Annotated in this window: 63 protein-coding genes; 12 read left to right on the top strand and 51 right to left on the bottom strand. The window is 63.4% G+C overall.

Annotation, left to right across the window (positions count from 1 at the left end; genetic code table 11):
- Nucleotides 1–146: 146 nt before the first annotated feature.
- The gene (locus DPM35_RS20985; protein ID WP_112129174.1) at nt 147–1,412 is read right to left on the bottom strand and encodes an NAD(P)/FAD-dependent oxidoreductase; all 1,266 of its coding nucleotides are present in this window, start codon (nt 1,410–1,412) and stop codon (nt 147–149) included.
- 174 nt (nt 1,413–1,586) lie between these two features.
- On the opposite strand from DPM35_RS20985, the gene DPM35_RS20980 reads away from it, so the two are divergent.
- Nucleotides 1,587–2,246, top strand: coding sequence for a 5-formyltetrahydrofolate cyclo-ligase (locus DPM35_RS20980; protein ID WP_112129173.1), 660 nt, complete (start codon nt 1,587–1,589; stop codon nt 2,244–2,246).
- Here DPM35_RS20980 and DPM35_RS20975 read toward each other — a convergent pair.
- On the bottom strand, nt 2,243–2,593 hold the full coding sequence (locus DPM35_RS20975; protein WP_112129172.1) for a hypothetical protein: 351 nt from the start codon (nt 2,591–2,593) through the stop codon (nt 2,243–2,245). The two genes, DPM35_RS20980 and DPM35_RS20975, sit on opposite strands and share 4 nt — an antisense overlap.
- A gap of 31 nt (nt 2,594–2,624) precedes the next feature.
- Nucleotides 2,625–3,098 carry an Lrp/AsnC family transcriptional regulator gene (locus DPM35_RS20970; protein ID WP_040994689.1) on the bottom strand — a complete coding sequence of 158 codons (474 nt, stop codon included), beginning with the start codon at nt 3,096–3,098 and terminating at the stop codon, nt 2,625–2,627.
- A 215-nt stretch (nt 3,099–3,313) separates the two neighbouring features.
- Here DPM35_RS20970 and ald point away from each other — a divergent pair, with 215 nt between their 5' ends.
- A complete protein-coding gene (ald, locus tag DPM35_RS20965) occupies nt 3,314–4,429 on the top strand; it encodes an alanine dehydrogenase (protein WP_112129171.1) in 1,116 nt (371 codons plus the stop codon).
- Between the two features lie 443 nt (nt 4,430–4,872).
- Here the strand turns inward: ald and DPM35_RS20960 are convergent, their stop codons facing one another.
- The 6 genes from DPM35_RS20960 to DPM35_RS20935 form a co-directional block, all read right to left on the bottom strand.
- Nucleotides 4,873–5,340: a DUF1203 domain-containing protein gene (locus tag DPM35_RS20960; protein ID WP_112129170.1), complete on the bottom strand. Its 468-nt coding sequence runs from the start codon at nt 5,338–5,340 to the stop codon at nt 4,873–4,875.
- A 243-nt stretch (nt 5,341–5,583) separates the two neighbouring features.
- Complete coding sequence (locus tag DPM35_RS20955; RefSeq protein WP_112129169.1) at nt 5,584–6,141, bottom strand: OmpA family protein; 558 nt, start codon at nt 6,139–6,141, stop codon at nt 5,584–5,586.
- Between the two features lie 175 nt (nt 6,142–6,316).
- Complete coding sequence (locus tag DPM35_RS20950; protein ID WP_112129168.1) at nt 6,317–6,880, bottom strand: GNAT family N-acetyltransferase; 564 nt, start codon at nt 6,878–6,880, stop codon at nt 6,317–6,319.
- Nucleotides 6,880–7,731 carry a 3-mercaptopyruvate sulfurtransferase gene (sseA, locus tag DPM35_RS20945; RefSeq protein WP_112129167.1) on the bottom strand — a complete coding sequence of 284 codons (852 nt, stop codon included), beginning with the start codon at nt 7,729–7,731 and terminating at the stop codon, nt 6,880–6,882. The genes DPM35_RS20950 and sseA overlap by 1 nt, the downstream gene beginning before the upstream one ends.
- Before the next feature lie 91 nt (nt 7,732–7,822).
- Nucleotides 7,823–8,566 carry an alanyl-tRNA editing protein gene (locus DPM35_RS20940; RefSeq protein ID WP_112129432.1) on the bottom strand — a complete coding sequence of 248 codons (744 nt, stop codon included), beginning with the start codon at nt 8,564–8,566 and terminating at the stop codon, nt 7,823–7,825.
- Nucleotides 8,566–9,600 (bottom strand): cysteine synthase A, encoded by a 1,035-nt coding sequence (locus tag DPM35_RS20935; RefSeq protein ID WP_112129166.1) that lies wholly within the window; start codon nt 9,598–9,600, stop codon nt 8,566–8,568. Before DPM35_RS20935 ends, DPM35_RS20940 begins: the two co-directional genes overlap by 1 nt.
- A gap of 191 nt (nt 9,601–9,791) precedes the next feature.
- On the opposite strand from DPM35_RS20935, the gene DPM35_RS20930 reads away from it, so the two are divergent.
- Complete coding sequence (locus DPM35_RS20930; protein WP_112129165.1) at nt 9,792–10,640, top strand: SDR family NAD(P)-dependent oxidoreductase; 849 nt, start codon at nt 9,792–9,794, stop codon at nt 10,638–10,640.
- Nucleotides 10,641–10,723: 83 nt separating this feature from the next.
- Nucleotides 10,724–11,713 carry an alpha/beta hydrolase gene (locus DPM35_RS20925; RefSeq protein ID WP_112129164.1) on the top strand — a complete coding sequence of 330 codons (990 nt, stop codon included), beginning with the start codon at nt 10,724–10,726 and terminating at the stop codon, nt 11,711–11,713.
- Nucleotides 11,714–11,806: 93 nt separating this feature from the next.
- Here the strand turns inward: DPM35_RS20925 and DPM35_RS20920 are convergent, their stop codons facing one another.
- Nucleotides 11,807–13,264: a DEAD/DEAH box helicase gene (locus DPM35_RS20920; protein ID WP_112129163.1), complete on the bottom strand. Its 1,458-nt coding sequence runs from the start codon at nt 13,262–13,264 to the stop codon at nt 11,807–11,809.
- Nucleotides 13,265–13,652: 388 nt separating this feature from the next.
- Here DPM35_RS20920 and DPM35_RS20915 point away from each other — a divergent pair, with 388 nt between their 5' ends.
- Genes DPM35_RS20915 through waaF form a run of 3 tightly spaced genes read left to right on the top strand, consistent with a single transcriptional unit; the run spans nt 13,653 to nt 17,228 of the window.
- Nucleotides 13,653–15,185 (top strand): acyl-CoA carboxylase subunit beta, encoded by a 1,533-nt coding sequence (locus DPM35_RS20915; protein WP_112129162.1) that lies wholly within the window; start codon nt 13,653–13,655, stop codon nt 15,183–15,185.
- Between the two features lie 19 nt (nt 15,186–15,204).
- Entirely contained in the window at nt 15,205–16,146 is a 942-nt protein-coding gene (locus DPM35_RS20910) for a glycosyltransferase (protein WP_112129161.1), read from the top strand.
- A gap of 59 nt (nt 16,147–16,205) precedes the next feature.
- Nucleotides 16,206–17,228 carry a lipopolysaccharide heptosyltransferase II gene (gene waaF, locus DPM35_RS20905; protein WP_112129160.1) on the top strand — a complete coding sequence of 341 codons (1,023 nt, stop codon included), beginning with the start codon at nt 16,206–16,208 and terminating at the stop codon, nt 17,226–17,228.
- A 118-nt stretch (nt 17,229–17,346) separates the two neighbouring features.
- On the opposite strand, the gene DPM35_RS20900 is transcribed toward waaF, so the two are convergent.
- A complete protein-coding gene (locus tag DPM35_RS20900) occupies nt 17,347–18,864 on the bottom strand; it encodes an NAD(P)H-hydrate dehydratase (protein WP_112129431.1) in 1,518 nt (505 codons plus the stop codon).
- 347 nt (nt 18,865–19,211) lie between these two features.
- Between DPM35_RS20900 and DPM35_RS20895 the strand changes: the two genes are divergently transcribed.
- Both DPM35_RS20895 and glnA read left to right on the top strand, forming a co-directional pair.
- On the top strand, nt 19,212–19,550 hold the full coding sequence (locus tag DPM35_RS20895; RefSeq protein ID WP_018428041.1) for a P-II family nitrogen regulator: 339 nt from the start codon (nt 19,212–19,214) through the stop codon (nt 19,548–19,550).
- A gap of 61 nt (nt 19,551–19,611) precedes the next feature.
- Nucleotides 19,612–21,021, top strand: a complete 1,410-nt coding sequence (gene glnA / locus DPM35_RS20890) for a type I glutamate--ammonia ligase (RefSeq protein WP_112129159.1) — start codon at nt 19,612–19,614, stop codon at nt 21,019–21,021.
- A 166-nt stretch (nt 21,022–21,187) separates the two neighbouring features.
- On the opposite strand, the gene DPM35_RS20885 is transcribed toward glnA, so the two are convergent.
- Nucleotides 21,188–22,612, bottom strand: coding sequence for an APC family permease (locus DPM35_RS20885; protein ID WP_112129158.1), 1,425 nt, complete (start codon nt 22,610–22,612; stop codon nt 21,188–21,190).
- Nucleotides 22,613–22,760: 148 nt separating this feature from the next.
- Between DPM35_RS20885 and DPM35_RS20880 the strand changes: the two genes are divergently transcribed.
- Both DPM35_RS20880 and DPM35_RS20875 read left to right on the top strand, forming a co-directional pair.
- Nucleotides 22,761–23,363, top strand: coding sequence for a TetR/AcrR family transcriptional regulator (locus DPM35_RS20880; RefSeq protein ID WP_112129157.1), 603 nt, complete (start codon nt 22,761–22,763; stop codon nt 23,361–23,363).
- Nucleotides 23,364–23,395: 32 nt separating this feature from the next.
- Nucleotides 23,396–24,562 (top strand): DmpA family aminopeptidase, encoded by a 1,167-nt coding sequence (locus DPM35_RS20875; protein WP_112129156.1) that lies wholly within the window; start codon nt 23,396–23,398, stop codon nt 24,560–24,562.
- Between the two features lie 116 nt (nt 24,563–24,678).
- On the opposite strand, the gene DPM35_RS20870 is transcribed toward DPM35_RS20875, so the two are convergent.
- A complete protein-coding gene (locus tag DPM35_RS20870) occupies nt 24,679–25,716 on the bottom strand; it encodes a glutamine synthetase beta-grasp domain-containing protein (RefSeq protein ID WP_112129155.1) in 1,038 nt (345 codons plus the stop codon).
- A 308-nt stretch (nt 25,717–26,024) separates the two neighbouring features.
- Here DPM35_RS20870 and DPM35_RS20865 point away from each other — a divergent pair, with 308 nt between their 5' ends.
- Nucleotides 26,025–26,219 (top strand): DUF2735 domain-containing protein, encoded by a 195-nt coding sequence (locus DPM35_RS20865; RefSeq protein ID WP_112129154.1) that lies wholly within the window; start codon nt 26,025–26,027, stop codon nt 26,217–26,219.
- A gap of 75 nt (nt 26,220–26,294) precedes the next feature.
- On the opposite strand, the gene DPM35_RS20860 is transcribed toward DPM35_RS20865, so the two are convergent.
- The 38 genes from DPM35_RS20860 to DPM35_RS20675 all read right to left on the bottom strand — a co-directional run.
- Entirely contained in the window at nt 26,295–28,181 is a 1,887-nt protein-coding gene (locus DPM35_RS20860; protein WP_112129153.1) for an MFS transporter, read from the bottom strand.
- Between the two features lie 369 nt (nt 28,182–28,550).
- Nucleotides 28,551–29,342 (bottom strand): ATP12 family chaperone protein, encoded by a 792-nt coding sequence (locus DPM35_RS20855; RefSeq protein ID WP_112129152.1) that lies wholly within the window; start codon nt 29,340–29,342, stop codon nt 28,551–28,553.
- A 10-nt stretch (nt 29,343–29,352) separates the two neighbouring features.
- Nucleotides 29,353–30,228, bottom strand: coding sequence for a DMT family transporter (locus DPM35_RS20850; protein WP_112129430.1), 876 nt, complete (start codon nt 30,226–30,228; stop codon nt 29,353–29,355).
- Nucleotides 30,229–30,272: 44 nt separating this feature from the next.
- Nucleotides 30,273–31,253 carry an RluA family pseudouridine synthase gene (locus DPM35_RS20845; protein WP_112129151.1) on the bottom strand — a complete coding sequence of 327 codons (981 nt, stop codon included), beginning with the start codon at nt 31,251–31,253 and terminating at the stop codon, nt 30,273–30,275.
- 120 nt (nt 31,254–31,373) lie between these two features.
- Entirely contained in the window at nt 31,374–31,739 is a 366-nt protein-coding gene (locus tag DPM35_RS20840) for a DUF779 domain-containing protein (RefSeq protein WP_425373393.1), read from the bottom strand.
- A 66-nt stretch (nt 31,740–31,805) separates the two neighbouring features.
- The gene (gene adh / locus DPM35_RS20835; RefSeq protein ID WP_112129150.1) at nt 31,806–33,323 is read right to left on the bottom strand and encodes an aldehyde dehydrogenase; all 1,518 of its coding nucleotides are present in this window, start codon (nt 33,321–33,323) and stop codon (nt 31,806–31,808) included.
- Nucleotides 33,324–33,464: 141 nt separating this feature from the next.
- On the bottom strand, nt 33,465–34,433 hold the full coding sequence (locus tag DPM35_RS20830; protein ID WP_112129149.1) for a helix-turn-helix domain-containing protein: 969 nt from the start codon (nt 34,431–34,433) through the stop codon (nt 33,465–33,467).
- Between the two features lie 176 nt (nt 34,434–34,609).
- The gene (locus DPM35_RS20825; RefSeq protein WP_112129148.1) at nt 34,610–35,437 is read right to left on the bottom strand and encodes an aspartyl/asparaginyl beta-hydroxylase domain-containing protein; all 828 of its coding nucleotides are present in this window, start codon (nt 35,435–35,437) and stop codon (nt 34,610–34,612) included.
- A gap of 213 nt (nt 35,438–35,650) precedes the next feature.
- Nucleotides 35,651–36,961 carry a replication-associated recombination protein A gene (locus tag DPM35_RS20820; RefSeq protein WP_112129147.1) on the bottom strand — a complete coding sequence of 437 codons (1,311 nt, stop codon included), beginning with the start codon at nt 36,959–36,961 and terminating at the stop codon, nt 35,651–35,653.
- Nucleotides 36,962–37,085: 124 nt separating this feature from the next.
- On the bottom strand, nt 37,086–38,573 hold the full coding sequence (locus DPM35_RS20815; RefSeq protein WP_112129146.1) for a DegQ family serine endoprotease: 1,488 nt from the start codon (nt 38,571–38,573) through the stop codon (nt 37,086–37,088).
- Between the two features lie 192 nt (nt 38,574–38,765).
- Nucleotides 38,766–39,197 carry a 50S ribosomal protein L17 gene (rplQ, locus tag DPM35_RS20810; RefSeq protein WP_112129145.1) on the bottom strand — a complete coding sequence of 144 codons (432 nt, stop codon included), beginning with the start codon at nt 39,195–39,197 and terminating at the stop codon, nt 38,766–38,768.
- Between the two features lie 104 nt (nt 39,198–39,301).
- The gene (locus DPM35_RS20805; RefSeq protein WP_040994640.1) at nt 39,302–40,312 is read right to left on the bottom strand and encodes a DNA-directed RNA polymerase subunit alpha; all 1,011 of its coding nucleotides are present in this window, start codon (nt 40,310–40,312) and stop codon (nt 39,302–39,304) included.
- 97 nt (nt 40,313–40,409) lie between these two features.
- On the bottom strand, nt 40,410–40,799 hold the full coding sequence (gene rpsK, locus DPM35_RS20800; protein ID WP_006205444.1) for a 30S ribosomal protein S11: 390 nt from the start codon (nt 40,797–40,799) through the stop codon (nt 40,410–40,412).
- A gap of 128 nt (nt 40,800–40,927) precedes the next feature.
- Entirely contained in the window at nt 40,928–41,296 is a 369-nt protein-coding gene (rpsM, locus tag DPM35_RS20795; protein WP_027170351.1) for a 30S ribosomal protein S13, read from the bottom strand.
- Nucleotides 41,297–41,525: 229 nt separating this feature from the next.
- Nucleotides 41,526–42,116 (bottom strand): adenylate kinase, encoded by a 591-nt coding sequence (locus tag DPM35_RS20790; RefSeq protein WP_112129144.1) that lies wholly within the window; start codon nt 42,114–42,116, stop codon nt 41,526–41,528.
- Complete coding sequence (gene secY / locus DPM35_RS20785; RefSeq protein WP_095818133.1) at nt 42,113–43,453, bottom strand: preprotein translocase subunit SecY; 1,341 nt, start codon at nt 43,451–43,453, stop codon at nt 42,113–42,115. The genes DPM35_RS20790 and secY overlap by 4 nt, the downstream gene beginning before the upstream one ends.
- A gap of 257 nt (nt 43,454–43,710) precedes the next feature.
- Nucleotides 43,711–44,184, bottom strand: coding sequence for a 50S ribosomal protein L15 (gene rplO / locus DPM35_RS20780; RefSeq protein WP_112129143.1), 474 nt, complete (start codon nt 44,182–44,184; stop codon nt 43,711–43,713).
- 22 nt (nt 44,185–44,206) lie between these two features.
- Nucleotides 44,207–44,404: a 50S ribosomal protein L30 gene (gene rpmD / locus DPM35_RS20775; RefSeq protein WP_027170355.1), complete on the bottom strand. Its 198-nt coding sequence runs from the start codon at nt 44,402–44,404 to the stop codon at nt 44,207–44,209.
- A 25-nt stretch (nt 44,405–44,429) separates the two neighbouring features.
- Nucleotides 44,430–44,999, bottom strand: a complete 570-nt coding sequence (gene rpsE / locus DPM35_RS20770) for a 30S ribosomal protein S5 (protein ID WP_027046810.1) — start codon at nt 44,997–44,999, stop codon at nt 44,430–44,432.
- Between the two features lie 78 nt (nt 45,000–45,077).
- Nucleotides 45,078–45,437: a 50S ribosomal protein L18 gene (gene rplR, locus DPM35_RS20765; protein WP_040983012.1), complete on the bottom strand. Its 360-nt coding sequence runs from the start codon at nt 45,435–45,437 to the stop codon at nt 45,078–45,080.
- A gap of 122 nt (nt 45,438–45,559) precedes the next feature.
- The gene (gene rplF / locus DPM35_RS20760) at nt 45,560–46,093 is read right to left on the bottom strand and encodes a 50S ribosomal protein L6 (protein WP_112129142.1); all 534 of its coding nucleotides are present in this window, start codon (nt 46,091–46,093) and stop codon (nt 45,560–45,562) included.
- Nucleotides 46,094–46,182: 89 nt separating this feature from the next.
- A complete protein-coding gene (gene rpsH, locus DPM35_RS20755; protein ID WP_040994628.1) occupies nt 46,183–46,581 on the bottom strand; it encodes a 30S ribosomal protein S8 in 399 nt (132 codons plus the stop codon).
- A 12-nt stretch (nt 46,582–46,593) separates the two neighbouring features.
- Nucleotides 46,594–46,899, bottom strand: coding sequence for a 30S ribosomal protein S14 (rpsN, locus tag DPM35_RS20750; RefSeq protein ID WP_112129141.1), 306 nt, complete (start codon nt 46,897–46,899; stop codon nt 46,594–46,596).
- A 26-nt stretch (nt 46,900–46,925) separates the two neighbouring features.
- Nucleotides 46,926–47,504 carry a 50S ribosomal protein L5 gene (gene rplE / locus DPM35_RS20745; RefSeq protein WP_112129140.1) on the bottom strand — a complete coding sequence of 193 codons (579 nt, stop codon included), beginning with the start codon at nt 47,502–47,504 and terminating at the stop codon, nt 46,926–46,928.
- Nucleotides 47,497–47,811, bottom strand: coding sequence for a 50S ribosomal protein L24 (rplX, locus tag DPM35_RS20740; RefSeq protein ID WP_040983021.1), 315 nt, complete (start codon nt 47,809–47,811; stop codon nt 47,497–47,499). Before rplX ends, rplE begins: the two co-directional genes overlap by 8 nt.
- Before the next feature lie 12 nt (nt 47,812–47,823).
- A complete protein-coding gene (gene rplN, locus DPM35_RS20735; protein WP_006205457.1) occupies nt 47,824–48,192 on the bottom strand; it encodes a 50S ribosomal protein L14 in 369 nt (122 codons plus the stop codon).
- A gap of 74 nt (nt 48,193–48,266) precedes the next feature.
- On the bottom strand, nt 48,267–48,506 hold the full coding sequence (rpsQ, locus tag DPM35_RS20730; RefSeq protein ID WP_042642192.1) for a 30S ribosomal protein S17: 240 nt from the start codon (nt 48,504–48,506) through the stop codon (nt 48,267–48,269).
- 4 nt (nt 48,507–48,510) lie between these two features.
- On the bottom strand, nt 48,511–48,711 hold the full coding sequence (gene rpmC, locus DPM35_RS20725; RefSeq protein ID WP_042642190.1) for a 50S ribosomal protein L29: 201 nt from the start codon (nt 48,709–48,711) through the stop codon (nt 48,511–48,513).
- Nucleotides 48,712–48,723: 12 nt separating this feature from the next.
- On the bottom strand, nt 48,724–49,137 hold the full coding sequence (rplP, locus tag DPM35_RS20720) for a 50S ribosomal protein L16 (RefSeq protein WP_040970378.1): 414 nt from the start codon (nt 49,135–49,137) through the stop codon (nt 48,724–48,726).
- Nucleotides 49,138–49,164: 27 nt separating this feature from the next.
- The gene (gene rpsC / locus DPM35_RS20715; RefSeq protein WP_112129139.1) at nt 49,165–49,899 is read right to left on the bottom strand and encodes a 30S ribosomal protein S3; all 735 of its coding nucleotides are present in this window, start codon (nt 49,897–49,899) and stop codon (nt 49,165–49,167) included.
- Complete coding sequence (gene rplV / locus DPM35_RS20710; protein WP_010909277.1) at nt 49,899–50,288, bottom strand: 50S ribosomal protein L22; 390 nt, start codon at nt 50,286–50,288, stop codon at nt 49,899–49,901. Before rplV ends, rpsC begins: the two co-directional genes overlap by 1 nt.
- A 2-nt stretch (nt 50,289–50,290) precedes the next feature.
- A complete protein-coding gene (gene rpsS / locus DPM35_RS20705; RefSeq protein ID WP_040994617.1) occupies nt 50,291–50,569 on the bottom strand; it encodes a 30S ribosomal protein S19 in 279 nt (92 codons plus the stop codon).
- Nucleotides 50,570–50,585: 16 nt separating this feature from the next.
- A complete protein-coding gene (rplB, locus tag DPM35_RS20700; RefSeq protein WP_040970375.1) occupies nt 50,586–51,419 on the bottom strand; it encodes a 50S ribosomal protein L2 in 834 nt (277 codons plus the stop codon).
- 22 nt (nt 51,420–51,441) lie between these two features.
- Nucleotides 51,442–51,735, bottom strand: a complete 294-nt coding sequence (locus DPM35_RS20695; RefSeq protein WP_040983033.1) for a 50S ribosomal protein L23 — start codon at nt 51,733–51,735, stop codon at nt 51,442–51,444.
- Entirely contained in the window at nt 51,732–52,352 is a 621-nt protein-coding gene (rplD, locus tag DPM35_RS20690) for a 50S ribosomal protein L4 (protein WP_112129138.1), read from the bottom strand. Before rplD ends, DPM35_RS20695 begins: the two co-directional genes overlap by 4 nt.
- Nucleotides 52,352–53,068, bottom strand: coding sequence for a 50S ribosomal protein L3 (gene rplC / locus DPM35_RS20685; RefSeq protein ID WP_112129137.1), 717 nt, complete (start codon nt 53,066–53,068; stop codon nt 52,352–52,354). Before rplC ends, rplD begins: the two co-directional genes overlap by 1 nt.
- A 61-nt stretch (nt 53,069–53,129) precedes the next feature.
- On the bottom strand, nt 53,130–53,438 hold the full coding sequence (rpsJ, locus tag DPM35_RS20680) for a 30S ribosomal protein S10 (protein ID WP_006205468.1): 309 nt from the start codon (nt 53,436–53,438) through the stop codon (nt 53,130–53,132).
- A gap of 68 nt (nt 53,439–53,506) precedes the next feature.
- On the bottom strand, nt 53,507–53,803 hold a 297-nt coding region (locus tag DPM35_RS20675; protein WP_463151207.1), incomplete at its 5' end, for an EF-Tu C-terminal domain-related protein.

The raw sequence follows: 53,803 nt of genomic DNA, 5'->3' as shown, positions 1-53,803 counted from the left end.
CTCCTGTTCGACAATGCTGCAACCCCTGCCCCAGCCGGAGCATGGCGTTGAAGGCGTCTTGAGTCCATGTTCGCCGGAGGACATTCAATCACGACAAGGTGACGCGCCGCGATCACCAAAGGGTGACGCGTTGATGTGCGGCGAGGTCAGCTCTTGTCGTCGTCACCCTGCGTGATCAGCCGGGCGCTGCGCTGGCCCGTGAGATAAATCCATAGCCAGCTAAGCGAGACCGCCAGGCGGTTGCGGAAATCGATCAGGAAATAGATGTGCGCGATACCCCACAGCCACCAGGCGAGCCAGCCGGTGAGCTTGATCCAGCCGAAATCGATCGCGGCGGCGCGTTTGCCGATCGTCGCCAGATCGCCGGCATGATGGTAGTGGAAAGGCCGCGTGGCGGTGTCGCCGGCAAGCCGCGCCTTGATCGTCGCGGCGACATGCTTGCCCTCCTGCTTGGCCGAAGGCGCCACACCCGGCACCGGCTTTCCATCCGGTCGCAGCACATGCGCGGTGTCGCCGATCACGAAGATCTCCGGGCTGCCCGGCACGGTCAAATCGGGTTCGACCAGCACCCTGCCCGCCCGGTCGGCCGGCGCCCCGAGCCATTCGGCGGCCGGCGAAGCGGCAACGCCGGCCGCCCAGATGATGGTCCTTGCCGCTAGCTGCTTGTCGCCGAAGACGACGCCCTCGGCGTCGAGCCTGGTGACGGGGCGGCCGAGCTCGACGGTGACGCCGAGCCGTTCCAGCGCCTTGCGGGCGTAGTCGGAAAGTTGCGGCGCGAAATTTGCCAGGATGCGGTCGCCGGCCTCGATCAGCACGACGCGCGCCTGGCGCGTGTCGATGTTGCGGAACTCGCCGCGCAGCGTGTCATGCGCCAGCTCGACAATGGTGCCGGCGAGCTCGACGCCCGTAGGGCCGCCGCCGACGATGACCAGCGTCAGCAACGCCTGGCGCCTGGCGGGATCGGTTTCGCGCTCGGCCTGCTCGAAAGCGAGCAGGATCCGGCGCCGGATCGTGGTGGCATCCTCGAGCGTCTTCAGGCCCGGCGCGAAGGGTTCCCATTCGTCATGGCCGAAATAGGCGTGGCGCGCGCCGGTCGCGAGCACCAGCGTGTCGTAGGGAACCGAGCCGCCGTCTTCGAGCAGCACGCGTTTACCGGCGCGGTCGACGCCGGTGACAGTGCCGAGAAGCGTCGTCACGTCCTTGCGCCTGCGTAAGAGATGACGGATCGGCCAGGCCACCTCCGAAGTCGCCAGCGACGTCGTCGCCACCTGGTAAAGCAGCGGTTGAAAAAGATGGTGATTGCGCTTGTCGATCATGGTGATGCGCACGGGCGCACCCGCCAGCGCGCGGGTGAGTTCGAGCCCGCCGAACCCGGCGCCGACGACGACGACATGATGCCTGGCTTCGCTCATTCCGATCTGCCTCGCGGCGTAAAACTACCACATAGAGATGTAGGTATTTTGTGCGCTGCAACAACATCTTGCCGGCTGGGAAACATGCCCCAGAGTCGTCGCGCGGCGTCGTGATTGCACATGTAACGCGCACTCCCGCGGGTATAGCGTTAGGCACCACGACAGGAGCCTATCATGGCTGACGACCGCGACGATGAAGGACCGGCGCAATACGCCTCGCCGCCCTGCTTCCTGCACGAACTCGACCCGGAATACCGCGAGCCGCTCTCCGACTGGACGGATGTCAGGCGATGGCGCAAGGCCGAGCGCGAGCGGCTGATCAATGCCCGCCTTGCCGTTTCGGCCGACGTTCGCTCCGCAATGTCGGCGCGCATCGCGGACGGCCTTGACGCGCTGATCGGCGACATAGAAGGCCGGATGGTCAGCCTCTACTGGCCGTTTCGCGGCGAGCCGGATCTGCGTGGCTGGCTGGCCTCGATCAACGAGCGCGGCGGTCGGACCGCGCTGCCTGTCGTCATCGAGAAGGGTCGGCCGCTGGTGTTTCGCGCCTACAAGCCGGGCGACCGGCTGGAAAAAGGCGTCTGGAACATTCCGATTCCGGCCGAGGGCGATCCCGTCCTGCCCGACATCGTGATTTCGCCGATCGTCGGCATCGACCCAGGCAAGTATCGGCTAGGCTATGGCGGCGGGTTCTACGACCGCACGCTGGCGGCCATGCCCTTCAGGCCGCTGGTGATCGGCGTCGGCTACGAATTGCAGCGCATCCCCACCATCTACCCGCAGCCGCACGACATTCCGATGACGACTGTGGTGACGGAGGCCGCGACTGCCTAGACGGTCCAGGTCCAGTCGATCGGATAGTTGAAAATCGGGGTGAAGGTCACGCCGACCGCCTCCATGTCCCTGCGACCGTCGACGACCATCTCCTTCAGCGTGTCGAGCTGCGCCGCATGCTCCTCGGTGTCCCAGACACTGACCTGCACGATCGAGCCCTTAGGCGAGACGCCGGCATAAAAGTGAAGGAGTCCGGGCAGCCGTCTGATAGCCGGGATTATGTACTGCGAGGTCTTCTTGCTCGCGGCATCGACTTCCGCGAAGCGGCTCGGGTCGTAGCTGGCGCGCGAGACGCGGACGACGGCGGTTGCCGGCAACGGTTCGGGCAAGGTGATTCTTTCTGTCATATCGCCGCTGCCTCCTGCTGGTTATGAGTCCCTAAGCCATTTCCGGCCGCAGTCCGACCGCCGTGCGATCGACGATCTCACGCAGCGCAAAGGACGAGTTGATCTTCGTCACATGCGGCATGGCCGACAGCCACTCCTTGTGGATGCGCTCATAGTCGACGAGATCTTTCGCCGCGATGCGCAGGATGTAGTCGTATTCGCCCGACATCAGATGGCAGGAGAGCACGTTCGGGCAGCGCTTGATAGCCGCCTCGAAATCCGACAACGTCTTTTCGAATTGCCCCGACAGCGATATGTGCACGATCGCCGTCATCTGGTGGCCGAGCGCGCTGTTGGAAAGCCGCGCGTGATAGCCGCGGATGGTTCCGGACTTCTCGAGATTGTCGAGCCTGCGCGAGCAGGCCGATTGCGAAAGGCCGACCTTCTCGGCAAGCGCCGCATTGGGTATCCGGCCATCCTTCTGCAAAGTCTCCAGAATGGCGATATCAATCCTGTCGAGCGGCATTTTTCGTTGTTCCTGCGAATTTCCGGCTATTTTGCGCAACGATTATCGAAGAGCGGTCCTTGCCGCAAGTGCATTCGCAAACACATACGGAACGATTCGTGATTGACTGCCATTATTGCGTGTCGCCTCCAAAATCGCGCGGCGTTCCGGAGCTGATGGCATGCACCAATGACAGGGAGAGCGCCCCTTGAAAGGGCGCGGACAGGAGAAGAAAGATGCGTGTCGGCTGCCCCAGGGAAATCAAGAACCATGAATATCGCGTCGGCCTGACGCCCGGCTCGGTCCGCGAATATGTCGCGCATGGCCACGAAGTGCTGGTCGAGACTGGCGCCGGCGCCGGCATCGGCGCCGACGACAATGCCTATCGCGCCGCCGGGGCGACTATCGCCAAGACGGCGGCCGACGTATTCGCCAAGTCGGACATGATCGTCAAGGTCAAGGAGCCGCAGCCCAATGAATGGGTGCAACTGCGCGACGGCCAGATCCTCTACACCTACCTGCACCTTGCTCCGGATCCGGAGCAGACCAAGGGTCTTCTCGCTTCGGGCGTCACTGCCGTTGCCTATGAGACCGTGACCGACGATCGCGGCGGCCTGCCGCTGCTGGCGCCGATGTCGGAAGTCGCCGGCCGCCTGTCGATCCAGGCCGGCGCGACGGCGCTGCAGAAGGCCAATGGCGGTCGCGGCGTGTTGCTTGGCGGCGTGCCCGGCGTGCTGCCCGGCAAGGTCACCGTGCTCGGCGGCGGCGTCGTCGGCCTGCATGCGGCCAAGATGGCGGCCGGCCTCGGCGCCGATGTCACCATCATCGACCGCTCGATCCCACGCCTGCGCCAGCTCGACGACATTTTTGGCGGCCGCGTCCACACCCGTTACTCGACCGTCGAGGCGCTGGAAGAAGAATGCTTCTCGGCCGATGTCGTCATCGGCGCGGTGCTGATCCCGGGCGCGGCGGCGCCCAAGCTCGTCACCCGTGAGATGCTTTCGGGCATGAAGAAGGGCTCGGTGCTGGTCGATGTCGCGATCGACCAGGGCGGCTGCTTCGAGACCTCGCATGCCACGACCCATGCCGATCCGACCTACGAGGTCGACGGCGTGATTCACTATTGCGTCGCCAACATGCCCGGCGCCGTGCCGGTCACTTCGGCGCACGCGCTCAACAACGCGACACTGCACTACGGCCTGCAGCTCGCCGACAAGGGCCTCAAGGCGCTGGTCGACGACCATCACCTGCGCAACGGCCTCAACGTCCATAAGGGCAAGATCACCAACCGCGCCGTCGCCGAGGCGCTCGGCTATGAGATGGTCGAGCCGAAGGCGGTGCTTGCCGCCTGACGGGCTCGCATAGCTTCATCCAGTCGCCCGCCGGTCATTCCGGCGGGCTTTTCTTTGCGCGCGAGCGTATTCGTCGAGAAATCCGGGCAACAAAAAAGCGGAGCAAAAGCCCCGCTTCCTCGATGTTGCGATCCGCCGCCGGTCCATCCGCGGTCGACTGATCATCAACCATTGCTTCTTAGCGCATTAGTACGACGAGAATACGACAGTCTTGACCGGCCTCGAACCTGTCTTTCGGCCGTTATGCTTCCCCATGTGAAATGCTTCACATTCGTCCGGCGGGAAAGATGCCTAGACACGCAGTGCTACTGGCGGTTTGTGCTGCTTGCCGGGTTCGGACAATCCCGGCCCGGACAGTACTTGCCGACAGCTTCTGTCAGACCCTCCAACGGCCCGCCCGACCATCGGCGGGCTTCTTTTTTGGGGTCATGCCGTATTTGGGATCAGGCCCGCTCGATGCGGCATTGATAGCAATTGTTCCGGGCCGAGCGGACATGGATGTACGCGATGTCGTCGCGCTCAAGCAGGGTTGTCGCGCGAGCGGGGATGTCGTCCGTCGGCGTGACCGCGCCGCTGCCATAGACGATGCGATCGTCTTCGCCATAGCCCCTCACGATATAGTCGCTGCTTGCGAGCATTTCCGGCAGCGCATCCCCGTCGGCGGCGCGTTCGCATTCCTCGGCGTGCAGGAAGATCGGGCCGGTTTCGGCATAGGGTTGCAATTGCGGGAACGGCCTGTAGGCCACGATCAGGTAGCCGTCGCCGGCTCCGACGTTCTTCATGCAGTGCCTGCAGGGCACGCCGTCGCCGTCGGAGATCCGGAGTTCCGGGGTGAGGCCATAGGCATCGGGCCCTCCCCGCTGCAAGGCGCGCACGGCTTCGGTCGGCAAGGCTTTGAACTGGATGCTCATGGCAAATCTCCGCTGTCGATGTCCGGAAACTATGCCTTGGCGGCAGTGCCTCCCACCCGATTCCTGACGAGAGCGTTTCACCATCTCACGGAAACGGCGAACCACTCTAACTCTTTGTTTTGACGCAATTCCGGACGGAAACCGCTCACACTTTTCCTGGAATTGCTCTAGTGGCGCCCATATGAAGAGCCCGGCTGCATTGCACAACCGGGCCCTCGACTATCGGCATTGTCGGGCTGAGCGTTACCGCACGAAATCGTCGAAGCGGCGCAGCGTCACGCGGCGGTTGCGCCAGTTCTCCTGCTGGGTCGGCACGAGCAGGAACTCCTCGCCATAGCCGACGGTTTCCAGCGCGAACGAGGGCACGCCGAACTCGCCTACCAGGGTGCGCTTCAGGGAGGCGGCCCGGCGCTCGGACAGGACCTGGTTCGATTCGAAAGAACCCACGGCGTCGGTGTGGCCCTCGATCAGGATGCGGGCGCCACGGTCTCGTCGCAGGATGCGATGGAGCGCGTCGGCGATGATCTCGACCTTGCCATATTGCGAGGGGGCAATGGCGGCCGAGCCGAACTCGAAATTGATTGACTGGATGTCGATCGAACGCGCCATGCGCCGCAGATCCGGCCGGCGCTTGAACTCGCGAATGGTGACACGTTCATTGGGGCGCAGCTTCTTCCTGGGCGCGGCGTCGAGCTGCCGCTCGATGGTCGCGGCCGAAGGCGTGGTCGCCTGCGCCGATGCCAGGCTCGGCATGGCAACTGCCGCAATCATGGCCATGGCAAATGTACGTCGGGTCAACATGTCTTTCTCCTACAAGCTCGGCCTCGTAATGCGGCCGGACAATGGCGAAGACAGTCTGAAGCGGCGATGAACGGAATGTTCAGGCCCCACGGCAATTCCGGGAAAAGTGTGAGCGGTTCTCTGTCCGGAATTGCTTCAAAAAGCGGCTCGCCGTTCCGTGAAACGGTGAAACGCTCTAGCCTCGCATGACGCTGGCCGAACGCTCGGCGAAGGTCAGCGGGTGCACGACTTCCTTCTTCTGCGCTACAGGCGTGAAGCCGAGTTTCTGGTACAGCGGCAGAGCCGCCGGGTGGTCGAGCGTGCAGGTCTGCACGGAAACGAACTTTGGCCCATATGCCCAGGCCGCCGAGATCGCCGCGCCGAGGAACCAGCGACCGAGGCCCTGGCCGTGCGCATGTTCCATCATGCCGAAATAGGCGAGCTCCACTTCGTCCGGCAGATGCGGCTTGAGGTCGAAGAAGCCGGCAGGAGCGCCGTCGAGATAGAGCACCCTGACGTCGCGGTCCTCGCGGTGCAGGCCGGCGGCAAGCTCCTCGTCGCTCATCCTCAGCACATTGACCCAGTGCCATTTGCGCCCGACGCGATCTATCAAATAGCGGTAGAAATGGAGCGGGATGTCCTTGGTCTTCAGCAGCGCGATCTGGCGGTTGTAGGGGATCGGCGGCGAAACCGCCGGCGCCGCGTGCATCTCCAGGAACGTGACCGTGACGTCGATATCTTTCGGCACGCCGTTTTCCATCATTCTTTCCCCGTCACCACCGGCGTGTCGCTGAGACCGCCCCATTCCGTCCAGGATCCGTCGTAAAGCCGGTTGTCGGTGTGGCCAAGCGTCTCCAGCGCCAGCGTGATCGCCGCCGCCGTGATACCCGAGCCGCACGACGTGACGACCGGCTTCGACAAATCGATGCCGGCATCCTCGATCACCTTGCGCAAGCGGTCCTTGGGCAGCAGCTCGCCATTCTCGGCAAGCGCCGTGATCGGGACATTGCTCGCGCCCGGCATATGGCCCGAACGGACGCCTGGGCGCGGCTCCGGATCGGTTCCGGCGAAACGGCCGGCCGAGCGCGCGTCAGCGATCTGGCTCTCTTGGCTGGCGACGATCCTGCGCATCTCGTCGAGGCCGACGACACGGTCCGCGTCGAAATTGGCATGGAAGACACTCGGCGCGATCTTGGTCGGCTCGGAAGTCACTGGCCGCCCTTCGGCCTTCCAGCGGTCGAAGCCACCGTTCAGAATGTAGACCTGGAAAACGCCCATGACCCGGAACATCCACCAGGCGCGCGGCGCCGAGAACAGGCCAGGCCCGTCATAGACGACGATTGTGTCATCGGCCGTAACGCCCATAGCGCCGACATACTGGGCAAAGTGCTGCGGCGAGGCCAAGGTGTGCGGCAATTTGGAATCCGGATCGGAAACCGCATCCTGGTCGAGGAAGCGCGCGCCGGGAATGTGCGCGGCATCGTATTCGGCGCGGGCGTCTCGCTTTTGCGCCGGCAGATACCAGGAGGCGTCGATGATGGTGAGGCCGGGCTCGCCAAGCTCATTCTCCAGCCAGTCGGCGTCGACGATGAAAGGACTGTCCTGCGCCATTTTGTTCTCCCTGGCCCGCCTCGGTTTAGTGCATGATGCGGAAAAGTGTGAAGCGGCTTTCGGGCGACATCATGCTTCATCACTTCGAGCATCAATTCGCCGGCATTGGCCCGAAGCGGATGCGGAAGCGCCGGTTCTCGCGGCCCTTCTTTTCGATCTTGCCGATATGGATCTCGCCGACCTCGCCGGTCGACTTCACATGCGTTCCACCGCAGGGCTGGCTGTCGACCGAGCCGTTCTCGCCGATGCAGACCAGGCGGATTTGGCCTGTGCCGACCGGCGGGCGGACGTTCTTCGATTTGACCAGGCCGGGATTGGCGGCAAGCTCGTCGTCGGTGATCAACCGGGTGAAGATCGGATGGTCGGCGCGCACCAGCTCCATCAGCCGGGCCGTCACATCTTCCTTGGTGAAGCCGGTGTCGGGGATATCGAAGTCGACACGGCTGTCGTCCTCAGCGACCGCCGCACCGGTGATCGGAAACGGGCAAACGACCGTCAGCAGGTGGCAGGCGGTATGCATGCGCATCAGAAGGTGCCGACGCTCCCAGTCGATCGAGAGCTTCAGCCTTTCGCCGACAGCGGGGAGCAGCTGCTCCGGCGCCGGCACGTGGATGATCTCGTCCTTGGTCTCCCCGGTGATGGTGGCGGCGATCGCGATGCGGCCGCCGTCCGCTCGTTCGAGCATGCCGGTATCGCCCGGCTGTCCACCCGACGTGGCGTAGAAGATCGTGCGGTCGAGAAGGATGCCGCCGCGATCGTTGATGGCGACGACCTCGGCCTCGGCCGTCGTCTGATAGGCGTCGTCGCGAAACAGCGCCTCGGTCTTGCGGGCCATCATGCTACCTTTTCGAACGGCACGGAAATGTCGGCCTTCTCTTCCATCCAGCCCGGCACCGGAAGATTCTTGCCGCGAAGGAATTCTGGATTGAAGAGCTTGGACTGGTAGCGCGTGCCGTAGTCGGCAAGGATCGTCACGATGGTGTGGCCCGGTCCGAGATCGCGCGCCAGCCGGATGGCGCCGGCGATGTTGATGCCGGTCGAGCCGCCGACACAGAGGCCCTCTTCCTGGATCAGATCGAAGATGATCGGCAACGCTTCCTCGTCCGGGATCTGGTAGGAGAAGTCCGGCCTGAAGCCTTCCAGGTTGGCGGTGATGCGGCCCTGCCCGATACCTTCGGTGATCGAGTTGCCGTCGGATCTCAACTCGCCGCTGGTGTAGAAACTGTAGAGCGCGGCGCCCAGCGGATCGGCGAGCGCGATCTTGACGTCCTTGTTCTTGCCCTTGAGCCCGAGCGCGACGCCGGCGAGCGTGCCGCCGGAGCCTACGGCCGAAACGAAGCCATCGACCTTGCCGCCGGTTTGAGCCCAGATCTCCTGGGCTGTCGTGCGGATATGACCGTCGCGGTTGGCGACATTGTCGAACTGGTTGGCCCAGATTGCGCCGTTCGGCTCCGAGCGCGCCAGTTGCTCGGCAAGGCGGCCGGACAATTTTATGTAATTGTTGGAGTTCTTGTAGGGCACGGCCGGCACTTCGATGAGCTCCGCGCCCAGGATCTTGATCGTGTCCTTCTTTTCCTGGCTCTGCGTGTCGGGGATGACGATCACGGTGCGGTAGCCGAGCGCCTTGGCAACCAACGTCAAGCCGATGCCGGTGTTGCCGGCGGTGCCTTCGACGATGAGCCCGCCGGGCTTGAGCAGCCCGCGCTGTTCGGCATCGCGGATGATGAACAGGCCGGCCCTATCCTTCACCGATTGTCCCGGATTCATGAACTCGGCCTTGCCGAGGATCTCACAGCCGGTCGCTTCCGAAGCCTTGTTGAGCCGGATCAGGGGCGTGTTGCCGATCGCTTCGATCACAGAACGGGGCATGAGGGATTCCTTTGTGTGTGCGGCGAGACCCTAAAAACCGGACGCCGCGGTTTCAAGGCAAGATTTTGCCTGGTCCAGTCGCATACCGGATGGTGCAACGCTTGCGATCATTTCAGTGCCAGGTGCAAAACCGCTCTTTTCAACCGATTTCTCCGCCGCTAGAGCAAACCGGAACATCCGCAGGACACCCCATGACACTCTACCGGGCCAATCCGAAAGACGGTGTCGCCTGGATCACGGGCGGCGGGAGCGGCCTTGGTCGCGCGCTGGCCAAGGATCTCGCCAATCAAGGCTATGCCGTAGCGGTGACGTCGCTGCCGGAAGATCCGGTTGACACGCTGATCGTCGAAACCGCGCAAATGTCGGGGCATGTGAGGTCCTTTCCCTGCGACGTCACCGACGAGCACGGCATGGCGCGCACGGCCGCCGCGATCGAGGAGCAGATGGGCCCGATCGTGCTTGCCGTCTTCAACGCCGGCAACTACATCGCCACCCCCGGCGAGAATCTGGTGGTGCGCGATTTCCATCGTTCCTTCGCCGTGAACTATTTCGGCATCGTCAACGGCGTGGTGCCTGTCGTCGAGCATATGCGCGTGCGCGGACGCGGCCATGTCGTTCTTGTCGGATCGGTCACCGCCTATTCCGGCTGGCCGACGACGGCAGCCTATGGCGGCACCAAGGCCGCGATCAACATCCTGGCGGAGTCGCTGAAATACGACTTCGACAAGATGAACATCCGCGTCCAGGTTATCAATCCGGGCTTCGTCGACACGCCGCTGACCGAAAAGAACAAGCTGCCGATGCCGGGTCTCATGCCTGTGCATCGCGCCTCGCGCCGCATGGCGCGCGGCATCAAGAAAGGCGCCTTCGAAGTCACCTTTCCCTATCACATCAGCTGGCCGCTGAAGTTGCTCGGCCTGCTGCCGCGGCCGCTCGGCCGCTTCGTCATCGGACTCACCACCCACTGGTGGGGGCGGCCACTGCATTTCGATCGCAGGCCGGCGGGCAAAGAAGACCCATCCCGCGACAAGGCGGCATAAGCGCCGCGACATAAGCCGGCGAAACGGCGATTGCCTGCCGGCGGGGACGGCCATAGGTTGAGAATCATTGCTTGGAGACTGTAATGGGGCGGCGGATCGTGCTGGCGGTGCTTGGCCTTGCAGTCATCCTGGTCGCCGGCTTCTTCCTCGGCCCCCGCGTGCCGGTCGATACCACGATCAAGTTCAATCCGTCGGTGATCGGCGACGATCCGCAAGCCTATCTGGCGCGGGAAGAAGCTTCCGTGCCCAACATCCGCGACGGGCTCGACAAGGAGATCATCTGGGCGAACCCGATGGTCCACGCCAAGACGCCTTTGGCCATCGTCTACATCCATGGCTTTTCCGCCTCGAAGGGCGAGGTCCGCCCCTTGCCGGACGACATTGCGGATGAACTGGGCGCCAACCTCTTCTACACGCGGCTGACCGGTCACGGTCAGGATGGCGCGGCCATGGCGCAAGGCAGCGTCAATGCCTGGATCAACGACTATGAGGAGGCTTTGGCCATCGGCCGCGAAATCGGCGACAAGGTGATCGTCATCGGGACGTCGACCGGCGGCTCGCTGGCAGCATGGGCAGCGACGCAGCCAGGCGCTTCGGACGGTGTCGCGGCAATCGCGTTCATCTCGCCGAATTTCGGCGTCAAGGCCTCCGGCGCGGAGTTGCTGACCATGCCTTGGGGCGGGCAACTCGCCGAGCTTGTCGGCGGCAAGGAACGCAGTTTCCCGGCGCGCAACGCGCTCCACGAAAAATTCTGGACCACCAGATACCCGATGAAAGCGGTGCTGCCGATGGCCGCGCTCACCGAGCTAGCCTATGCCGCGCCGGTCGAGAAAGCGAAGATCCCTGCCCTGTTCATCTTCTCGGATTCCGACAAGGTGGTGCGGCCGGACCGCACGCGCGAGATCGCCGGGCGCTGGGGCGGTCCGCACGAGTTGGTGCCGGTCGACGATACCGGCGACCCGGACAATCACGTGATCGCCGGCGATGTTCTGTCGCCGCAGACCACACGCTTTCTTACGGAGCGTATCGTGGTTTGGGTGAAGGCGCTGATGCAGCAGCAGGCAAGCCAGTGAAATCGAGCCAATGAAATCGGCCAATAAAATGGGGCCGGTGAAATGAAAACGGCCGGAGCATCGCTCCGGCCGTTTCGCATCGCCTGGATGGGTTCAAGCGGCCCTGTTCGCCGGACGCTTGCCGCCGAAGCGGCGCTTGTTGTTGCCCTTGAAGCGCTTGAAGCCGTCGGGCTTGATCGAGCCATTCGGCTTGGCGGCAGCCGGGCGTTCGCCCTGCGGCTTCGGCCCGCGCTCGCCATGAGGCTTGCCGGCGACACGCTTGTTGCCGCCACCATTGCCCGGCCGGCGGCCATCGCGGCGGCCGCCATGATGCTCACGGTCATTGGCCGGCTCGAAATGGCGCTCGGTCTTTTCCCTGGGGTCGCGCTGCGGATCCGGGCTGCCGAGATGATCGGCAACGACCGGCAGCTTCATGCGGATGATGCGCTCGACCTGCCGCAGCTTGGCGTTCTCCGAGGGATCGCAAAGCGTGATAGCAATGCCGTCCCTGCCGTTGCGGCCGGTACGGCCGATGCGGTGGACATAGCTTTCCGCTTCATCCGGGAGGTCGAAATTCACGACATGGCTGATGCCGGGCACGTCGATGCCGCGCGCCGCGATATCGGTTGCGACCAGAATGCGGACCGAGCCGTCGCGGAAATCGTTGAGCGCCTTCTGGCGGGCGTTCTGCGACTTGTTGCCGTGGATGACGGCGGCTTCAAAACCGTCGCGCACAAGGTCTTTGGTGACACGATCGGCGCCGTGCTTGGTGCGCGAGAACACGATCACCGTGCGCATCGCCTCGTCGGCCAGCATCTTGGACAGCACCTGGCGCTTCTGCCTGGTGCGGGCAAGCACCACGCTCTGCACGATCTCGGCGGCCGTGGTGCTCTGCGGCGAGACCTCGATGCGGACCGGATTCTTCAGGAGGCCCTTGGCGAGCTCGGCGATCTCGTCCGGCATGGTGGCCGAGAACAGTGCCGTCTGACGGTCCGGCGCCGTCGCCTTGGCGATGCGCTTGACGTCGTTGATGAAACCCATGTCGAGCATGCGGTCGCCCTCGTCGAGGACGAGCCATTTGGTGTCGGCAAGGATGAGGTCGCCTTCACGCACCAGATCGGTCAACCGTCCAGGCGTGGCGATCAGGATGTCGACGCCGGGCGCGATCTTCTTGACCTGGCTGAAGCGCGAGACGCCGCCAAGCACCAGCGCGGTCGAGATATGCGCGCCCTTGGCGAGCAGCTTGATGGTGTCCTCGATCTGCACGGCGAGCTCGCGCGTCGGTGCCAGGATCAGCGCGCGCGCCGTCTTTGGCCGGCGCTTGGTGCCCAGGCCAATAATCTTCGACAGGATCGGCAGCGCGAAGGCGGCCGTCTTGCCCGAACCGGTCTGGGCGATGCCGAATATGTCGCGGCCTTCGAGCTGCGGCGGAATTGCCTGCACCTGGATCGGCTTCGGCTCGGCGAAGCCCGCGGCCAGCGTGGCCTTCAGCAGTGCGCCGCCAATGCCAAGGGCGGCGAAACCGGAGAGTTCCCCAGCGTCGCTGTTGGGGGGAGTGTTTTCGTTGGTCAAAATCTATCTTCTTTCAAGCGGCGCAATCGCCGCAAACGTCGATGGCGGCAGGGCGCAACCTGCCGTCGAAACAATCATCAGGAAACGACAAGGCGGCGGACAGGAAACGTCCGCGCGGCTGCGCTGTCGTGCCCGCGGACTTCATGCCCCGGGGCTTTTTCGCCGTCTTGCCGATCGACCTGGGTCGACTTGAAAGAGGGAAAACAGACGCAACCAGTCTCATTCGTGGAGAAAGCCGGACAAACCGGCCCAAGCGCCTATACGCCGCATATGGCCGAGTCCGGCCCGAAATGCAAGGGGCCATGTTGCAATGCAGCAAAACGAGGGCGCTTGCGCTCTCCTGCCCTCGCCATTACCACAAATCACTTATCCGTTTTGGGGACCAGCGATGAAAGACGTGCTGAAGGAACTCGAGCGTCGCCGCGAGATTGCCCGCATGGGCGGCGGCAAGGACCGCATCGAGGCGCAGCACAAGAAGGGCAAGCTCACCGCCCGCGAGCGTATCGAGATATTTCTCGATGAAGGCTCGTTCGAGGAGTTCGACATGTATGTCGAGCACCGGTCGACCGATTTCGGCATGGAGAAGACCAAGATCGCCGGCGACGGCGTCGTCACCGGCTGGGGCACCGTCAACGGCCGCCCGGTCTATATCTTCGCCAAGGATTTCACCGTGTTCGGCGGCTCGCTGTCGGAGGCTCATGCCGAAAAGGTGATCAAGGTCCAGGAGATGGCGCTGCGCAATCGCGCGCCGATCATCGGCCTCTATGATGCCGGAGGCGCGCGCATCCAGGAAGGTGTGGCGGCGCTCGGCGGCTATGCCGAGATCTTTCAGCGCAATGTGCTGGCCTCCGGCGTCATCCCGCAGATATCGCTGATCATGGGCCCCTGCGCCGGCGGCGACGTCTACTCGCCGGCCATGACCGATTTCATCTTCATGGTGCGCGACACCTCCTACATGTTCGTCACCGGACCGGACGTGGTGAAGACGGTGACCAACGAGACGGTGACCGCCGAAAGCCTCGGCGGTGCCAGCGTGCACACCACCAAATCCTCGATTGCCGACGGCGCCTATGACAACGATGTCGAAGCGCTCTTGCAGATGCGCCGGCTGGTCGATCTTTTGCCGGCGTCGAACACGGCCGAGATTCCCGAAATCGAGTGCTACCAGTCGGTGACGGATCACGACCTGTCGCTCGACCGGCTGATCCCCGACAACGCCAATAAGCCCTATGACATCAAGGAACTGATCCTGAAGGTTGCCGACGAAGGCGATTTCTTCGAGATCCAGCAGAGCTTTGCCAGGAACATCGTCACCGGCTTCGGCCGCGTCGAGGGCCGCACAGTGGGCTTCGTCGCCAACCAGCCGATGGTGCTGGCCGGCGTGCTCGATTCCGATGCCAGCCGCAAGGCAGCGCGCTTCGTGCGCTTCTGCGACTGTTTTTCAATTCCGATCGTCACCTTCGTCGACGTGCCGGGCTTCCTGCCCGGCACCGCGCAGGAATATGGTGGGCTGATCAAGCACGGCGCAAAGCTGCTCTTCGCCTATGCCGAAGCGACCGTGCCGAAGATCACCGTCATCACCCGCAAGGCCTATGGCGGGGCTTATGACGTGATGGCGTCGAAGCATCTGCGCGGCGACATGAACTATGCCTGGCCGACGGCGCAGATTGCCGTGATGGGCGCCAGGGGCGCCGTCGAGATCATCTACCGCAAGGACATCGGCGATCCGGAGAAAATTGCAGCCCATACAAAGGTTTACGAGGATCGCTTCCTGTCGCCCTTCGTCGCGGCCGAACGCGGCTATATCGATGAGGTGATCATGCCGCATTCGACGCGGCGCCGGGTGGCGCGAGCGCTGCGCATGTTGCGCAACAAGGACATGCAGAACCCCTGGAAGAAGCACGACAACATCCCGCTGTGAGAAGCCCCGCCGAGAAGAAATGCGCATAACCCTTGCAGCCCAGAGCCTTATCCCGGCCAAGGGGTATGGCGGAACGCAGCGCCAGGTCGAATGGCTGGTCACCGAGCTGGTGAAGCTTGGGCACCACGTCGTCCTGATCGCCGCGCCGGGATCGTCGCATCCGATGTGCGAGGTCAGGCATGCGGTCAGCGATGCCGAGTGCCGGGCGGCGATCCCGCGCGACACGCAGATCGTCAACCTGCACGCCTGGAAGGTGGAGGTCCCCTTCCCGACGCTCAACACCGAGCACGGCCATCTTCCGGACTATCCGCGGCCGCAGTCCAACTGGAACTTCCTCAGCGCCCGCCATGCCGAACTGCATGGCCGCAAGACCTTCGTCTATAACGGCTTTCCGGTGGACGCTTACCGGTTGGCGCCTTCGAAGAACGATCACCTCTTTTTCATGGCGGCGATCGCGCGGGCCGGAAAGGGACTGAACCGGGCGGTGGACCTTGCCAAAAAATTCGACTTCACCCTCGATATCGCCGGCGGTTCGCGCTGGAAGCTGCTTGGCCGCAGCAAGACACGCCGCGAGGGCGTGTTCTTCAAGAGCCTTTCCGCCCGCTACCGCTTTCACGGCATGGTCGATGGCCAGGACAAATTGCGCCTGCTGGGGGAATCGAAGGCATTCCTCAACCCAATCTCCTGGGAAGAACCGTTCGGCATGGCGCAGGTCGAGGCCATGCTGTGCGGCACACCCGTGCTCACCACGCCGCGCGGCGCGCTGGTGGAGACCGTCGATGCCGATACCGGCCGTTTCTTCGAGACCGACGAGGAGTTCGCGCGTGGTTTTGCCGAGATCGGCGGTATGTCGGCGCAACGATGCCGCCAGTCGGCAGCTGACAGGTTCCCTATCGAGAAGACGGCGAAGGCCTATCTGGAACTCTATGCGCGCATCCTTGATGGCGAAGCGCTTCCGTGACAAATCACCCTCATATCAGCCATTGGTGGCGATTGTTCCGGATCTGAAGGTAGCGCCCGTTGCGTCCCATCCTCGTCTTCTGTTTGCCGGCGATCGGAGACTTCATCCGTTGCCATTCGGCAATCCAGATTCTGGCCGAGAAGTTTCCCGGGCATCCGATCGACGTCGCCACCTCGCCGCTTGCCGCGCCGCTGGCGCGGTTGATGCCGCATATCCGCAAGGCGTGGATTGTCGAGAAACATTGGAGGCCCGGGCTGAAAGAGCGGGCAGGTCTGGCGCGAGAAATCCGCAAGGAGGACTACCAGGCGGCCTATATGCTCACCAGCAGCACCAAGGCCGCGCTCGTGCCGTGGCTGGCCGGCATACCGGAACGCATCGGCTATCCGCGCGAATTCCAGTTCGGCATCATCAACCGCCTGCCCGCCGGCTGGCCGAAGAGTTTTCTGGCTTTCGGCCCGCGCAAGACGAGATTGTACGAACAGGTCTGCGCGATCGCGATGCTGGGCGAGAAGCCTGGCGATGGCGTGCGGTTGCCCGCGCCGCAAATGGCGGTTTCGGCGGAGGAGCTTTCCGATTGGCGCGCCCGGCATGGGATCGATCCGGCGAGGCCGGCGTTGGCGCTCTACACGTCCGCTTTCAGCAACTTCCGCTCATGGCCCGCGGAGCGTTTCATCTCGGTGGCGAAGGATCACGCCCGCCGCGGCTGGGCGGTTTGGCTCATCGGCGGCCCGCGTGAGCGCGAGGCTGCCGCGCAGATCAGGGTTGCGCTTCCCGAGGCCGTGGATTTCACCTCGACACCGCAACTGACCGACGCCATGTGCCAGATCGCCGCCTCGACCGCCTTCCTCGGCGTAGACGGCGGGCTCTGCCATGCGGCCGCGGCCTTGGGCGGACCATGTGTGCTTATCTTCGGATCGAACCGCTCCTATGAGACCGGGCCAGTGAACGACCATGTCCGGTACCTCGAGCCGCCGATTTCGACGCCGAGTTGGGTCCACGACACGCGTGGTGTCAGTGAGGAAAGAGTGCTCGCGGCTTTAGCCGATGTCGTGGCGCAGCCGAGCCGCGATCAAAAGGCCTGATCTTGCTGGGATGCCACGCCAAAGCCAGCGCTCATGGCGCGGCATGGTTGTCGGCGCGCATCTGGAAATAGGTTGGCGAAAAGCCGGGAGCAGCACCGCTATAAGGAGCTCCGCCGCTTCATCGGACAGTGTTCTCCACCAGTTGGCGGAGAACCGGCACGATGGCCAGGGGCAGGTCTTCGGCTATCAGGCCCGGCCCAAAACGACTGCCCGCCTCGGCATGGATCCAGACCCCGGCGCAAGTCGCTTCGAAGGCCGGCATGCCTTGGGCTAGCAAGCCCGCGATGATGCCTGCCAGCACGTCGCCCGAACCGGCGGTGGCGAGCCACGGCGCGCCATTGCTGTTGATCGCCGCGCGGCCGTCCGGCGAGGCGATCACGCTGTCGGCGCCCTTGTAGACGATCACCGCGTTGGCGCGTTGCGCGGCTTCGCGCGCCTTGGCCAGCTTCGACAACGCCTTGTTGCCCGCAATGTCCGCGAACAGCCGACCGAATTCGCCCTCATGCGGCGTCATGATCAACGCCGGCGCGTCCGGCCTGCCGGCTGCCTCGTACAGCGTCGAGGCCGCATTGCGGAAAGACGTGATGCCGTCGGCGTCGAGCACGAGGCCCTCGACGCCGCCGTCCTGGCGGTCCTTGGCGAGCACGGCGAGCGTGAAATCGCGCGCCTTGTCGCCAATGCCGAAGCCGGGACCGAGGACAAAGGTGGACGGCCGGCGATCGCCGATCAGGTCATCCACGTCCTCGATCGCGTCGACCTTGCGCAGCATGATGGAGGTCAGATGCGCCGCGTTGACCTGCATGGCGTTTGCCGGCGAGAGCACGGTGACGGCCCCCGCCCCGCTTCTTGCCGCCGCCAGCGCCGACAGCCGAGCCGCACCGGTCGCGGATGGTCCGCCCGAGAAGACGCTCGTATGGCCGCGCTTGTATTTATGCGCGTCCACGGCCGGCGCGGGAAGGTTCGCGATCCAGAGCCCGGGCCGGTTCTCGAAGGTCCTTGGCGCGATCTGGTCGATGATCTCGTCGCGAATGCCGATGTCGGCCAACACGATCTCGCCGCATCGCTCGCGGCCTGGCAGCAGCAGGTGCCCGGGCTTTTTTCGGGCGAAGGTCACCGTGAGCGCCGCGCGAAAAGCCGAGCCGAGAACTTCGCCGCTATCGCCGGAAATGCCCGAAGGCAGGTCGATCGCGACGACCGGCAGGTTCATCCCTGTCACGATGTCGACCGCGGCCTTGGCGTCGCCGGTGAGAGGCTTCGACAAGCCCGCGCCATAGATCGCATCGACGACCAGCGAACCGGCTTCAGCCGTGAGGGTCGACAGCGGGCGCCGCTCCAGGGTGCAGGCGGCCGCAGCGAGCGCGGCGTCACCGCCTGCCCGTGGTTCGCCCGACGCCCACAGAGCCACATCGACCCCGGCCTCGGCCAACAGCCGCGCCACGACATAACCGTCGCCGCCGTTGTTGCCGGGGCCGCACAATATGTGGACCCTCTTGGCGCCCGGGTGGCGCGCCAGCACCAGGGCCGCGACCGCTTCGCCGGCGCGCTGCATCAATCCGTAACCGTCGAGCGATCCGGCCGCGATCGTCAGTCTGTCCGCCTCGGCCATCTCGGCCGTCGATAGAAGTTCATTGCGCATGGGATTGCCGATCTCCGTGCGATCAAGCATTGTCCAGTTTTCGGTTCGAAGCAAACCAGCGCGGCCGGCGCATTGCTTGGAGATGTGGTCGCATTCAAAAGGGGTCTGCTTGCAAACTGCGCTTCCTGCCCTTTTTTTGTGCAGGATTGAGGAGGGGCGATGTACAGGGTTTGGGCGTCCATGCCGCATCCGACGCAGCGGATGACGCGAATTTGCATCCGGGCGCGATGCGGAATCGAAAACGCCCTGTACCGTCTCCGCTCCCCTGGATTGGCACGGTTCGTGCTAGATGGAGGCGCAAGCGGGGTACACAACCCGTCTTCTTGGCAGTGGAGGCCATTTTTTACATGAAAAAGATCGAAGCGATCATCAAGCCATTCAAGCTGGACGAAGTGAAGGAAGCGCTTCAGGAGGCCGGACTGCAAGGCATCACCGTCACCGAGGCCAAGGGTTTCGGCCGCCAGAAGGGGCACACCGAGCTTTATCGCGGCGCCGAATATGTCGTCGACTTCCTGCCCAAGGTGAAGATCGAGGTGGTGCTCGGCGACGAAGCCGTCGAAGGCGCCATCGAGGCCATTCGGAAGGCGGCGCAAACGGGCCGTATCGGCGATGGAAAAATCTTCGTTTCCAACATAGAGGAAGTCGTGCGCATCCGTACCGGCGAGACCGGTATCGACGCCATTTGACGTCCCCATCTTTCTGCAACGTCATCATCAAAAAACACGTCATCACACAGGGATACATGACATGACGACAGCCAAAGACATCATGAAGCAGATCAAGGACAACGACGTGAAATTCGTCGACCTGCGCTTCACCGATCCACGCGGCAAGCTGCAGCATGTGACGATGGATGTCGTCGAGGTCGAGGAAGACATGTTCGCCGATGGCGTCATGTTCGACGGCTCCTCGATCGCCGGCTGGAAGGCGATCAACGAGTCCGACATGGTGCTGATGCCCGATACGGACACCGTCCACATGGATCCGTTCTTCGCGCAGTCGACCATGGTCATCCTGTGCGACATCCTCGATCCGGTCTCCGGCGAGGCCTACAACCGCGACCCGCGCGGCACCGCCAAGAAGGCCGAAGCCTACATGAAGTCGGAAGGCATCGGCGACACCATCTATGTCGGCCCCGAAGCCGAGTTCTTCGTCTTCGACGACGTCAAGTACAAGGCGGATCCCTACAATACCGGATTCCGTCTGGACTCCACCGAACTGCCTTCCAATGACGACACCGACTACGAGACCGGCAATCTCGGCCACCGTCCGCGCATCAAGGGCGGCTACTTCCCCGTGCCGCCAATCGATTCCGCGCAGGACATGCGCTCCGAAATGCTAACCGTGCTGGCCGAGATGGGCGTGCGCGTCGAGAAGCACCACCACGAAGTCGCCGCGGCTCAGCACGAGCTCGGCATCAAGTTCGACACGCTGGTGCGCAACGCCGACAAGATGCTGATCTACAAGTATGTCGTGCACCAGGTCGCCAATGCCTATGGCAAGACGGCCACCTTCATGCCGAAGCCGGTGTTCGGCGACAACGGCTCGGGCATGCATGTGCACCAGTCGATCTGGAAGGGCGGCAAGCCGACTTTCGCCGGCAACGAATATGCAGGCCTCTCGGAAACCTGCCTCTATTACATCGGCGGCATCATCAAGCACGCCAAGGCGATCAACGCCTTCACCAACCCGCTCACCAACTCCTACAAGCGTCTGGTGCCGGGCTATGAAGCGCCGGTGCTGCTCGCCTATTCGGCGCGCAACCGCTCGGCTTCTTGCCGCATTCCCTTCGGCTCCTCGCCGAAGTCGAAGCGCGTCGAGGTCCGCTTCCCCGATCCGGGCGCGAACCCCTATCTCGGCTTCGCCGCCATGCTGATGGCCGGCCTCGATGGCATCAAGAACAAGATCCATCCCGGACAGCCGATGGACAAGGATCTTTACGACCTGCCGCCGAAGGAGCTGAAGAAGATCCCGACCGTCTGCGGCTCGCTGCGCGAGGCGTTGCAGAACCTCGACAAGGATCGCGGGTTCCTGAAGGCCGGCGGCGTCTTCGACGATGATCAGATCGATGCTTATATCGAGCTCAAGATGGCCGAGGTGATGCGTTTCGAAATGACGCCGCATCCGGTCGAGTACGACATGTACTATTCGGTCTAAGCTTCTGATCGGACGTTGAATCAAGCCCAAAGCCCTTGGAGGCAAACAGCCTCCAAGGGCTTTTTCATTTTTGGAAAATGGGGTCCGGCGCCCTCCAGGCAACTGTAAAAAGAACCCCGGCTTTCACCGGGGTTCTCGCATGGACGGGACGTCGGAGGGCTGACGCCTATCCCGCAAGCTCGTCGGGGCCATGCAGGTTCCAGTCGGCGCGGCGCGCCAGGAACAGCAGGAAGTAGACCGCTGCAACCGCCATGATCGCCAAAGTCGCGATCAGGCTCGGGCGCCCGAAAGCGGCGTCGAGCAGGTTCTGGTAGGCGACGTAGATGAGCGCCAGGAACGCGAGGATCGCCGGCACCGGGAACAGCGGCATGCGATAGTGCCCGCCAGAGGTGGTGCCGTTGCGGCGGCCGGCGAAGACGGCGACGCAAAGCAGCGCGTAGATCACCACCAGCGAGGTGCCGCTGACGACCAGCAGGAGGTTGAGATCGATGAAACAGGCGAGTGCGGCCAGCACCACCACCACGATGGTGGCGATCCACGGCGATGCGTAAGTGCCGTGGACGGATGCGACGGCGCTGTTGATCGGGCCGAACCAGGTTTTGTCGCGGCCGGAGCTGAAGAGAAGCCGCGCCGCCTGCAGGATGATTGCGATGACGGCGTTGAAGATGGCAACCGCGATCGCCAGGCTGATCGCCACCGTCAACCAATGGCCGCCGCGCGCTTCGAGGAAATATTCGATCTTCTGGGGTGCTGAGAGCAGGCCGACGAGGTCCGGCGCGCCGAGCAGAACGGCGGTCAGCGGGATGAGCTCGGCGGCGACGGTGATCACCAATGCCCAGAGCACCACCTTGCCGATGTTGCGCTTGGCGTCCTGAGTTTCCTCGCCGAAATAGGCGGCCGCGCCATAGCCGTTGTAGGCGAAGAGCGAGACGGCGGTGGAGGCCAGGATGATGCCGGCCGAGGCCGGAACCAGCGCGTTGGTCGTCGCATCGAGCAACTGCGGCGCGGTGAACAGGCTGGAGAGCGGCCGCTCGACATGAGCGAAGCCGAGCCCGGTCAGGATCAGCAATGCCAGCATCTCGATGCCTAGGAAGATGCCGGTGACGAAGGCGTTGAGCTTGATGCGCATGGCGGCGACAGCGCCAGCCAGGATGATCGTCACCACACCTACCCATTGTGGGCTGAGATTGGGAATGATGACACCGAGATAGGTGCCGACGCCGAGCGCGATGACGGCGACGATGAGCACGATCGACACGAACACCAGCACCAGCGTGACAAAGCCCCAGAAGCGGCCGAGCGTGCGGCCGATCATGGTGTATTCGCCGCCGGCCATCGGATAGGCCGAGGAAAGCTCGGCATAGACGAAGGCCATGAACAGGCCGATCACGGCCGCGATCACGAAGCTCAGGAATGAGCCGGTGCCGGCCAGCGCGATCACGCCCGGTACGATGATGAAGACGGATGATGCCGGCGTTACCGCCGATAGCACGATCATCAGCGTGCCCAGCGCGTTCAGTGCCCGGTCCAGGCCCTTGGCGCCGGTCGCGGTCTTGTCGGCGGCCGCGGTAGTGGCTTCGTTGGTGGACATTGTTGCTCCCCTTTTTTTAATTGGATAAAAATTACTGTCCGAAGCGGAGGCTATCCACGTTGACAAACAGCGTCAACAAATTTGCGATATGCCGACTTGCAAAAATCCGTAGGCCAGTTTTTTATTGAATCAAATTCAGGAAACGAAAATGGGCAGACCCAAGACACAGACCGATCGCCGCCTGACGCTGGTCGCGGCAGCCGAATCGATGATCGCCAAACGCGGACTCGCCGGCGTCACCTTGCGCGACGTGGCCAATGAGGCCGGCATGAGCTCGAGCGCCCTGCTCTACTATTATCCTGGCCTCAAGGAGCTTCTCGACGACGTGCAGAAAAAGGCGGTCGAACGCTTCTGCACCCAACGCGCGGCATCCGTCGCCGCGATCGCCGACCCAAGGGTACGGCTGAAAACGATGCTGGAAAGCGGTCTCCCGACCGATCCGGACGACCAGCTCTGCCGGCTCCTGCTGGAGCTCGGGGCGTATTCGCGCTCGGACGCCAGCTACGCGGCCCGCCACATCACTTTGTTTGAGCGTCAGGTGGCGATCTATGTCGGCATCCTCGAAGCAGGCGCCGCCACAGGCATCTTCAAGCTGAATGCGGCGAGCGAAGTCATCGCTCGCAGCCTCGTCGTCCTGGAAGACGGTCTCGGCCTCCACCTCGTCAATGTCGTGCCTGCCGTCGACCACGCCTCGGCAATGGCGATCCTCACCGGCTACGCCGAACTTGCCACCGGCTGCAGCCTTCGCTGAGCCGGTTTTCATCAACGGGAGCATTCCTCAGCATGGACCAACGAATAGCCTCGACCACCACGCCGACCGGCAAAACGCGAGCCCGCGGCCTCGGCATTCCGCTGCCGGGCACACCGGGACCGGTCAACGCCATCACCGATGTCGAAGGCGTGCTCGTCGGCTATTCGACGCTGATCAAGGGCCACGGCAAGCTCAGCCTCGGGCACGGGCCGGTTCGCACCGGAGTCACAGCCATCCTGCCGCTTGGCCGCGACGGCGTCGGCGTGGCTTTAGCGGCCGGCTATCATTCCTTCAACGGCAATGGCGAGATGACCGGCGCTTCGTGGCTCGAGGAGGCCGGCAGTCTGTCGATGCCAATCCTGATCACCAACACGCATGCGGTAGGTCCTTGCCATCGCGGCGTCATCGACTGGGTGGCGCGCAACAAGCCCGAGGTGGCAAACCAGTGGCTGCTGCCGGTGGTTGCCGAAACCTGGGACGGTTATCTCAACGACATCAACGGCTCGCACGTCACCGTCGACCACGCGATCGAGGCGATCGACAATGCGGCCGGCGGGGCGATCGAGGAAGGGTCGGTCGGCGGCGGCACCGGCATGAACTGCTACGCCTTCAAGGGCGGTTCCGGTAGCGCCTCGCGGGTCGTCGACTACGGTCACCGCTCCTACACGGTCGGCGTTTTCCTGCAGGCCAATTTCGGTTCGCGACAGGAGCTCCGCATCGCCGGCGTGCCGCTTGGGGCTCAGCTTGCGGCGGACAATCCCATGGAGGCCTATTTCAGCGGCGCCCCGACGGGCGCCGGCTCCTGCATCGGCGTCGTCGCCACCGATGCGCCGTTGCTGCCCGGACAATGCAAGGCGCTGGCCCGTCGCGTGCCGCTCGGACTGGCGCGCACCGGCACCGCCGGCTCGCATTTTTCCGGCGATATTTTTCTCGCTTTGTCGACCGCTAATCGCGATGCGCTCAATGGTCGTTTTCCGAAGGGCGCTCCGAGCGAGCAGAGCTACAGCCGCATGGACTTTATCCCCTGGGGTCGCATGGACGATTTCTACACAGCCGTCGTGCAAGCGACCGAGGAAGCTGTGCTCAACGCGCTCATCGCCAACACGGAGATGGTCGGCCGCGACGGCAATCGTAGCCCTGCCCTACCGCGAGACAAAGTGGTGGCGGCGCTCAAATCGCGTGGCGTCATTGCCGGCTGATGGCAGCGGGCGGAGCTCCGTCGCCGGCAGTTGCCATGCAAAAGGCCCCGGCGGAGCGCGCCGGGGCCTTTCACTATTGAAACTCATCTAGCGCAGGCCTCGCCTGCGCCGGGAAATCAGGCGGCGGCCGAAACGGCGGCGGTCGAAACCTCCGAGATCGTCTTCAGGACCTGCGAAGCGATCTGGTAGGGGTCGCCCTGCGAGTTCGGGCGGCGGTCTTCCAGGTAGCCCTTATAGTCGTTCTTGACGAACGAGTGCGGCACGCGGATCGAAGCGCCACGATCGGCGACGCCGTAGGAGAACTTGTTCCACGGCGCGGTCTCGTGCTTGCCGGTCAGACGCTTGTCATTGTCCGGGCCATAGACGGCGATATGGTCCATCAGGTTCTTGTCGAACTGCGCCATCAGCGCCTCGAAATAGGCCTTGCCGCCGACTTCGCGCATGTAGGCGGTCGAGAAATTGCAGTGCATGCCCGAGCCGTTCCAGTCGGTGTCGCCGAGTGGCTTGCAGTGGAACTCGATGTCGATGCCGTACTTCTCGGTCAGGCGCAGCAGCAGGTAGCGGGCCATCCACATCTGGTCGGCGGCCTTCTTGGAGCCCTTGCCGAATATCTGGAATTCCCACTGGCCCTTGGCCACTTCGGCGTTGATGCCTTCATGGTTGATGCCGGCGGCCAGGCAAAGGTCGAGATGCTCCTCGACGATGGTGCGCGCGATATCGCCGACATTCTTGTAGCCGACACCGGTGTAATACGGGCCCTGCGGCGCCGGATAGCCGCTCTCCGGGAAGCCAAGCGGACGGCCGTCCTTGTAGAAGAAATACTCTTGCTCGAAGCCGAACCAGGCGCCCTCGTCGTCGAGGATGGTGGCGCGCTTGTTGGAGACATGCGGCGTCACGCCATCGGGCATCATGACTTCGCACATGACCAGCACGCCATTGGTGCGGGCCGGATCCGGATAGACGGCAACGGGCTTCAGCACGCAGTCGGAGCTGTGGCCTTCCGCCTGGTTGGTCGAGGAGCCATCGAAGCCCCACAGCGGCAGCTGCTCGAGCGTCGGGAACTCGGCGAACTCCTTGATCTGGGTCTTGCCGCGCAGGCTGGGGGTCGGGACGTATCCGTCGAGCCAGATATACTCGAGCTTGTATTTGGTCATTCTAGAGCCTCTCGTTGCTTGATCACCGCACGCGGTGTCGACGCATGGCCGGGCTAGCCGGCCTGCCGGTCGTTAAAATGCAAATCGTATGCCACACCCGCGCGATCGGGTGCGGCAAAATGGTCACGAGATCGTGTTGGTTTGACTGAGCCACCTCAGCACTGCGGCGAGATCGATCAGATCCTCTATATGCACAAATAATATGCAAACAATGATCTTTTGATAGGCATATTGCCTAAATGAATCGCACAACTTACATTGCGGGAAAGATGAATCGAAAAGCCCGTAAAGAAGAAAGGAGACCGGCAATGGAGATCGTCTCCGCCCGTCCCACGGCGAAAATCCTGATGTTCCCACTGGCAGGACGTAGGCCTGCCTCAAATTTAGGCGCCAAGGCGAAATTCGCGGCAGAATTGGCTTCGTTGCCCGGTGAGCATGCCGACTTCGACGGCTGGTATCACGAAGCGGCCGTCGAGGAAGAGAACCAGCAGCACAAGAGCTGACAGGCTCTTCGAGCTTCAAGCACAAAAAAAGCCCGGCGTGGTCATTCACGCCGGGCTTTCGTTTGCAGAGCACTGTTACTTGGCGTGCAGGTCGGTGCCGAGCGTATCCCTGACGAAGATCGTACCGATGATCAACGACATCGCCGCGATGATCACCGGGTACCAGAGACCGTAGTAGATATCGCCCTTGTAGGCGCTGAGCGCGAACACCGTCGCCGGCAGCAGGCCACCGAACCAGCCGTTGCCGATATGGTAGGGCAACGACATGCCGGTGTAACGGATGCGGGTCGGGAACATTTCGACCAGGATCGCAGCGATCGGCCCATAGACCATGGTCACGAACAGCACCAGGATGAACAGGATGCCGATTGTCATCGGCCAGTTGATGGCCGTCGGATCGGCGAACATGGCAAACGCGCCGCCGCCCGGTATGTTGTAGACGGTGACCTCCGGAGCGCCGGCTGCCTCGTCCTTGGTCAGGACCTTGTCGGCTACCGCCTGATCGGTCGGGACCGTCGCCTTCTCGCCGCCGCGAATGGCCGCGGCGTCGAGCTTCAGTTCCGGATTGGCCGCGATGAAGGCGTCGAGCTTCTGGTCCGCCACCTTGATCGCCGCGCGCTTTAGCGGATAGCCGCCGTCCTTCAGCGCGATGTTGACTGATTTCTGGAAAGCGGCCTCTTTGGCCTTGGCCTGATCGCCGGCGGCAACGGCGTCATAAGACTCCACCGTCTCATTGCCGATCTTGACCGTGGCCGCAGTTCCCGGCGCGGCCGTCGTGATGACGTCATATGGGACCGAGTTCTTGGTCAGGAACGAGGTCGCGATATCGCAGGACGTCGTAAACTTCGCCGTGCCGACTGGGTTGAACTGGAACCTGCAGTCGCCAGGCGCCGCCGTCACCGCCGCGCGGGTGCTCTGCTGGGCGGTGGCCAGAGCCGGATTGGCGGCCCAGGTCAGCGCCTTGAACAGCGGGAAGGTGCAGACGATGCCGAGCGCCAGGCCGGCCATGATGATTGGCTTGCGGCCGATCTTGTCGGACAGCCAGCCGAACACGACGAAGAAGATAGAGCCGATCGCTAGCGCGATGGCGATCATGATGTTGACCGACTGCGCGTCGACCTTCAGCACGTTGGTGAGGAAGAACAGGGCGTAGAACTGGCCGTTGTACCAGATCACGGCCTGGCCGGCGGTGAGACCGAGCAGCGCCAGAAGGGCAATCTTCGCGTTTTTCCACTGGCCGAAAGCCTCCGTCAGCGGCGCCTTGGAGCCCTTACCCTCGTCCTTCATACGCTGGAAGGTCGGCGACTCCGACAGCGACAGCCGAATCCAGACCGAAACGGCGAGCAGCAGGAAGGAAACGATGAAGGGAATGCGCCAGCCCCAGCTGGCGTAGGTTTCCTTGCTGAGCGAGGCCTGCACGATCAGGATGACGATGAGCGACAGGAACAGGCCGAGCGTTGCCGTGGTCTGGATCCATGACGTGTAGTAACCACGGCGATCGTCGGGCGCATGTTCGGCGACATAGGTCGCGGCGCCGCCATACTCGCCGCCGAGCGCCAGGCCCTGCAGCATGCGCAGTCCGATCAGGATCACCGGAGCCGCGATGCCCCAGCTCGCATAACCGGGCAGCAGGCCGACCAGGAAGGTGGACAGGCCCATGATCGTCATGGTGACGAGGAAGGTGTATTTGCGGCCAACGAGGTCACCGATCCGGCCGAACACGAGCGCGCCGAACGGACGCACCAGGAAGCCGGCGGCAAAGGCCAGCAGCGCGAAGATGTTGCGCGTCGCCTCCGGGATCGCCGGGCTGAAGAAGGTCGAGCCGATGAAGGCAGCCAGCGAACCGTAAAGATAGAAATCATACCATTCGAAAACGGTGCCGAGCGATGAGGCGAAGATGACTTTCTTCTCCTCCCGCGTCATGCCGCGGCTGCTCCCGCCGGCGGTCGAAGCCATTGCCATTTGAATATCCTCCCGTGAGATCCCGTCTGTCCTCGATTGCTGCTCGCACGGTTCGCGCTCCTCCGAACGCGGACCCCAGGAAACGCAGCCAACGAAGCAAAAAATGACAGAAAGGGCGGACGAAAGGCACCGCGACAATGGGATTATGACTTTGGTATTAGGTGCGCTGCGAAAGCGGCGTACGCCTGGAGTGGCTCAGCTCCGGCGGGTCGCCGGCCCACTCCAGGTTTGTTTGTTTTGCGCAATTCCGAAAGGAGGGCTGCGGCGAAATCGCCAAACCCAACCGCTTCGCACTTTCCTGGAATTGCTCTATTTGTTTCCACGCAATTCCGAACGGAAAACCGCTTCGCACTTTTCCTGGAATTGCTTTTAGCCTTGCAGCGCCTCGAGCAGGCTGACCACCGCCATCATGTCGCGTTTGCGGGCCGAGCGGCGCGCGACAGCCTCCGCGTCCTGGCCCCAGTGGTCGATCTGCCAGTCCTCGTCGACATGGGCCGCTGCCCAGGCTTCCTCGGCGTCCAACTCGCCGAAATCCACGGCCAAGGCCAGCAGCGCCGAACCGGTCAGAGCCGTCATGACATGGATGGCGGCCAGCCGCATCGGCTCGGAGCGTTGGCCGAGATGCGCGCCAAGGATGGCGATGGCTTCGCGCGGCTGATCGACATGGATGACGCCTTCGGCAAGGTTGAAGCGCGCGCCAAGGCTGCCGCGCGCCCAGTCCAGCACCGGATCCCACAGCTTGTTCTGACGATCGACCAGGCCTTGCGGACCGTCGGCGCGGTAGCACAAGAGATCGGACGAGGCGAAGCGCAGCACGTCTTCCAGCACCGCCTGCGGGTCGGAGGCGACACCATCGATCGCGGTGTTGACGAGGCGCATGACCGGCATCGTCACGGGGTCGATGACCTCACCCTGCGCACTGAATTCGCTAGCCACCAGCGCCGCGGCCTTTTCGGTCGGCAGCACCATCACGGCCTTGCCCGGTGTACGCACCGGACGGCCGTCGAGATGAATGGCAAAGCCATTTTCCACCGGGACCACCGAAACCGCCTTGTAGAAACGCTTCGGCAGCGGCGTCTTCATCTGGATCTGGGCGCGGCGCACGGGATCGGGGTCGGAAAGCAGTTTTCCGGCTTCGAGGTCTTCGAGGATGTCGCGCATGTCGAACTCCCTAAACTGTTGGCTGCCTGCGCGCGGGCCGGTTGACGATGATGAGGCCTGCGGCAATCAGGGCCAGAGCCAGAAATATCCTGGTCGTCGGCGCTTCACCAAGGACCACGGCGCCGCACAAGACGCCGAACACCGGCGACAGGAAGGCGAAGCTCGACAGACCGGACGCGGGGTAGCGCCGAAGCAGCCAGAACCACAATACATAGGTGAAAGCGACGATATAGAAAGACTGGAAGAGCAGCGCCAGCGTCGGCAAGGTGGCAACCGCGCGGATGGGCGGGCCAGCCAAGGGCATCACCATGACACCAACGACGGCGGCGCCGGTCAGTTGATAGAGCAGCAGTTTCTCGGCGGTGGTCGCCACCAGTTTCGAGCGCTTGATGACGATGCTGGTTGCGGCCCACAGGACGCCGGAACCCAGGCTGAGAAGATCGCCAAGAAGGGTCGTATCGGCGCCTGCGACAATGCCGTCCGAGAACACGGCCACCAGGCCGCAGAAGGCCAGAACAAGCCCACCGAGCTTGCGCGCGTTGATGCGCTCGCCAAGCAGGAAATGACCGCCGATCAGCACCCAGAAAGGCATGGTATTGACCAGCAGCGTGTTGCGGGCAACCGTCGTGTATTCAAGCCCGATATAGAGGCAGAGGAACTCGACGCCGAAGAGCACGCCGACGACGATGCCTGCGGTCAGCGTTCCATCCGCTTCGAACAACTTGACGCCGCGCAGCCGGCACCAGGCGAACACGCAGGCTCCCCCGATGAGCGAACGGGCGATCGAGACGAAGACGGGGTCGTAGCCTGCGTAGGAGATCTTGGCGGCGACGTAGTTCAGTCCCCAGGAGAAGGTCAGCCCGACCATGATGGCCGCCGCCGCCATGTCGACCGCGTCACGGCGATCCAGTGCGGGCGCAATGGTCAATCTCAGTCCTCCGCGCTCTGTTCGTCGAAACCGAGCAGGTTCCAGCTCTGGCGCATATGCGGCGGCATCGGCGCCGTCACATCGATGACGCCTTGGTCCGGATGTGGGATGACGATGCGGCGGGCATGCAGATGCAGCCGGTTCTGGATGCCGCCCGGGAATTCCCAGTTGGTATCGGCCTCGAAATATTTCGGATCGCCGATGATCGGGCAGCCGATATGGGCTGCATGGACGCGCAGCTGGTGCGTGCGGCCGGTATAGGGCTCCATCTCCAGCCAGGACAGCGACTGCGCCGCCTGCTCGACGACGCGATAGTAGGACACGGCATGGTCGGCGCCCTTCTCGCCATGCTTGGCGACACGCACGCGGTCGCCGTCCGGCGTTGCCTCCTTGACCAGCCAGGTCGATATCTTGTCCTCGCGCTTCGGCGGCACGCCCTTGACCAGCGCCCAGTAGGTCTTCTTGGTCTCGCGCGCCCGGAACGCTTCCGAGAGCTTCATCGCGGCAAGACGCGTGCGGGCAACGACCAGCACGCCGGACGTGTCGCGGTCGAGACGGTGGACCAGGCGCGGCTTCTCGCCCTTCTGGTTGCGCCAGGCCTCCAGCATGTCGTCGACATTGCGGGTGACGCCTGAGCCTCCCTGCACCGCCAGGCCGGCCGGCTTGTTGAAGACGAAGACCTTCGGGTCCTCGTGGAGAAGCATCTTGGCGAGCACGTCGGCATCGCCCTGGTTGCGGATCGAGTGGCCGGTAAGCGGCGCGTCGCCTTTCTTGTCGATGTCGAGCGGCGGGATGCGCACCGTCTGGCCAGGCTCGACGCGCGTGTCTGCCTTCGCCCTGCCGCCGTCGATGCGGATCTGGCCCGAGCGCAACAGCTTCTGCAGGTGGCCAAAGCCGAGGCCCGGATAATGGACCTTGAACCAGCGGTCGAGCCGCATGCCCGCCTCGCCGGCTTCCACCGTGATCTGTTCAACACCTGCCATGACTTTGCTTTTCCGTTCGAAAGCGGCGCCATAGCACTAAGGCGAACAGGTTGCGAGCCAAAGACCCAACAAAGCGCGACGATTACCCCAATCGCGGCTGATGGGGTCTGGTCTGTTCGCTCAGTCGGTGGAAGATGGCGGCGACACCGCGCAAACCGTCGAACGCGTCAGGAAGCGCTTCTCGCGGCCATTGTCGAGCGAGAACATGCCACCCCTGCCCGGCACGACATCGATGATGAGATCGGTGTGCTTCCAAACTTCATATTGCGAGGCGCTGATATAAACCGGCGTGTCGCCGATCTCGCCGAGCTTCACGTCGCTGTCGCCGACGATGAAATCGCCGCGCGGGTAGCACATCGGCGAAGAACCGTCGCAACAGCCGCCGGATTGGTGGAACAGAACCGGGCCGTGGTCGGCTATGATCTCGGCAAGAAGCACCTCGGCCTCCGGCGTGGCCGAGACTTTGTCTAAGGACATCTTGTCCATCGGTTCCTCCTTCAAGAGCGGGAGGGCACGACAGGCGCGCCCTCCCCTCCGTACGGCCCGGGAGGATCAGAAGAAGCCGAGCTTCTTCGGGCTGTAGCTGACCAGCATGTTCTTGGTCTGCTGGTAGTGGTCGAGCATCATCTTGTGCGTCTCGCGGCCGATGCCGGACTGCTTGTAGCCGCCGAAGGCGGCATGCGCCGGATAGGCGTGATAGCAGTTGGTCCAGACGCGGCCCGCCTGGATGGCGCGGCCGAAGCGATAGCAACGGTTCGCGTCGCGGCTCCAGATGCCGGCACCGAGGCCGTAGAGCGTATCGTTGGCGATCGACAGCGCCTCGTCATCGTCCTTGAAGGTCGTCACCGACACCACCGGCCCGAAGATCTCTTCCTGGAAGATGCGCATCTTGTTGTGACCCTTGAAGACAGTCGGCTTCACATAGTAGCCGCCGGCAAGGTCGCCCGGCAGGTGGTTCTGTTCGCCGCCGGTCAGCACCTGGGCTCCCTCCTGGCGACCGATGTCGAAGTAGGAGAGGATCTTTTGCAGCTGCTCGCTCGAAGCCTGCGCGCCGATCATGGTGGCCGGATCGAGCGGATCGCCCTGCACGATCGCCTCGACGCGCTTCAGCGCGCGCTCCATGAACTTGTCGTAGATCTTCTCATGCACCAGCGCGCGGCTCGGGCACGTGCAGACCTCGCCCTGGTTGAGCGCGAACATGACGAAGCCCTCGATCGCCTTGTCGAAGAAGTCGTCGTCCTCGGCAACGACGTCCTGGAAGAAGATGTTGGGCGACTTGCCTCCGAGTTCCAGCGTCACTGGGATGAGGTTCTGCGAGGCATACTGCATGATCAGGCGGCCGGTCGTCGTCTCGCCGGTGAAAGCGATCTTGGCGATGCGGTTCGACGATGCCAGCGGCTTGCCGGCCTCGAGGCCGAAGCCGTTGACGATGTTGAGCACGCCTTCCGGCAAAAGGTCGCCGATAAGGTCGGCCCACAGCATGATGGTGGCGGGCGTCTGCTCGGCCGGCTTCAGCACCACGCAATTGCCGGCGGCGAGCGCGGGCGCCAGCTTCCAGCAGGCCATCAGCAACGGGAAGTTCCAAGGGATGATCTGGCCGACGACACCCAGCGGCTCATGGAAATGGTAGGCGACCGTGTCGTGGTCGATCTCGGAAAGGCTGCCCTCCTGGCTGCGAAGGACGCCGGCGAAATAGCGGAAGTGGTCGATGGCCAGAGGCAGGTCCGCCGCCGTCGTCTCGCGGATCGGCTTGCCGTTGTCCCAGGTCTCGGCGAGCGCCAGCAGGTCGAGATTGTCTTCCATGCGGTCGGCAATGCGATTGAGGATCAAGGCGCGGGCCGCCGGGCTGGTCTTGCCCCAGGCGTCCTTCGCCTTATGCGCGGCATCGAGCGCGGCTTCGACGTCCTGCGCGTCGGACCTTGCGATCTCGCAAAGCGGCCGGCCGGTCACCGGTGAGATGTTGTCGAAGTATTTTCCGGCGTGCGGGGCGACCCAGCGGCCGCCGATGAAGTTGTCATAGCGCTTGGCGAAGGGGACCTTGGCCGTGCGTGAGAACTCAACCTTGTTCATGTCTGCCTCCCAGCAAAACGGCGTCACGGAATGTGGCGCGTCGCTGGAAACACTTGCGGATGCTCTTCAGCCTGTCATCCCCAGGCGAACGGATCGGGACCGCCGAGTGTCGCAGAACTGCGACAGGTCAGGTTGCGTAAATCAATGCGGCCGGCGGATGCTGAAACGGGCGAGCTTGCGATGCAGCGTCGCGCGCGAGATGCCGAGGCTCTGCGCCGCTGCCGAGACATTGCCGCCGGTGCGCGCCATCGCGCGCTGCAGCACACTGCGCTCGGCATCGTCGAGATCCTCCGGGGCCTTGGTCACGTCCCCAAGGATGTCCGCGGCGAGCAGGCCCCTGGCCAGGCCTTCCGACGTTATGCCAAGAGCAAGCCGTGCCGAGCGTGTCGCGCCGATCACAAGGTCGTCGGCATCGACGGCGATCAGCGCGCCGGCGCCGCGCTCGGCAACCGATGCAAGCAGGATGCGGGCATTGGAATAGACCATACGGAAATTCTCGGCCTCGATACGGCGCGCGGCGTCGCCCACCGCGACCGAGATAAGCTGCACGAAACCTTCCGTCAGGTCAGAGCGGCAGGACGATACGTCGAGCGCGGCCGCCAGGTTGCCTTCATGGTCAAAGACCGGCGCCGTGGTGCAGCTCATGAGCGTGTTGCGCGAAAAGAAATGCTGGTCGCGATGGATGGTGAGCGGCCGCTGATCGGCAAGACAGGTGCCGATGCCGTTGGTGCCTTCACTGTCTTCGCTCCAGACCGAGCCGGTCCACAGGCCCCATTCGTCGAAGGTCTCGTCGTCGGCGACCGCGCCCCGGCGCTCGACCGGGATGCCGTCGCGATCCGCCAGCATCACGCAGCAACCGACACCGCCGACCGCCAGATAGAGCCTGTTGAGGCTTCCTTCGGCCGCGCGGATCATCCGCTCCATGCGCTGACGAGCCTGCCGCAATTCGGCTTCGGTCAGCCGCCTGGGGGCCTTGCCCTCGGCCGGATCGAGGTGATGCAATTGAAGGGAACGCCGCCACGAGGCGACCAACGCGGAATGGGCCGCATCGCTTCTGGCGATCGAAGCCTGGACGAAATCCGCATGACCGGCTGCTTGCCGCCCGCTCAAACCTATCCTCCCAGCGAGCGGACCTCCTTCCGCCCTTCGTTATATCCTTGTGGATATATCCGATGGAAAAGTTGTACCGGTTGCAGCCGATCGGCGCTATAGGACGTTGGTTTAAGAGCAGTCAGGCGACGGCCCGGCCGCACCGGCCGAGCCAGGAAATTGAAGAGGCGCCAGAATCAGTTGGCGGCCGCCTTCGGCTTGGACGAGCCGATCATCTTCCAGTTCCTATAGAAGAGCGAATTGATGCGCTCCACGCTGACCGAGACGATGGCGAGAAGGCGCGCTATCAGCCTCGGGAACGGAGACGGGCGGATGATGTCGACGAAGACGCAGTAGCGGCGGCCGTCATATTCGTTGACCGAGCGGTGGAACAGCGTGTCGTCGAAGATGAACAAGGGATTGTCGTGCCAGTAGTTCTTCCTGCTGCCGCACTGGACGAAGATCTCCGCCTGCACCGGAATCAGATTGTAGAGGATGCGCAGGCTGAGCCGCAGCGGACCGAAATGCCAGGACGTGGATTCGCCCTTGCTGAATACGGATACGGCGATCGTCTTGATGTATTTGTAGTCCTTGTTGAATTCGGGAACGTTGTCGATCCTGTGCTTGCCGTACCACTGATAGACGTACATGCCGCGCCGGCCGGCGCCGAAATTGGCGTCGATGTCGGCGATGATCTCGTCCTTGCGGGCGTTGAAGACGCCCAGGACTTCGTTGATCTCGCGCTGATAGTCCTCAGGAAACTGCTCGGGCTTCCAGACGCCGGGGTTGCGGTAGCAGAGAAGGTCGACAATCAGGTTGAATGGCGACAGCAGCCAGGTGAACAGGCCGTTGCCGAGAAAGTAGCGGTCGAAAAGCTTCCAGTTCTTCTGATCGTTGCGCATGACGTCGATCAGGCCGCAGACGACCCAGATCGCGGTCAGGACCGGGATGAAGTAGAGGGCGAGCGCGAGAACCACGACCGCGATGGCGGCCTTGCGGAGCGACTTGACGGTTTTCTTTTTCATTGTTTTTCGCGCGGGGAGCGCGATCCTGTTCCGTGGGACAAAATCACGGCGACCCCCGCCAGCCGTGCGTCTTGATAGGATTTTTTGTCTCCCGGCACAATGCCGTCGCATGGCCGAACAGCAGGGCCACATAAATATTTGGAGTGACTATTTCCACTTATCCTCAATGCTGACCCGGCAGGCACGAGCGTGCCGACCACCGGGCAGCGCAAATCAAGTGTTCCGTTCGCTACGCAGCTTTGCCCAGTATTCCAGCCGCTTCCTGACTTCGCGCTCGAAGCCTCGCTCCGGCGGATCGTAGAAAGTGTGCCGGCCCATTTTCTCGGGGAAATAATCCTGACCGGAAAACGCGTCCGGCTCGTCATGGTCGTAGCGATAGCCGGCGCCGTAGTCCTCCTCTTTCATCAGCTTGGTCGGCGCGTTGAGGATGTGCTTGGGCGGCAGCAGCGAGCCGAACTCCTTGGCCGCCGCGGTCGCAGCCTTGAAGGCTGTGTAGACAGCGTTCGATTTCGGCGCGGTGGCGAGATAGACGGCCGCTTGGGCGAAGGCGAGCTCGCCCTCAGGCGAGCCTAGATAGTCGTAGGCGTCCTTGGCCGCGTTGGCGACGACAAGCGCCTGCGGATCGGCGAGCCCGATATCCTCCACAGCCATGCGCACCAGCCGGCGGCCGAGATAGAGCGGATCCTCGCCGGCGTCGAACATGCGGGCAAGATAGTAGAGCGCCGCGTCCGGATCGGAGCCCCGCACCGATTTATGCAGCGCCGAGATCAGGTTGTAATGGCCGTCCTGGCCCTTGTCGTAGATCGGCGCGCGGCGCTGGATAACGCGCTGCAGGCCTTCCGGGCCGAAGACCTCGCCTTTCTTGGCGGCGCGCCAGACTTCCTCGGCCAGCGTCAGCGAGGCGCGGCCGTCGCCGTCCGCCATGCGGATCAGCATCGCGCGCGCCTCATCGTCGAGCGGCAGCGCCCTGCCCTCGGTTTCTTCCGCCCGCGCCAGTAGCTTGGCGATGCTTTCCTCGCCGAGCGAACGGAACACCAGCACGCGCGCCCGCGACAGAAGCGCCGCGTTCAGCTCGAAGGACGGGTTCTCCGTGGTGGCGCCAACCAGCACCACGGTGCCGTCTTCCATCACCGGCAAAAACCCGTCCTGTTGGGCGCGGTTGAAACGATGGATCTCGTCGACGAAGAGCAGGGTCTGGCGGCCGTTGGCGCGCCTCAGTTTCGCCGCCTCGAACACTTTCTTGAGGTCCGCGACGCCGGAAAACACCGCCGAGATCTGCTCGAAGGCAAGGTTGGTCTCGCCGGCAAGCAGCCGCGCCACCGTCGTCTTGCCGGTGCCGGGCGGACCCCAGAAGATCATCGAGCCGAGCGAGCCGGAATCGATCAGCCTGGTCAGCGCGCCGTCCGGACCGGTCAGGTGCTCCTGGCCGACGACCTCGCCGAGGTTTTTGGGGCGCAACCGGTCGGCCAGCGGCCGCCCGGGCGGCGCTTTCTCCGGCTCATCGGAACTGAACAGATCGGCCATGCAAGTCTTTTGGTTGAAACGCGATCCCGCTCTTTTGAGAGCTTGATCTTGTCCGAACACCGGTTCCCGCTTTCTGCCAAGCGGGCCGTCGGTTCGGGATCAAGCTCTAAATGGGCAGACTGCCTCAATAACGCAACACCTGGCGCAGTATCTGCCCGCCACGCTCGACGGTAAAGCGCCACCAGCGCGTGTCCTGCTGGGCAACCTGCGCCAGCGTCGCCGCGGTGTCGATGGTGGTGCCGTTCACCTCGCGCACGATATCGCCAGGCTGGAAGCCGAAATCGGCGGCCGGCGAATCGCGGCTGATGTCGATGACGGTGACGCCCTTGAGGTCGGTGCGAAGGCCGAGCCGCTGGGCAAGCCTGGGCGACAGCTCCGCGACCTTGGCGCCGGCGAAGGGACTGCGGCCGCGCAAGGTCACCTCGCTGGGCTTGGCGCCTTCCGGCGCGCGCTCCAGCGGGATTTCCAGCGTCGCCTGCTGGCCCTTGCTCAGCACGCCGAAGGTCGCCTTGGTGCCGATCGACAGCGTGGCCATGCGATAGTCGAGCGCCTCGATGCTTTCGACCGGCGTGTTGTTGAGCGACAGAATGACGTCGCCGGGCTTCAGGCCGGCCTTGCCGGCCGGGCCGGCGCCTTCGACCGACGAGACCAATGCGCCGGTCGGCTTCTCCATGCCGAGCGACTCAGCGATCTGCGGTGTCACCGCTTCGAATTCCGCGCCGATATAGGGCCGCTCGAAGAAGTCGAGTCCGGCCTTGGCGGCGTCGGCAAAGGCGCGCACCATGTTCGAGGGAATGGCGAAGCCGATGCCGATCGAGCCACCGCTGCGGCTATAGATCGCCGTGTTGATGCCGACCAGCTGGCCGCCCATGTTGATCAGCGCGCCGCCGGAATTGCCCGGATTGATGGCGGCGTCGGTCTGGATGAAGTAGCCCGAATCCGAAACGCCGATATGGCTGCGGGCAAGGGCGGACACAATGCCGCTGGTGGTGGTCTGGCCGACGCCGAACGGATTGCCGATGGCCAGCACCAGGTCACCGACCTCCAGCGCATCGGAATCGCCGATGGCGATTACCGGGAACGGCTTGTCGGCCGAAATCTTGAGCACCGCGAGATCGAGCGTCTCGTCCTTGAGCATGACCTTCGAGGTGAACTCGCGCCCGTCTGCTGTCGCCACCTTCACCTCGTCGGCGTCCTTGATGACGTGGAAGTTGGTCACGATGACGCCGCTCGGATCGACCAGCACGCCCGAACCCAGCGAAGACTGCGCACGCGGCTGGGCGCGGCCGAAGAACTCCTCGAAGAAGGGATCGCCCTCGAAAGGCGACGTCACCTTGGCGGTTTGCGAGGCATAGACGTTGACCACGGCAGGCGCCGTCTGCTTGACCAGCGGCGCGAATGAGAGTTGCACCTGTTCGCGGCCGAACGGCACACGCTTTTCCGGGCTGGACGTGCCGTTCTCGCCTTCGACGCCATGCAGCAGGTCGGTCAGCACGTCGGAGAGGCCCGGATCGGCCGGCTTGGCGGCGTCCTCGGCAAAAGCCTGTCTTGCGGCCGGTGCCACGGCGAAGACGGCCAGCGCGGCAACAAGAAACAGTCGTTTGAGGTGCATTTTCGAATCCCTCCAGATCGGGCGCCATTGTCCCGACGATTGTGCAGAATGAAAGGCTAATGCACACAAATGCGACACTTGTCGCGCAAAAGCTTGAGCCTGGACGTCAAATTCCGCTCGCTCGGCTCAAACCGCTCCAAATGCAAAAAGGGGCCCGAAGGCCCCTTGAAGTCATTGAGGAAAACGCAGGCCTCAGGCGGCCGCGGCTTCCTCATTGGTGCCCTCAGCCTCAAGGCGGGCGCGGTCGGCGGCGCCCTTGGCCGAGGTGTCGCGGTCGACGAATTCGATGACCGCCATGGCGGCGTTGTCGCCCTTGCGGAAGCCCGCCTTCATGATGCGCAGATAGCCACCATTGCGCTGCGCGTAACGCGGCGCGATCGTGTCGAACAGGCGCTTAACGACCGGCTCGTTGCCGATCTGAGCGATGACCTGACGACGGGCGTGCAGGTCGCCGCGCTTGCCGAGCGTGACGAGCTTCTCGACGATCGGACGCAGGTCCTTCGCCTTCGGCAGGGTGGTGACGATCTGCTCGTGCTCGATCAGAGACACGGCAAGGTTGGCGAACATCGACTTGCGGTGGCTTACGCTGCGGGCGAAGCGACGGCCTTTGAAACCGTGGCGCATGGCTCTTTTCCTTCTTCAGTTGTTCAAGAGGCCACGGCCTCTGATGGTTTTCCGCATGACCGTCGGATCGAGCGGCTCACGCCGCCGATCCTTGGAATTCATGCTCAATATTGGTCTTCGTAACGCTTGGCGAGGTCTTCGATGTTTTCCGGCGGCCAGTCCGGCACTTCCATGCCGAGATGGAGACCCATGGCCGCCAGCACTTCCTTGATCTCGTTCAGCGACTTGCGGCCGAAGTTCGGGGTGCGCAGCATCTCGGCTTCGGTTTTCTGGATCAGGTCGCCGATATAGACGATGTTGTCGTTCTTCAGGCAGTTGGCCGAACGCACCGAAAGTTCGAGCTCGTCGACCTTCTTGAGCAGCGCCGGGTTGAAGGCGAGCTCGGTGACGGCCTCGGTCGCGACTTCCTTCTGCGGCTCGTCGAAGTTGACGAACAGCGCGAGCTGGTCCTGCAGGATGCGGGCGGCGAAAGCGACCGCGTCCTCGCCCGAGATCGAGCCGTTGGTCTCGATGGTCATGGTCAGCTTGTCATAGTCGAGCACCTGGCCCTCGCGGGTGTTCTCGACCTTGTAGGAGACCTTCTTGACCGGCGAGTAGAGCGAGTCGACCGGGATCAGGCCGATCGGCGCGTCCTCGGCGCGGTTGCGCTCGGCCGGAACATAGCCCTTGCCGGTGTCGACGGTGAACTCCATGCGGATCTCGGCGCCCTCGTCCAGCGTGCAGATGACGTGGTCGGGGTTGAGAATCTCGACGTCGCCCACGGTCTGGATGTCGCCGGCGAGCACGGCGCCCGGGCCCTGCTTGCGCACGACCATGCGCTTGGGACCATCGCCTTCCATGCGGATGGCGATTTCCTTGATGTTGAGCACGATGTCGGTCACGTCCTCGCGCACGCCGGCGATGGACGAGAATTCATGCAGCACGCCGTCGATCTGCACGGCGGTGACGGCCGCGCCGCGCAGCGAAGACAGAAGCACGCGCCGCAGCGCGTTGCCCAGCGTCAGGCCAAAACCGCGTTCGAGCGGCTCGGCCACCAGCGTGGTCAGCGTCTTCTTCTTCGACGAGAACTCGATCTTGTTCGGCTTGATCAGTTCCTGCCAGTTTTTCTGGATCATAAATGTGTTCCTTCCTTTGCCCCGCCACCATCCAATCGTGGCGGGCGACACGGAAAACCGCGGAGGAACGCCGTGGCGTTCGCGCGGCGCTTAAAAATCAGACGCGGCGCTTCTTGCGCGGACGGCAACCATTGTGCGGGATCGGCGTCACGTCGCGGATCGAGGTGATGGTGAAGCCGGCCGCCTGCAGCGCGCGAAGGGCCGATTCACGGCCGGAGCCGGGTCCGCAGACCTCGACCTCGAGCATGCGCATGCCGTGTTCCTGCGCCTTCTTGGCGACGTCCTCGGCAGCCATCTGGGCGGCGAACGGGGTCGACTTGCGCGAGCCCTTGAAGCCCTGGGCACCGGCCGACGACCAGGCAATCGAATTGCCCTGCGCGTCGGTGATGGTGATCATGGTGTTGTTGAAGGTCGAATTGACGTGGGCAACGCCCGACGAGATGTTCTTGCGTTCGCGACGGCGAACACGAGCGGCTTCCTTGGCCATGGTAGTCCTTTCAGTTGATCTCTACACCGCCGTAATGCCAGCGGCTCCACCTTGGGAAGTGAATGGAGAATGGTGAAATGGTGAATGGGCAAAACGCCATTCCCCATTCACCACTGACCATTCACCAATTACTTCTTCTTGCCGGCGATCGCCTTGGCCGGGCCCTTGCGGGTGCGCGCATTGGTGTGCGTGCGCTGGCCGCGGACGGGCAGCGAGCGGCGGTGACGCAGGCCGCGGTAGCAGCCGAGGTCCATCAGCCGCTTGATGTTCATCGAGACTTCGCGGCGCAGGTCGCCTTCGACCTGGTAGTCGCGGTCGATCGTCTCGCGGATCTGCAGCACTTCCGCGTCGGTCAGCTGGTTGACGCGGCGGTCCGCCGGGATGCCGACCTTGTCGACGATCTCCTGGGCAAACTTCTTGCCGATGCCGTGAATGTACTGAAGCGCAATGACGACGCGCTTGTTGGTCGGAATGTTGACGCCGGCTATACGAGCCATGTTCTTCTCTTTCTCCATGTAGGCCGGACGAGCCGGCGTTCAAGTTATCCCGCGTCCGGTGGAGGCCGGCCCTTGCGGGAGTTTCCTGGTTCAAAGCGGATGCATTGCCCGCAAGGGCAAGCAAAGTCCATGCCTGATAGGAAGACGGGCCGCCATACCCCAACGGCCCACTTCAGTCAAGCGCAATCTTCAATTGTCGCCAAGCGCAATCTTCAATTGTCGGTCCGGCTCACTTCGCCGCGGCCGCGAGCACCTTGTCGATCTCGGCGGTTACCGCATCGATACTGGCCATGCCGTCGACGGTCTTGAGCTTGCCCTTGGCGTAGTAGTAGCCGGTCAGCGGCGCCGTCTTCTTGTAGTATTCACGCAGGCGTTCCTCGAACACGGCCGGGTTGTCGTCCTTGCGCACCGGCTGGCCGGCGGCCTTGGCATCCTCGGCACGCTTGACGATTCGCCCGACCAGCGCCTTGTCGTCGACGACAAGCTCGATGACGGTGTCGAGCGCGATGCCGCGCTCGGCAAGCATCGCCTCGACCGCGTCCGCCTGCACCAGCGTGCGCGGATAGCCGTCGAGGATGAAGCCCTTGGCGCAATCCGGCTGATCGATGCGCTCGGCGACGATGGCGTTGACGATTGCGTCAGAGACCAACTCGCCGGCATCCATCACCGCCTTGGCGCGCTTGCCGACTTCGGTTCCGGCCTGAACGGCGGCACGCAGCATGTCTCCCGTCGAGAGCTGGGGGATGCCGTGTTGTTCTACCAGTCTTTGTGCTTGCGTCCCCTTGCCCGCCCCTGGCGGCCCAAGCAATATCAGCCTCATCTGCTCCTCTTCCCCCCGCGCAACTTCGACTTCTTGATCAGGCCCTCATACTGGTGCGCGATCAGGTGACCCTGAATCTGCGCCACCGTGTCGAGCGTGACACTGACCACGATCAGAAGCGATGTGCCACCGAGGTAGAAAGGTACGCCAGTCGCTGAAATCAGGAACTCAGGCAGCAGACAGACCAGCACCAGGTAGATGGCGCCGATGACGGTGATACGCGTCAGAACATAGTCGATATATTCGGCCGTGCGCTCGCCCGGACGATAGCCCGGGATGAAGCCGGAATGCTTCTTGAGCTGGTCGGCCGTGTCCTTCGGGTTGAAGACGATCGCCGTGTAGAAGAAGGCGAAGAAGACGATCATGCCCGCATAGAAGATCATGTAGAGCGGCTGGCCGTGGCCGAGCGAGGCCAGGATCGTGCTTGCCCAGGCCGGCAGGTTGGTCGCCTGCGAGAAGCCTGCGACGGTAGCCGGCAAAAGCAGCAGCGAGGACGCGAAGATCGGCGGGATGACGCCCGAAGTGTTGAGCTTCAGCGGCAAATGCGAGGTATCGCCCTGGAACATGCGATTGCCGACCTGGCGCTTCGGATACTGGATGAGCAGGCGGCGCTGCGCGCGCTCGAAGAAGACGATCAGCGCGATGACGACGATGGCCAGAACGATGATCGCGAGGATGAGACCCGTCGACAGCGCGCCGGTGCGGCCGAGCTCCAGCGTGCCGGAGATCGCCCGCGGCAAGCCGGCGACGATGCCGGAGAAGATGATCAGCGAAATGCCGTTGCCGATGCCGCGCGCCGTGATCTGCTCGCCGAGCCACATCAGGAACATGGTGCCGCCGACCAGCGTGACGACGGTCGAGATGCGGAAGAACATGCCGGGATCGTTGACGATGCCGTTGCCGCCCTCGAGACCGATCGAAATGCCGTAGGCCTGGATCAGCGCCAGGAGCACGGTGCCGTAGCGCGTGTACTGGTTGATGATCTTGCGGCCCTGCTCGCCTTCCTTCTTCAGCGCTTCCAGCGACGGGATGACCGAGGTCATCAGCTGCATGATGATGGAGGCGGAGATGTAGGGCATGATGCCCAGCGCGAAGATCGCCATGCGCTGCACGGCGCCGCCGGCAAACATGTTGAACATGCCGAGCACGCCCTTGCTCTGCGAGGAGAAGGCCTGGGCGAAAGCGTCGGGATTGATGCCGGGAAGCGGGATGTAGGTGCCGAGGCGGTAGACGAGCAGCGCACCGATGGTGAACCAGATGCGCTTCTTGAGATCCTCGGCCTTGGCGAAGGCCGCGAAATTCAGATTGGAGGCTAGTTGTTCAGCAGCCGAAGCCATGCCTGATTCTCCGCTAGAGCATGATGCCGAAAAGTGTGGAGCGGCTTTCGGACAACATCCTGCTCTACTTCATTGATTTCCGTGTCACGCTCGACGCCCCCAGCTCAGGCGGCGCGTGTCACCGAAGCCCACGAGATAAGCTCCGGACCTTAAACATGCAAGCGGCCGCGTTGACGCGGCCGCCCAATTCATCTGGTCAAAGCGCGGTTCGAGGGAAAATGCGAAGTCATCCCGCTCGGCCGCGCTTCAAATCGCCGTTACTCGGCGGCGGCCGCTTCCGGCAACTTCACCGAACCGCCGGCCTTCTCGATCTTCTCGATCGCGGCCTTGGAGGCGCCGGCGACGTCGAAGGAGAGCTTGGCCTTCAGCTCGCCGTCGGACAGCACGCGCACGCCGTCCTTGGCGCGGCGGATGACGCCGGCGGCAACCAGGGCCTCAGCCGTCACGGCCTCTTTGGCGTCGAGCTTCTTGGCGTCGATCGCCGCCTGGATCTTGGCCAGCGATACAATCGCGAAGCTCTTGCCGAACAGGTTGTTGAAGCCACGCTTCGGCAGGCGCCGGTAGAGCGGCATCTGGCCGCCCTCGAAGCCGTTGATGGCAACGCCCGAACGGGCCTTCTGGCCCTTGACGCCGCGACCGGCGGTCTTGCCCGAGCCGGAGCCGATGCCGCGACCGAGGCGCTTCCTGGAATGCGTGGCGCCGTCCTTGTCACGCAGATCGTTGAGTTTCATCATTCTTCTCCTGCGCTTCCGTTCAGGCCTCGTCCACGACGCGGACGAGGTGCTGGACGGCGGCGATCATGCCGCGCACGGAAGGGGTATCTTCCAGCGTGCGCCGCTTGTGCATCTTGTTCAGGCCGAGGCCGACCAGCGTCGCGCGCTGCTCCTTCGGCCGGCGGATCGGCGAACCGATCTGCTCGACGGTGATGGTCTTGGTAGCTTTCTTGGCCATGGTCGAAATCCCTGGTCAGCGTCGACTATTCTTCAGCCGCAACGGCGGTGCCGCGGCGGGCCTGAAGGGTCGAGTACTTGATGCCGCGCGCCGCAGCCACATCCTTCGGATGCATCTGGCTCTTCAGCGCGTCGAAGGTGGCGCGAACCATGTTGTAGGGATTCGACGAACCCATCGACTTGGCGACCACGTCATGCATGCCGAGCGTCTCGAAGACGGCGCGCATCGGACCGCCGGCGATGATGCCGGTACCCTGCTTGGCGGCGCGCAGCAGAACGCGTCCGGCGCCCCAGCGGCCCTCGACGTCGTGATGCAGCGTGCGGCCCGAACGCAGCGGCACGAAGATCATGTCGCGCTTGGCCGATTCGGTCGCCTTGCGGATGGCTTCCGGCACTTCGCGCGCCTTGCCGTGGCCGAAGCCGACGCGGCCCTTCTGGTCGCCGACGACGACGAGAGCGGCAAAGCCGAAACGACGGCCACCCTTCACCACCTTGGCGACGCGGTTGATGTGGACGAGCTTGTCCACCATGCCGTCGTCACGCTCTTCGCGTTCACGCTCGCGGCCGCGGCCGCCTTCTCTACGTTCCTGTGCCATATCCTGTTCCTTGTTCTTTTCCGGAAGCACGGGTTGCTGTTTGCCGGCGCCGCATTTCGGGTCGCCGACGGTTTAAAATCAGAAGCTGAGACCGCCTTCGCGCGCAGCTTCGGCCAGCGCCTTGACGCGGCCATGATAGATGTACGGGCCACGATCGAAGACGACTTCCTTGACGCCGGCCTTCGCGGCGCGCTCGGCGATCAGCTTGCCGACGGCGGCGGCGGCAGCCGTGTCGGCGCCGGTCTTGAGCGAACCCTTGAGGTCCTTCTCGAGCGTCGAGGCAGCGGCCAGCGTGTGGCCCTTGGCGTCGTCGATCACTTGGACGTAGATGTTCTTCGAGGTGCGGTGCACCGACAGACGCGGACGCGCGCCGGCGACCTTCTTGATCTGGCGGCGGATGCGCTGCGCGCGGCGCTGGGTGGCTTCTTTCGTGCTCATACTGTCAGTTCCCTGCCTTCAGAAAACGGGGGCAACCCTGTGCGGTAGGCCAAGCCTCCCGCGGCCGCTCCCCGCGGCGTTACACGTCTCTGGCTTGGCCCGCAACTCTACGGGCCAGCCTGTTACTTCTTCTTGCCTTCCTTGCGCACGATGCGCTCGTCGGCATAGCGCACGCCCTTGCCCTTGTACGGCTCCGGACCGCGATATTCGCGGATCTCGGCGGCGACCTGGCCGACCTGCTGCTTGTCGATGCCCGAGACCGTGATTTCGGTCGGCTTCGGCACCGAGATGGTGATGCCCTGGGGCGTCTCATAGATGACATCGTGGCTGAAGCCGAGGGCCAGCTGTAGGTTCTTGCCCTGCAATGCCGCACGATAGCCGACGCCGGTGATCTCGAGCTTCTTCTCGAAGCCGTCCTTCACGCCCTGCAGGATGTTGACGATCTGCGTGCGCGACATGCCCCACTTGGAGCGGGCGGTCTTGGTCTGGTCGCGCGGCTCGACGGAGATCTCGTTGTTCTCCATCTTCACCAGCACTTCGTCGTTGACCACGAACTTCAGCTCGCCCTTCGGGCCCTTCGCCGTCACGGTCTGGCCGTTGACGGTCGCGGACACGCCCTGCGGCAGCGAAACGGGTTTCTTTCCGATACGAGACATTTTGTTGTCCTCGTCACTTCTTTCGTTTCAGGTTCCAGTTCCCGGGCGCGATCCCGAGAACCGAAGCCCATTCATCAATCTCTGGCCGATCAGAAGATCTGGCAGAGGATCTCGCCGCCGACATTCTGCTCGCGCGCTTCATGGTCGGCCATGACGCCCTTCGGCGTCGAAAGGATGGCGATGCCGAGGCCGTTGGCGACCTGCGGGATCGACTTGGCCGAGACATAGACGCGGCGGCCGGGCTTCGAGACACGCTCGATCTCGCGCACGACCGGGGCGCCGTCGAAATACTTCAGCTCGATCTCGATTTCCGACTTGCCGTTTTCGAAGTCGGTCTGGCTGTAGTCGCGGATATAACCTTCCGACTTCAGCACGTCGAGAACGCGGGCGCGCAGACGCGAGGCCGGGGTCGAAACGCTCGACTTCTTGCGGCCATAGGCGTTGCGGATGCGGGTCAGCATATCGCCGAGAGGATCGCTCAATGACATCTCAGTGTCTCCTTACCAGCTCGACTTGACCAGGCCCGGGATCTGGCCGGTATTGCCCAGATCGCGAAGCGCGATACGCGAAAGCTTGAGCTTGCGATAGTAGGCGCGCGGACGGCCCGTGACTTCGCAGCGGTTGCGGATGCGGATCTTGGCCGAGTTGCGCGGCAGCGCCGAAAGCTTCAACTGGGCGCGGAAACGCTCTTCCATCGGCTTGGATTGATCCATGATGATGGCCTTCAGCGCGGCGCGCTTGGCGGCGTACTGACCGGTTAGCTTGCGGCGCCGGTTGTTCTTCTCGACTGAGCTGGTCTTTGCCATTTCAGATTTTTCCTTTTTCGCTGCCGTTACTGGCGGAAGGGGAAGTTGAAGGCCTTGAGCAGAGCCCTGGCCTCGTCATCCGTCTTCGCCGTCGTACAAACGATGACGTCCATGCCCCAGACCTGATCGACCTTGTCGTAGTTGATCTCTGGGAACACGATGTGCTCCTTGATGCCCATGGCGTAGTTGCCACGGCCGTCAAAGCTCTTCGGGTTCAGTCCGCGGAAGTCGCGAACGCGCGGCAGCGCGATGTTCACGAGGCGGTCGAGGAACTCGTACATGCGTTCCTTGCGCAGCGTGACCTTGGCGCCGATCGGCATGTTCTCGCGCACCTTGAAGCCCGCGATCGACTTGCGCGAGCGGGTCACGACGGCCTTCTGGCCGGCGATCAGCGCGAGATCCTCGGCCGCGACCGAGGGCTTCTTGGAATCGGCGGTTGCTTCGCCGACGCCCATGTTCAGCACGATCTTGTCGATGCGCGGAACCTGCATCTCGTTGTCGTAGCCGAACTGCTCCTGCAGCGCCTTGCGGATGGTCTCCTGATAGACCTTCTTGAGGCGCGGCTCGTTCTTGGCAGCCGCCTGCTTGGTTTCAGCCTTAGCCATTGATGACTTCTCCCGAACGCTTGGCGACGCGCACCTTCTTGCCGTCCTTCTGGATGGTGAAGCCGACGCGGGTCGGCTTGCCGTCCTTGGGGTCGGCCAGCGCGATGTTCGACAGGTGGATCGGCGCTTCCTTGGTGATGATCCCGCCCTCTTGGGACTGGGTCTGCTTCTGGTGACGGCGAATGAGGTTCACGCCGCGGACGACCGCGGTGTCTTCCTTCGGCTGCACCGACAGGACTTCGCCCGAACGGCCCTTGTCCTTGCCGGCAAGCACGACGACCTTGTCGCCTTTTCTGATCTTTTGCATTGGTCCGGCTCCTTACAGCACTTCAGGCGCGAGCGAGATGATCTTCATGTGGTTCTTGGCGCGCAGCTCGCGCGGAACCGGTCCGAAGATACGGGTGCCGATCGGCTCTTTCTTATTGTCGACGAGAACGGCCGCGTTCTTGTCGAAACGGATCACGCTGCCGTCCGGACGGCGGATGTCCTTGGCCGTGCGAACCACGACCGCCTTCATCACATCGCCCTTCTTAACGCGGCCGCGCGGAATGGCTTCCTTGATCGACACCACGATGATGTCGCCGACGGATGCGTACTTCCGCTTCGAGCCGCCCAGCACCTTGATGCACATGACACGACGGGCGCCGGAATTGTCCGCGACGTCGAGGTTTGTTTGCATCTGAATCATGACTGGCCGCCTTCTTCTTTTCTAACGGGACAGGCGCGCGACGCCCCTCCCCGGTCTGTCCAAAATTCGTTTGTTTACGCCTGGTCCGAGGTAACCACGACCCAGCGCTTGTCCTTCGAAATCGGCTTCGATTCCTGGATGAACACCTGGTCGCCGACCTTGTGGGCGTTGTTCTCGTCGTGCGCCTTGTACTTCTTGGTCATGCGCACGGTCTTCTTCATCACCGGGTGCGTGAAGCGACGCTCGACCTTGACGACAACCGTCTTCTCGTTCTTGTCGCTGACGACGGTGCCCTGCAGGATACGCTTCGGCATGGTCTTAACCCTTCTTGGCCGCGGCTTTTTCCGCGGCGATGGTCTTGATGCGCGCGATGTCCTTGCGGACCTGCTTCACGCGCGCGGTCTTCTCGAGCTGGCCGGTGGCCTTCTGGAAGCGCAGGTTGAACTGCTCCTTCTTCAGCGCGGCCAGGTCGTCGGTCAGCTGATCCTGGGTCTTGGTCCGGATGTCTTCGGCTTTCATGATCGCCTGTCCTTATTCTGCGATGCGCTGCACGAAGCGCGTCTTGACCGAGAGCTTGGCGGCACCGAGACGCAGCGCTTCACGCGCGGTCTCCTCGCTGACACCGTCGATCTCGAACATGATGCGGCCGGGCTTCACGCGCGCCGCCCAATAGTCGACGCCGCCCTTGCCCTTACCCATGCGGACTTCGGTCGGCTTCGAGGTGACCGGCAGATCCGGGAACACCCGGATCCAGACGCGGCCGGCGCGCTTCATCTCGCGGGTGATCGCGCGGCGGGCCGCCTCGATCTCGCGCGCGGTGACGCGGTTCGGCTCAAGCGCCTTCAGCCCGAAACCGCCGAAATCCAGGTTGGTGCCGCCCTTGGCGGTACCGTGGATACGGCCCTTGAACTGCTTGCGGAACTTTGTGCGCTTTGGCTGCAGCATCGTTCTAACTCCAAATTCTCAAATGTCTCAGGCGTTCTCGCGACGACGGCCGCGTTCGCGCTCGCCACCAGCACCGCCGCCGCCATGCGCGGCATCGCCTTCGGTTGCACGGCGCTCGGAAGCCATCGGGTCGTGCTCGAGGATCTCGCCCTTGAACACCCACACCTTGACGCCGCAGATGCCGTAAGCCGTGTTGGCCTCGGCCGTGCCGTAGTCGACATCGGCGCGCAGGGTGTGCAGCGGCACGCGGCCTTCGCGGTACCATTCCATGCGCGCGATTTCGGCGCCGCCGAGACGGCCGGAGCAGTTGATGCGGATGCCTTCGGCGCCGAGACGCATGGCCGACTGAACGGCTCGCTTCATGGCGCGGCGGAACGCGATGCGGCGCTCGAGCTGCTGCGCGATCGACTGCGCGATCAGCGTGGCGTCGATCTCGGGCTTGCGCACTTCAACGATGTTGAGGTGCGTTTCGGACTTCGTCATCTCGGTCAGCTTCTTGCGAAGCTTCTCGATGTCGGCGCCCTTCTTGCCGATGATCAGGCCCGGACGCGCCGCATGAATGGTGACGCGGCACTTCTTGTGCGGACGCTCGATCACGACCTTGGAGATCGCGGCCTGCTTGAGTTCCTTCTCGAGATACTTGCGGATCTTGAGGTCTTCATGCAGCAGCTGGCCGTATTCGCCGGTGTTCGCGAACCAGCGCGAATCCCAGGTACGGTTGATGCCGAGACGCAGCCCGATCGGATTGACTTTCTGGCCCATTATGCGGCCTCCCCTTTTTCCTCGACTTCACGAACGACGATCGTGAGGTGCGAGAACGGCTTTTCGATACGGCTGGCGCGACCGCGGCCACGAGCGTGGAAGCGCTTCATGACGATCGACTTGCCGACATAGGCTTCCGCCACGACAAGCGCGTCGACATCGAGGTCGTGATTGTTTTCCGCGTTGGCGATCGCCGATTCCAGCGTCTTCTTGACCGTGCCGGAAATCCGCTTGGCCGAGAATTCGAGGTCGGAGAGCGCGGTCGCGACCTTCTTGCCGCGGATCAGCGCGGCAACCAGGTTGAGCTTCTGCGGGCTGATACGGATCGTGCGCAGAACGGCACGCGCCTCGTTATCAGCAAGCCTGCGCGGAGCTTTGGCCTTGCCCATGATTATTTCCTCTTCGCCTTCTTATCCGCGCCGTGACCGTAATAGGTCCGGGTCGGAGCGAATTCACCGAACTTGTGGCCGACCATGTCCTCGTTCACCGAGACCGGGACATGCTTCTGGCCGTTGTAGACACCGAAGGTGAAGCCGACGAACTGCGGCAGGATGGTGGAGCGACGGCTCCACATCTTGATCACCTCATTGCGACCACCCTCGCGAACCTTGTCCACCTTCTTGAGAAGGTAGCCGTCGACGAAGGGGCCTTTCCAAATCGAACGAGTCACTTGGCGTTACCTCTTCTTAGCTCTTGCGCTGATGGCGCGAGCGCACGATGAACTTGTCGGTCGCCTTGTTGGACCGCGTCTTCTTGCCCTTGGTCGGCTTGCCCCAGGGCGAAACCGGATGACGGCCACCCGAGGTGCGGCCTTCGCCGCCGCCATGCGGATGGTCGACCGGGTTCATGGCCACGCCGCGATTGTGCGGACGCTTGCCGCGCCAAACGGTGCGACCGGCCTTGCCGTCGTTGATGTTGCCATGGTCGGGATTCGACACTGCGCCGACAGTGGCCATGCAGGAGCCGTGCACGACGCGCTGCTCGCCCGAGTTGAGGCGCAGGATCGCCATGCCCTGGTCACGGCCAACGAGCTGGGCGTAACCGCCAGCCGAACGGGCGACCTGACCGCCCTTGCCCGGCTTCAGCTCGATGTTGTGGACGATCGTGCCGACCGGCATCGAGGCCAGCGGCATCGCGTTGCCCGGCTTCACGTCGACCGCTTCGCCGGCCACGATCTTGTCGCCGGCAGCCAGGCGCTGCGGGGCCAGGATGTAGGACAGCTCGCCGTCGTCATACTTGATCAGCGCGATGAAGGCGGTGCGGTTAGGATCGTATTCGATACGCTCGACCGTGCCGACCACGTCGTACTTCTTACGCTTGAAGTCGATGATGCGGTACGAACGCTTGTGACCGCCGCCGATGAAGCGGGCCGTGATGCGGCCGTAATTGTTGCGGCCGCCCGACTTGGTCAGGCCTTCGGTCAGGCCCTTGACGGGCTTGCCCTTGTAGAGGCCCGAGCGGTCGACGATGACCAGCTGGCGGGTGCTCGGCGTTACCGGGTTGAATTTCTTAAGTGCCATTGTCCTGTCCTCGCGGCCTTGCTCAGAGACCCGTCGCGACGTCGATCGACTGGCCGTCGGCCAGCGTCACAACCGCCTTCTTGACGTCGCCCTGGCGGCCAACCGTGCCGCGGAAGCGCTTGATCTTGCCCTTGCGGACGAGCGTGTTCACTGCCGTCACCTTGACGCCGAAGAGAGCTTCCACGGCAGCCTTGATTTCCGGCTTCGACGCCTTCTTGGCGACGTTGAAGACGACCTGGTTCTGCTCGGAAGCCATGGTCGACTTTTCGGTGATCGCCGGCGAGACGATCACGTCGTAGTGACGGAGGTCGGTCATTTAAAGCGCTCCTCGAGAGCCTCGACGGCGGCCTTCGAAAGGACCAGCGTGCCGCGGCGCAGAATGTCGTAGACGTTGATGCCCTGGATGGGCAGCACGTCGATGTTCGGAATGTTGGTGGCGGCCAGCTTGAAGTTCTGGTCGAGCTCGGCGCCGCCGATCACCAGGGCGTTGGTCAGCCCCAGCGTCTCGAGGTTCGCCGCCAGCGCCTTGGTCTTGGCTTCGGCAAGCTTCAGCTCGTCGACGATGATGAGCGAAGCGCTCTTGGCCTTGGCCGAGAGAGCGTGCTTGAGGCCAAGCGCGCGCACCTTCTTCGGCAGGTCGTGCTCATGGCTGCGCACGACCGGGCCGTGCGCCTTGCCGCCGCCGCGGAACTGCGGAGCGCGAGCCGAATGGTGACGGGCGCGGCCCGTACCCTTCTGCTTGTACATCTTGGCGCCGGTGCGCGCGATCTCAGCGCGGCCCTTTGCCTTGTGCGTGCCCTGCTGCTTCTTGGCGAGCTGCCAGCGCACGACGCGCTGCAGGATGTCCTCGCGCGGGTCAAGGCCGAAAATCTCCTCGGAGAGTTTCACCTTGCCGGCGTCCTTGCCGCCGAGCGTTGTGATCTTGAGGTCCATTATTCCGCTCCCTCAGTGGCCGGGGCTTCGTTCTTGGCGGCAGCGGCACGGATCGCGGCGGGCTTCGGCGCGTTGGCCGGCAGCGCAACCTTGGCGGCGTCGCGAACCAGGATCCAGGCGCCCTTGACGCCGGGAACCGCGCCGCGGATCAGGATCAGGCCGCGATCCACGTCCGTCGAGACGACTTCGACATTCTGCGTGGTCACGCGGGTATCACCCATGTGGCCGGCCATCTTCTTGCCCTTGAACACCTTGCCGGGGTCCTGGCGCTGACCGGTCGAGCCGTGCGTGCGGTGCGAGACCGAGTTACCGTGGGTCGCGCGGCCACCACCCATGTTGTGCCGCTTGATCACGCCCTGGAAACCCTTACCGGTCGAGGTGCCGGTGACGTCGACCTTCTGGCCGGCGACGAAATGCTCGACGGTCAGCTCGGCGCCGACGTCGATCATGTTGTCGGCGGAGACGCGGAACTCCGCGAGCTTCGCCTTCGGCTCGACGGAGGCGGCGGCGAAATGGCCACGCAGCGCCTTCGACGTGTTCTTCACCTTGGCAAGGCCAACGCCGAGCTGGACGGCGGTGTAGCCGTTCTTCTCCTGCGTGCGCTGAGCCACGACCTGGCAGTTCTCCATCTGGAGAACGGTGACGGGAACATGTTCCCCGGCATCGTTATAGATGCGGGTCATTCCCACCTTCTTTGCAATCACACCTGAACGCATCGGTTCAATTCCTTTAGAGTTCCGGGCCAGGGGCAGCGCCCCTTACCGCGCTCTCGTTCCCTTAGAGCTTGATCTCGACGTCGACACCGGCCGCCAGATCGAGCTTCATCAAAGCATCGACCGTCTGCGGGGTCGGATCGACAATGTCGAGCAGCCGCTTGTGCGTGCGCATCTCGAACTGCTCACGGCTCTTCTTGTCGACGTGGGGCGACCGGTTGACCGTGAATTTTTCGATCCGCGTCGGCAGCGGAATGGGGCCGCGGACGTTGGCGCCGGTGCGCTTGGCGGTCGACACGATTTCGCGCGTCGAGGCGTCGAGCACCCGGTGATCAAACGCTTTAAGGCGGATGCGGATATTCTGTCCGTTCATGCGTCAATTCCTTGTTCTGGCGCGGCGCGGGCAGCTCCCGCGCCCGCGACAGATCCGTTTCAGTCCAATTATTCCTTGATGGTGACGACGATGCCTGCACCGACGGTGCGGCCGCCTTCACGGATGGCGAAGCGCAGCTTCTCTTCCATCGCGATCGGCACGATCAGCTCGACGTCGACGGTGATGTTGTCGCCGGGCATCACCATCTCGGTGCCGGCCGGCAGCGTCACGATGCCCGTCACGTCCGTCGTGCGGAAGTAGAACTGCGGACGGTAGTTGGTGAAGAACGGCGTGTGACGGCCGCCCTCGTCCTTGGTCAGGATGTAGGCTTCGGCCACGAACTTCTTGTGCGGCTTCACCGAACC

Origin of the sequence: Mesorhizobium atlanticum (genome assembly GCF_003289965.1) — a bacterium.
GTDB lineage: Bacteria > Pseudomonadota > Alphaproteobacteria > Rhizobiales > Rhizobiaceae > Mesorhizobium > Mesorhizobium atlanticum.
This window is presented reverse-complemented; position numbering and strand designations above follow the sequence as displayed.

Excerpts from the sequence above, each read along its gene's own strand:
- rpsK (WP_006205444.1), bottom strand. The coding sequence starts at position 40,799 with ATGGCCAAGGAAGCCGCTCGTGTTCGCCGTCGCGAACGCAAGAACATC.
- DPM35_RS20875 (WP_112129156.1), top strand. The coding sequence starts at position 23,396 with ATGGACCAACGAATAGCCTCGACCACCACGCCGACCGGCAAAACGCGA.
- rplD (WP_112129138.1), bottom strand. The coding sequence starts at position 52,352 with ATGGACCTCAAGATCACAACGCTCGGCGGCAAGGACGCCGGCAAGGTG.
- DPM35_RS20880 (WP_112129157.1), top strand. The coding sequence starts at position 22,761 with ATGGGCAGACCCAAGACACAGACCGATCGCCGCCTGACGCTGGTCGCG.
- DPM35_RS20885 (WP_112129158.1), bottom strand. The coding sequence starts at position 22,612 with ATGTCCACCAACGAAGCCACTACCGCGGCCGCCGACAAGACCGCGACC.
- secY (WP_095818133.1), bottom strand. The coding sequence starts at position 43,453 with ATGGCTTCGGCTGCTGAACAACTAGCCTCCAATCTGAATTTCGCGGCC.
- rplB (WP_040970375.1), bottom strand. The coding sequence starts at position 51,419 with ATGGCACTTAAGAAATTCAACCCGGTAACGCCGAGCACCCGCCAGCTG.
- DPM35_RS20805 (WP_040994640.1), bottom strand. The coding sequence starts at position 40,312 with ATGATCCAGAAAAACTGGCAGGAACTGATCAAGCCGAACAAGATCGAG.
- DPM35_RS20950 (WP_112129168.1), bottom strand. The coding sequence starts at position 6,880 with ATGGAAAACGGCGTGCCGAAAGATATCGACGTCACGGTCACGTTCCTG.
- rplR (WP_040983012.1), bottom strand. The coding sequence starts at position 45,437 with ATGAGCACGAAAGAAGCCACCCAGCGCCGCGCGCAGCGCATCCGCCGC.
- rplP (WP_040970378.1), bottom strand. The coding sequence starts at position 49,137 with ATGCTGCAGCCAAAGCGCACAAAGTTCCGCAAGCAGTTCAAGGGCCGT.
- rpmC (WP_042642190.1), bottom strand. The coding sequence starts at position 48,711 with ATGAAAGCCGAAGACATCCGGACCAAGACCCAGGATCAGCTGACCGAC.
- DPM35_RS20860 (WP_112129153.1), bottom strand. The coding sequence starts at position 28,181 with ATGGCAATGGCTTCGACCGCCGGCGGGAGCAGCCGCGGCATGACGCGG.
- rplN (WP_006205457.1), bottom strand. The coding sequence starts at position 48,192 with ATGATTCAGATGCAAACAAACCTCGACGTCGCGGACAATTCCGGCGCC.
- DPM35_RS20820 (WP_112129147.1), bottom strand. The coding sequence starts at position 36,961 with ATGGCCGATCTGTTCAGTTCCGATGAGCCGGAGAAAGCGCCGCCCGGG.
- rpsH (WP_040994628.1), bottom strand. The coding sequence starts at position 46,581 with ATGTCATTGAGCGATCCTCTCGGCGATATGCTGACCCGCATCCGCAAC.
- adh (WP_112129150.1), bottom strand. The coding sequence starts at position 33,323 with ATGAACAAGGTTGAGTTCTCACGCACGGCCAAGGTCCCCTTCGCCAAG.
- rpsE (WP_027046810.1), bottom strand. The coding sequence starts at position 44,999 with ATGGCACAGGAACGTAGAGAAGGCGGCCGCGGCCGCGAGCGTGAACGC.
- DPM35_RS20925 (WP_112129164.1), top strand. The coding sequence starts at position 10,724 with ATGGGGCGGCGGATCGTGCTGGCGGTGCTTGGCCTTGCAGTCATCCTG.
- DPM35_RS20985 (WP_112129174.1), bottom strand. The coding sequence starts at position 1,412 with ATGAGCGAAGCCAGGCATCATGTCGTCGTCGTCGGCGCCGGGTTCGGC.
- DPM35_RS20910 (WP_112129161.1), top strand. The coding sequence starts at position 15,205 with ATGCGCATAACCCTTGCAGCCCAGAGCCTTATCCCGGCCAAGGGGTAT.
- rplX (WP_040983021.1), bottom strand. The coding sequence starts at position 47,811 with ATGCAAAAGATCAGAAAAGGCGACAAGGTCGTCGTGCTTGCCGGCAAG.
- rpsQ (WP_042642192.1), bottom strand. The coding sequence starts at position 48,506 with ATGCCGAAGCGTATCCTGCAGGGCACCGTCGTCAGCGACAAGAACGAG.
- DPM35_RS20915 (WP_112129162.1), top strand. The coding sequence starts at position 13,653 with ATGAAAGACGTGCTGAAGGAACTCGAGCGTCGCCGCGAGATTGCCCGC.
- rplC (WP_112129137.1), bottom strand. The coding sequence starts at position 53,068 with ATGCGTTCAGGTGTGATTGCAAAGAAGGTGGGAATGACCCGCATCTAT.
- DPM35_RS20955 (WP_112129169.1), bottom strand. The coding sequence starts at position 6,141 with ATGTTGACCCGACGTACATTTGCCATGGCCATGATTGCGGCAGTTGCC.
- rpmD (WP_027170355.1), bottom strand. The coding sequence starts at position 44,404 with ATGGCCAAGAAAGCTACCAAGACCATCACCGTCGAGCAGATCGGTTCG.
- rpsJ (WP_006205468.1), bottom strand. The coding sequence starts at position 53,438 with ATGAACGGACAGAATATCCGCATCCGCCTTAAAGCGTTTGATCACCGG.
- rplE (WP_112129140.1), bottom strand. The coding sequence starts at position 47,504 with ATGGCTAAGGCTGAAACCAAGCAGGCGGCTGCCAAGAACGAGCCGCGC.
- rpsM (WP_027170351.1), bottom strand. The coding sequence starts at position 41,296 with ATGGCTCGTATAGCCGGCGTCAACATTCCGACCAACAAGCGCGTCGTC.
- DPM35_RS20900 (WP_112129431.1), bottom strand. The coding sequence starts at position 18,864 with ATGCGCAATGAACTTCTATCGACGGCCGAGATGGCCGAGGCGGACAGA.
- rplF (WP_112129142.1), bottom strand. The coding sequence starts at position 46,093 with ATGTCTCGTATCGGAAAGAAACCCGTTTCGCTGCCGCAGGGCGTGTCC.
- ald (WP_112129171.1), top strand. The coding sequence starts at position 3,314 with ATGCGTGTCGGCTGCCCCAGGGAAATCAAGAACCATGAATATCGCGTC.
- DPM35_RS20845 (WP_112129151.1), bottom strand. The coding sequence starts at position 31,253 with ATGGCAGGTGTTGAACAGATCACGGTGGAAGCCGGCGAGGCGGGCATG.
- DPM35_RS20960 (WP_112129170.1), bottom strand. The coding sequence starts at position 5,340 with ATGAGCATCCAGTTCAAAGCCTTGCCGACCGAAGCCGTGCGCGCCTTG.
- DPM35_RS20935 (WP_112129166.1), bottom strand. The coding sequence starts at position 9,600 with ATGCCCCGTTCTGTGATCGAAGCGATCGGCAACACGCCCCTGATCCGG.
- rpsN (WP_112129141.1), bottom strand. The coding sequence starts at position 46,899 with ATGGCAAAGACCAGCTCAGTCGAGAAGAACAACCGGCGCCGCAAGCTA.
- DPM35_RS20855 (WP_112129152.1), bottom strand. The coding sequence starts at position 29,342 with ATGCGCGACATCCTCGAAGACCTCGAAGCCGGAAAACTGCTTTCCGAC.
- DPM35_RS20895 (WP_018428041.1), top strand. The coding sequence starts at position 19,212 with ATGAAAAAGATCGAAGCGATCATCAAGCCATTCAAGCTGGACGAAGTG.
- sseA (WP_112129167.1), bottom strand. The coding sequence starts at position 7,731 with ATGGCGCAGGACAGTCCTTTCATCGTCGACGCCGACTGGCTGGAGAAT.
- DPM35_RS20980 (WP_112129173.1), top strand. The coding sequence starts at position 1,587 with ATGGCTGACGACCGCGACGATGAAGGACCGGCGCAATACGCCTCGCCG.
- DPM35_RS20930 (WP_112129165.1), top strand. The coding sequence starts at position 9,792 with ATGACACTCTACCGGGCCAATCCGAAAGACGGTGTCGCCTGGATCACG.
- glnA (WP_112129159.1), top strand. The coding sequence starts at position 19,612 with ATGACGACAGCCAAAGACATCATGAAGCAGATCAAGGACAACGACGTG.
- rplQ (WP_112129145.1), bottom strand. The coding sequence starts at position 39,197 with ATGCGCCACGGTTTCAAAGGCCGTCGCTTCGCCCGCAGCGTAAGCCAC.
- DPM35_RS20940 (WP_112129432.1), bottom strand. The coding sequence starts at position 8,566 with ATGGCCCGCAAGACCGAGGCGCTGTTTCGCGACGACGCCTATCAGACG.
- DPM35_RS20865 (WP_112129154.1), top strand. The coding sequence starts at position 26,025 with ATGGAGATCGTCTCCGCCCGTCCCACGGCGAAAATCCTGATGTTCCCA.
- DPM35_RS20970 (WP_040994689.1), bottom strand. The coding sequence starts at position 3,098 with ATGCCGCTCGACAGGATTGATATCGCCATTCTGGAGACTTTGCAGAAG.
- DPM35_RS20975 (WP_112129172.1), bottom strand. The coding sequence starts at position 2,593 with ATGACAGAAAGAATCACCTTGCCCGAACCGTTGCCGGCAACCGCCGTC.
- DPM35_RS20840 (WP_425373393.1), bottom strand. The coding sequence starts at position 31,739 with ATGGACAAGATGTCCTTAGACAAAGTCTCGGCCACGCCGGAGGCCGAG.
- DPM35_RS20695 (WP_040983033.1), bottom strand. The coding sequence starts at position 51,735 with ATGACCGACCTCCGTCACTACGACGTGATCGTCTCGCCGGCGATCACC.
- rplV (WP_010909277.1), bottom strand. The coding sequence starts at position 50,288 with ATGGGCAAGGCCAAAGCTCCGCGCAGGCTTGCTGATAACGAGGCGCGT.
- DPM35_RS20870 (WP_112129155.1), bottom strand. The coding sequence starts at position 25,716 with ATGACCAAATACAAGCTCGAGTATATCTGGCTCGACGGATACGTCCCG.
- DPM35_RS20815 (WP_112129146.1), bottom strand. The coding sequence starts at position 38,573 with ATGCACCTCAAACGACTGTTTCTTGTTGCCGCGCTGGCCGTCTTCGCC.
- DPM35_RS20850 (WP_112129430.1), bottom strand. The coding sequence starts at position 30,228 with ATGGCGGCGGCGGCCATCATGGTCGGGCTGACCTTCTCCTGGGGACTG.
- rpsC (WP_112129139.1), bottom strand. The coding sequence starts at position 49,899 with ATGGGCCAGAAAGTCAATCCGATCGGGCTGCGTCTCGGCATCAACCGT.
- rplO (WP_112129143.1), bottom strand. The coding sequence starts at position 44,184 with ATGAAACTCAACGATCTGCGTGACAAGGACGGCGCCACGCATTCCAGG.
- DPM35_RS20825 (WP_112129148.1), bottom strand. The coding sequence starts at position 35,437 with ATGAAAAAGAAAACCGTCAAGTCGCTCCGCAAGGCCGCCATCGCGGTC.
- DPM35_RS20790 (WP_112129144.1), bottom strand. The coding sequence starts at position 42,116 with ATGAGGCTGATATTGCTTGGGCCGCCAGGGGCGGGCAAGGGGACGCAA.